The sequence below is a fragment of the Spirosoma oryzae genome (assembly GCF_003002825.1).
GTDB lineage: Bacteria > Bacteroidota > Bacteroidia > Cytophagales > Spirosomataceae > Spirosoma > Spirosoma oryzae.
In genome coordinates this window covers 230,687-287,818 of record NZ_PVTE01000001.1, presented here as the reverse complement: position 1 = coordinate 287,818, position 57,132 = coordinate 230,687, and the positions used below count along the sequence as shown (strand labels likewise).

The 57,132-nt window shown below is 54.3% G+C and carries 54 protein-coding genes (1 of these 54 running past the window's edge); 16 read left to right on the top strand and 38 right to left on the bottom strand.

The genetic code is table 11. From position 1 onward, the window contains the following. Positions 1 to 32 precede the first annotated feature (32 nt). From CLV58_RS01270 to CLV58_RS01260, 3 genes are all read right to left on the bottom strand, one after another. Positions 33 to 815 carry a response regulator gene (locus CLV58_RS01270; RefSeq protein WP_106135947.1) on the bottom strand — a complete coding sequence of 261 codons (783 nt, stop codon included), beginning with the start codon at positions 813 to 815 and terminating at the stop codon, positions 33 to 35. Between the two features lie 117 nt (positions 816 to 932). Beyond that, the gene (gene murI / locus CLV58_RS01265) at positions 933 to 1,778 is read right to left on the bottom strand and encodes a glutamate racemase (RefSeq protein WP_106135946.1); all 846 of its coding nucleotides are present in this window, start codon (positions 1,776 to 1,778) and stop codon (positions 933 to 935) included. Between the two features lie 143 nt (positions 1,779 to 1,921). Beyond that, positions 1,922 to 3,211 carry a M20/M25/M40 family metallo-hydrolase gene (locus tag CLV58_RS01260; RefSeq protein ID WP_106136116.1) on the bottom strand — a complete coding sequence of 430 codons (1,290 nt, stop codon included), beginning with the start codon at positions 3,209 to 3,211 and terminating at the stop codon, positions 1,922 to 1,924. A gap of 146 nt (positions 3,212 to 3,357) precedes the next feature. On the opposite strand from CLV58_RS01260, the gene CLV58_RS01255 reads away from it, so the two are divergent. Continuing rightward, positions 3,358 to 4,500, top strand: coding sequence for an amidohydrolase (locus CLV58_RS01255; RefSeq protein ID WP_106135945.1), 1,143 nt, complete (start codon positions 3,358 to 3,360; stop codon positions 4,498 to 4,500). Between the two features lie 26 nt (positions 4,501 to 4,526). Here CLV58_RS01255 and CLV58_RS01250 read toward each other — a convergent pair whose 3' ends face one another. Then, the gene (locus CLV58_RS01250; RefSeq protein WP_106135944.1) at positions 4,527 to 4,823 is read right to left on the bottom strand and encodes an antibiotic biosynthesis monooxygenase family protein; all 297 of its coding nucleotides are present in this window, start codon (positions 4,821 to 4,823) and stop codon (positions 4,527 to 4,529) included. Between the two features lie 174 nt (positions 4,824 to 4,997). On the opposite strand from CLV58_RS01250, the gene CLV58_RS01245 reads away from it, so the two are divergent. Further along, positions 4,998 to 5,663, top strand: a complete 666-nt coding sequence (locus CLV58_RS01245) for a DinB family protein (RefSeq protein WP_211300803.1) — start codon at positions 4,998 to 5,000, stop codon at positions 5,661 to 5,663. A gap of 170 nt (positions 5,664 to 5,833) precedes the next feature. Here CLV58_RS01245 and CLV58_RS01240 read toward each other — a convergent pair whose 3' ends face one another. From CLV58_RS01240 to ahr, 10 genes are all read right to left on the bottom strand, one after another. Next, positions 5,834 to 6,595, bottom strand: coding sequence for a LytR/AlgR family response regulator transcription factor (locus CLV58_RS01240; protein ID WP_106135943.1), 762 nt, complete (start codon positions 6,593 to 6,595; stop codon positions 5,834 to 5,836). A 158-nt stretch (positions 6,596 to 6,753) separates the two neighbouring features. After that, positions 6,754 to 7,881, bottom strand: coding sequence for an ATP-binding protein (locus CLV58_RS01235; RefSeq protein ID WP_106135942.1), 1,128 nt, complete (start codon positions 7,879 to 7,881; stop codon positions 6,754 to 6,756). A 191-nt stretch (positions 7,882 to 8,072) separates the two neighbouring features. Continuing rightward, complete coding sequence (locus CLV58_RS01230; protein ID WP_106135941.1) at positions 8,073 to 9,041, bottom strand: sensor histidine kinase; 969 nt, start codon at positions 9,039 to 9,041, stop codon at positions 8,073 to 8,075. A gap of 13 nt (positions 9,042 to 9,054) precedes the next feature. Next, positions 9,055 to 9,732: an ABC transporter ATP-binding protein gene (locus CLV58_RS01225; RefSeq protein WP_106135940.1), complete on the bottom strand. Its 678-nt coding sequence runs from the start codon at positions 9,730 to 9,732 to the stop codon at positions 9,055 to 9,057. Between the two features lie 2 nt (positions 9,733 to 9,734). Continuing rightward, entirely contained in the window at positions 9,735 to 10,985 is a 1,251-nt protein-coding gene (locus CLV58_RS01220; protein WP_245882166.1) for an ABC transporter permease, read from the bottom strand. Further along, positions 10,978 to 12,078 carry an efflux RND transporter periplasmic adaptor subunit gene (locus CLV58_RS01215; RefSeq protein WP_106135939.1) on the bottom strand — a complete coding sequence of 367 codons (1,101 nt, stop codon included), beginning with the start codon at positions 12,076 to 12,078 and terminating at the stop codon, positions 10,978 to 10,980. Before CLV58_RS01215 ends, CLV58_RS01220 begins: the two co-directional genes overlap by 8 nt. Beyond that, on the bottom strand, positions 12,071 to 13,411 hold the full coding sequence (locus CLV58_RS01210; RefSeq protein WP_106135938.1) for a TolC family protein: 1,341 nt from the start codon (positions 13,409 to 13,411) through the stop codon (positions 12,071 to 12,073). The genes CLV58_RS01215 and CLV58_RS01210 overlap by 8 nt, the downstream gene beginning before the upstream one ends. 3 nt (positions 13,412 to 13,414) lie before the next feature. Then, positions 13,415 to 13,780, bottom strand: a complete 366-nt coding sequence (locus CLV58_RS01205; protein WP_170108625.1) for a DUF2147 domain-containing protein — start codon at positions 13,778 to 13,780, stop codon at positions 13,415 to 13,417. Positions 13,781 to 14,004: 224 nt separating this feature from the next. After that, positions 14,005 to 15,201, bottom strand: coding sequence for a Gfo/Idh/MocA family protein (locus CLV58_RS01200; protein WP_106135936.1), 1,197 nt, complete (start codon positions 15,199 to 15,201; stop codon positions 14,005 to 14,007). 157 nt (positions 15,202 to 15,358) lie between these two features. Next, on the bottom strand, positions 15,359 to 16,372 hold the full coding sequence (ahr, locus tag CLV58_RS01195; protein WP_106135935.1) for an NADPH-dependent aldehyde reductase Ahr: 1,014 nt from the start codon (positions 16,370 to 16,372) through the stop codon (positions 15,359 to 15,361). 176 nt (positions 16,373 to 16,548) lie between these two features. Here ahr and CLV58_RS01190 point away from each other — a divergent pair, with 176 nt between their 5' ends. After that, positions 16,549 to 17,439, top strand: a complete 891-nt coding sequence (locus CLV58_RS01190) for an alpha/beta hydrolase (protein ID WP_170108624.1) — start codon at positions 16,549 to 16,551, stop codon at positions 17,437 to 17,439. 43 nt (positions 17,440 to 17,482) lie between these two features. Here CLV58_RS01190 and CLV58_RS01185 read toward each other — a convergent pair whose 3' ends face one another. Next, positions 17,483 to 19,285: a M61 family metallopeptidase gene (locus CLV58_RS01185; protein WP_106135934.1), complete on the bottom strand. Its 1,803-nt coding sequence runs from the start codon at positions 19,283 to 19,285 to the stop codon at positions 17,483 to 17,485. A 435-nt stretch (positions 19,286 to 19,720) separates the two neighbouring features. Here CLV58_RS01185 and CLV58_RS01180 point away from each other — a divergent pair, with 435 nt between their 5' ends. Then, positions 19,721 to 19,912, top strand: a complete 192-nt coding sequence (locus tag CLV58_RS01180) for a cold-shock protein (protein ID WP_106135933.1) — start codon at positions 19,721 to 19,723, stop codon at positions 19,910 to 19,912. A 111-nt stretch (positions 19,913 to 20,023) separates the two neighbouring features. On the opposite strand, the gene CLV58_RS01175 is transcribed toward CLV58_RS01180, so the two are convergent. From CLV58_RS01175 to CLV58_RS01135, 9 genes are all read right to left on the bottom strand, one after another. Further along, on the bottom strand, positions 20,024 to 21,094 hold the full coding sequence (locus tag CLV58_RS01175) for a 3-oxoacyl-ACP synthase III family protein (protein ID WP_106135932.1): 1,071 nt from the start codon (positions 21,092 to 21,094) through the stop codon (positions 20,024 to 20,026). A gap of 605 nt (positions 21,095 to 21,699) precedes the next feature. After that, the gene (locus CLV58_RS01170; RefSeq protein ID WP_245882165.1) at positions 21,700 to 23,064 is read right to left on the bottom strand and encodes a GAF domain-containing sensor histidine kinase; all 1,365 of its coding nucleotides are present in this window, start codon (positions 23,062 to 23,064) and stop codon (positions 21,700 to 21,702) included. Between the two features lie 132 nt (positions 23,065 to 23,196). Beyond that, positions 23,197 to 25,467 carry a response regulator gene (locus CLV58_RS01165; RefSeq protein WP_106135930.1) on the bottom strand — a complete coding sequence of 757 codons (2,271 nt, stop codon included), beginning with the start codon at positions 25,465 to 25,467 and terminating at the stop codon, positions 23,197 to 23,199. Then, positions 25,460 to 26,065, bottom strand: a complete 606-nt coding sequence (locus CLV58_RS01160) for a DUF6436 domain-containing protein (RefSeq protein ID WP_211300802.1) — start codon at positions 26,063 to 26,065, stop codon at positions 25,460 to 25,462. Before CLV58_RS01160 ends, CLV58_RS01165 begins: the two co-directional genes overlap by 8 nt. 459 nt (positions 26,066 to 26,524) lie before the next feature. After that, a complete protein-coding gene (locus tag CLV58_RS01155) occupies positions 26,525 to 27,103 on the bottom strand; it encodes a hypothetical protein (protein WP_211300801.1) in 579 nt (192 codons plus the stop codon). A gap of 37 nt (positions 27,104 to 27,140) precedes the next feature. Beyond that, positions 27,141 to 27,821 (bottom strand): hypothetical protein, encoded by a 681-nt coding sequence (locus CLV58_RS01150; protein ID WP_106135928.1) that lies wholly within the window; start codon positions 27,819 to 27,821, stop codon positions 27,141 to 27,143. Beyond that, a complete protein-coding gene (locus CLV58_RS01145) occupies positions 27,818 to 28,210 on the bottom strand; it encodes a GntR family transcriptional regulator (RefSeq protein ID WP_106135927.1) in 393 nt (130 codons plus the stop codon). Before CLV58_RS01145 ends, CLV58_RS01150 begins: the two co-directional genes overlap by 4 nt. A gap of 2 nt (positions 28,211 to 28,212) precedes the next feature. Then, a complete protein-coding gene (locus CLV58_RS01140) occupies positions 28,213 to 29,046 on the bottom strand; it encodes a hypothetical protein (RefSeq protein ID WP_106135926.1) in 834 nt (277 codons plus the stop codon). Continuing rightward, positions 29,043 to 29,912, bottom strand: a complete 870-nt coding sequence (locus tag CLV58_RS01135) for an ATP-binding cassette domain-containing protein (RefSeq protein ID WP_106135925.1) — start codon at positions 29,910 to 29,912, stop codon at positions 29,043 to 29,045. Before CLV58_RS01135 ends, CLV58_RS01140 begins: the two co-directional genes overlap by 4 nt. Before the next feature lie 152 nt (positions 29,913 to 30,064). On the opposite strand from CLV58_RS01135, the gene CLV58_RS01130 reads away from it, so the two are divergent. Continuing rightward, positions 30,065 to 31,183, top strand: coding sequence for a 3-keto-disaccharide hydrolase (locus CLV58_RS01130; RefSeq protein WP_170108623.1), 1,119 nt, complete (start codon positions 30,065 to 30,067; stop codon positions 31,181 to 31,183). A 196-nt stretch (positions 31,184 to 31,379) separates the two neighbouring features. Next, positions 31,380 to 31,958, top strand: a complete 579-nt coding sequence (locus CLV58_RS01125) for an outer membrane beta-barrel protein (protein WP_106135923.1) — start codon at positions 31,380 to 31,382, stop codon at positions 31,956 to 31,958. A 129-nt stretch (positions 31,959 to 32,087) separates the two neighbouring features. Here CLV58_RS01125 and CLV58_RS01120 read toward each other — a convergent pair whose 3' ends face one another. The 3 genes from CLV58_RS01120 to CLV58_RS01110 all read right to left on the bottom strand — a co-directional run bounded on the left by CLV58_RS01120 (position 32,088) and on the right by CLV58_RS01110 (position 35,569). Further along, positions 32,088 to 34,424, bottom strand: a complete 2,337-nt coding sequence (locus tag CLV58_RS01120) for a mechanosensitive ion channel family protein (RefSeq protein ID WP_106135922.1) — start codon at positions 34,422 to 34,424, stop codon at positions 32,088 to 32,090. Between the two features lie 226 nt (positions 34,425 to 34,650). Next, positions 34,651 to 35,088, bottom strand: coding sequence for an organic hydroperoxide resistance protein (locus CLV58_RS01115; protein WP_106135921.1), 438 nt, complete (start codon positions 35,086 to 35,088; stop codon positions 34,651 to 34,653). A gap of 31 nt (positions 35,089 to 35,119) precedes the next feature. Next, a complete protein-coding gene (locus CLV58_RS01110) occupies positions 35,120 to 35,569 on the bottom strand; it encodes a MarR family winged helix-turn-helix transcriptional regulator (RefSeq protein WP_106135920.1) in 450 nt (149 codons plus the stop codon). 205 nt (positions 35,570 to 35,774) lie between these two features. Between CLV58_RS01110 and CLV58_RS01105 the strand changes: the two genes are divergently transcribed. Beyond that, complete coding sequence (locus CLV58_RS01105; RefSeq protein ID WP_106136111.1) at positions 35,775 to 36,980, top strand: multidrug effflux MFS transporter; 1,206 nt, start codon at positions 35,775 to 35,777, stop codon at positions 36,978 to 36,980. A gap of 201 nt (positions 36,981 to 37,181) precedes the next feature. Here the strand turns inward: CLV58_RS01105 and alaS are convergent, their stop codons facing one another. Continuing rightward, the gene (gene alaS / locus CLV58_RS28725; RefSeq protein ID WP_245882164.1) at positions 37,182 to 39,983 is read right to left on the bottom strand and encodes an alanine--tRNA ligase; all 2,802 of its coding nucleotides are present in this window, start codon (positions 39,981 to 39,983) and stop codon (positions 37,182 to 37,184) included. Between the two features lie 162 nt (positions 39,984 to 40,145). On the opposite strand from alaS, the gene CLV58_RS01090 reads away from it, so the two are divergent. Next, entirely contained in the window at positions 40,146 to 40,511 is a 366-nt protein-coding gene (locus CLV58_RS01090; protein WP_106135919.1) for a MerR family transcriptional regulator, read from the top strand. A gap of 559 nt (positions 40,512 to 41,070) precedes the next feature. Here the strand turns inward: CLV58_RS01090 and CLV58_RS01085 are convergent. Further along, a complete protein-coding gene (locus CLV58_RS01085) occupies positions 41,071 to 42,876 on the bottom strand; it encodes a cytochrome-c peroxidase (RefSeq protein WP_106135918.1) in 1,806 nt (601 codons plus the stop codon). A gap of 91 nt (positions 42,877 to 42,967) precedes the next feature. Next, complete coding sequence (locus tag CLV58_RS01080; protein ID WP_106135917.1) at positions 42,968 to 44,455, bottom strand: PhoX family protein; 1,488 nt, start codon at positions 44,453 to 44,455, stop codon at positions 42,968 to 42,970. Positions 44,456 to 44,752: 297 nt separating this feature from the next. On the opposite strand from CLV58_RS01080, the gene dprA reads away from it, so the two are divergent. Further along, complete coding sequence (gene dprA, locus CLV58_RS01075; RefSeq protein WP_106135916.1) at positions 44,753 to 45,865, top strand: DNA-processing protein DprA; 1,113 nt, start codon at positions 44,753 to 44,755, stop codon at positions 45,863 to 45,865. Here dprA and eutC read toward each other — a convergent pair. The 5 genes from eutC to CLV58_RS01055 form a co-directional block, all read right to left on the bottom strand. Further along, positions 45,798 to 46,610: an ethanolamine ammonia-lyase subunit EutC gene (eutC, locus tag CLV58_RS01070; RefSeq protein ID WP_106135915.1), complete on the bottom strand. Its 813-nt coding sequence runs from the start codon at positions 46,608 to 46,610 to the stop codon at positions 45,798 to 45,800. The two genes, dprA and eutC, sit on opposite strands and share 68 nt — an antisense overlap. 95 nt (positions 46,611 to 46,705) lie before the next feature. Then, positions 46,706 to 47,188: a hypothetical protein gene (locus CLV58_RS01065; protein WP_146141339.1), complete on the bottom strand. Its 483-nt coding sequence runs from the start codon at positions 47,186 to 47,188 to the stop codon at positions 46,706 to 46,708. A gap of 164 nt (positions 47,189 to 47,352) precedes the next feature. Continuing rightward, positions 47,353 to 47,595, bottom strand: a complete 243-nt coding sequence (locus CLV58_RS29095) for a DUF7683 domain-containing protein (protein WP_425443479.1) — start codon at positions 47,593 to 47,595, stop codon at positions 47,353 to 47,355. A gap of 131 nt (positions 47,596 to 47,726) precedes the next feature. Next, positions 47,727 to 48,062: a DUF4377 domain-containing protein gene (locus CLV58_RS01060; protein ID WP_106135913.1), complete on the bottom strand. Its 336-nt coding sequence runs from the start codon at positions 48,060 to 48,062 to the stop codon at positions 47,727 to 47,729. Between the two features lie 12 nt (positions 48,063 to 48,074). Next, positions 48,075 to 49,457 carry an ethanolamine ammonia-lyase subunit EutB gene (locus CLV58_RS01055; protein ID WP_106135912.1) on the bottom strand — a complete coding sequence of 461 codons (1,383 nt, stop codon included), beginning with the start codon at positions 49,455 to 49,457 and terminating at the stop codon, positions 48,075 to 48,077. Between the two features lie 299 nt (positions 49,458 to 49,756). Between CLV58_RS01055 and CLV58_RS27935 the strand changes: the two genes are divergently transcribed. Continuing rightward, positions 49,757 to 50,077: a hypothetical protein gene (locus tag CLV58_RS27935; RefSeq protein ID WP_146141338.1), complete on the top strand. Its 321-nt coding sequence runs from the start codon at positions 49,757 to 49,759 to the stop codon at positions 50,075 to 50,077. A 356-nt stretch (positions 50,078 to 50,433) separates the two neighbouring features. On the opposite strand, the gene CLV58_RS01050 is transcribed toward CLV58_RS27935, so the two are convergent. After that, complete coding sequence (locus CLV58_RS01050; protein WP_106135911.1) at positions 50,434 to 50,679, bottom strand: hypothetical protein; 246 nt, start codon at positions 50,677 to 50,679, stop codon at positions 50,434 to 50,436. Positions 50,680 to 51,434: 755 nt separating this feature from the next. Between CLV58_RS01050 and CLV58_RS01045 the strand changes: the two genes are divergently transcribed. Together CLV58_RS01045 and CLV58_RS01035 are read left to right on the top strand one after the other, a co-directional pair. Further along, entirely contained in the window at positions 51,435 to 51,740 is a 306-nt protein-coding gene (locus CLV58_RS01045) for a hypothetical protein (protein WP_106135910.1), read from the top strand. Between the two features lie 618 nt (positions 51,741 to 52,358). Further along, positions 52,359 to 52,811, top strand: coding sequence for a response regulator (locus CLV58_RS01035; RefSeq protein WP_170108622.1), 453 nt, complete (start codon positions 52,359 to 52,361; stop codon positions 52,809 to 52,811). A gap of 29 nt (positions 52,812 to 52,840) precedes the next feature. Here CLV58_RS01035 and CLV58_RS01030 read toward each other — a convergent pair whose 3' ends face one another. After that, positions 52,841 to 53,272, bottom strand: a complete 432-nt coding sequence (locus tag CLV58_RS01030) for a response regulator (protein ID WP_106135907.1) — start codon at positions 53,270 to 53,272, stop codon at positions 52,841 to 52,843. Between the two features lie 189 nt (positions 53,273 to 53,461). Between CLV58_RS01030 and CLV58_RS01025 the strand changes: the two genes are divergently transcribed. The 4 genes from CLV58_RS01025 (at position 53,462) to CLV58_RS01010 (ending at position 56,611) form a co-directional block, all read left to right on the top strand. Beyond that, positions 53,462 to 53,893 (top strand): response regulator, encoded by a 432-nt coding sequence (locus CLV58_RS01025; RefSeq protein WP_106135906.1) that lies wholly within the window; start codon positions 53,462 to 53,464, stop codon positions 53,891 to 53,893. A gap of 84 nt (positions 53,894 to 53,977) precedes the next feature. Continuing rightward, positions 53,978 to 54,142, top strand: a complete 165-nt coding sequence (locus tag CLV58_RS28260; RefSeq protein ID WP_170108621.1) for a hypothetical protein — start codon at positions 53,978 to 53,980, stop codon at positions 54,140 to 54,142. 214 nt (positions 54,143 to 54,356) lie between these two features. Beyond that, the gene (locus tag CLV58_RS01015; protein ID WP_106135904.1) at positions 54,357 to 54,719 is read left to right on the top strand and encodes a hypothetical protein; all 363 of its coding nucleotides are present in this window, start codon (positions 54,357 to 54,359) and stop codon (positions 54,717 to 54,719) included. A gap of 524 nt (positions 54,720 to 55,243) precedes the next feature. Beyond that, positions 55,244 to 56,611, top strand: coding sequence for a hypothetical protein (locus CLV58_RS01010; RefSeq protein ID WP_106135903.1), 1,368 nt, complete (start codon positions 55,244 to 55,246; stop codon positions 56,609 to 56,611). 492 nt (positions 56,612 to 57,103) lie between these two features. Here CLV58_RS01010 and CLV58_RS01005 read toward each other — a convergent pair whose 3' ends face one another. Further along, positions 57,104 to 57,132, bottom strand: the 3' portion of a protein-coding gene (locus tag CLV58_RS01005) for a hypothetical protein (RefSeq protein WP_106135902.1). It continues 469 nt past the right edge of the window; the window shows 29 of its 498 coding nt (coding positions 470-498); its start codon lies beyond the right edge, outside the window; it ends in the stop codon at positions 57,104 to 57,106.

The window sequence follows — 57,132 nt, the reverse complement described above, 5'->3', positions numbered from 1 at the left end:
GCTGCCCGTAGCCGGCCTTCCGCACCGGCTGATTACTGCGCCAGCACGCCTTTCATGAACTCGATTCGGTAGCTGCGCCCCACGGGTATCACCTGCCCGCCGATCTGCACTTCCTGTTCGGTGAACGTATTGATCTGCCGCAGGTTGACCGCGTACGACCGGTGAATGCGCACGATGATTGCCCGGGCCGTTTCGTTGGTATGCAGCTTTTCGATCACCCGGTTGAGCACCAGCCGCAAGGTGTACTTGTGGTTCTCCGTGACGATGTCGGTATAGTTGCCCTCCGACTGTAGGTAGCGAATATCGGTGATGGGGAATTTTACGAATCGGTAATTCTGCTTGACGAATATGTGATCCTTCGCCAGCATGATGATCTCCCCCCGCGACGGCTCATCCCCACCCTCGGCCACCGAGTCAACGGGAGCGGTTGCGGGCGTCGACTGCATGACGTTATGAATGGCCAGATCGATGGCGATGCGCAGGTTGAGGTCGTTGAACGGCTTGGTAATGTAAGCCGACGGACCCACCAGCCGGGCGCGGTCGATCGTCGGACCATCAGTCATGGCCGTCAGGAAGATCAGCGGCATCCGGCTGATCTGTCGAATGCGCCGGGCCGTTTCAACGCCATCCCACTCACCCCGGATGTGAATGTCCATCAGCACCAGATCGACCGATTTCTGTTCGCAGATCTGTAGCGCAGCGGGCCCGTTGTCGACAACATTAATGACATTATAACCCATTTGCTCGAGCCGGAAGGTCAGGTCCATGCTCAAAATGGCTTCATCCTCAACAATTAGAATAGATACGGACTGCATGTACTAGGTTAGCGGTTGGTTGCTTTACGTGTGGTTTTGTAGAAGAACGTTACGCACATAGTCTACTATTTTAGCAGACAAATTTCGATCAATTCGCAGGCAGCAGGCGTAATCAGGCTACAACGCCAGGTGTGCGGATTGCACCGTCTCACCATAGAAAAGCGTTGCCTTACGGTCGAAATCGGTTGGTGAGTCGGTCGTCAGAAAAAGACGCTGCCCGTTTTTAGTACACTGCTGCTCGATAGCGGGATGCCGCACCAGGTAATCGGCCAGCCGGTCGGCAACGATGCACCCCTGACTTAAAATGGTGGTCCCGGCCGGGGCTGCCGCTGCAATTTTAGCCAGCAGCAGCGGATAGTGCGTACAGGCCAGCAACAGCGTGTCGATATCGGCGGATTGGGCCAGGATACGGTTGACGTGCTGCTGCACGAAATAGTCGGCCCCCGGTTTGTCGTGTTCACCATTTTCGACCAGCGGCACCCACATCGGGCAGGCTTCCTGATAAACGGTCAGTTTCGAAAAAAACTTCTCTATTTCAACCAGATACGACTCCGACGCGACCGTTCCCTGCGTCGCCAGTACGCCAACGGCCCCGGTTCTGGAATACGTTCCGATCACTTCGGTCGTGGGCCGAATAACCCCTAATACCCGCCGTTCGGGGCCGTCCGATGCCGGATCGGCACCGGGGTACAGACTGGGCAGATCGAGCTGCTGAATATTCCGCAGCGCCTTGGCCGACGCCGTGTTACAGGCCAGAATCACCAGCCGACACCCCCGGTCGAACAGGTGCCGCACGCACTCCAGGGTATACTGATAGACCGTCTCAAACGAGCGGGGGCCATAGGGCGTACGGGCATTGTCGCCCAGATAGAGGTAATCGTACTGCGGCAGCGTCCGGACAATCTCGCGCAGGACCGTCAGTCCGCCGTAGCCCGAATCGAACACGCCAATGGGTTGAAGCATAGAAAAAGTTTACGGTTTTCAGTTTACGGTTTTCAGCTTAAGTCAGCCGGCATTCGGTTCACCAGCTATGATTCCTGGTACTCGCCACACAGTAGGCAACGAACACGATCGAAAACCGGATACCGTAAACTGAAGACCGAAAACTATCTTGTCAACCGATAAAGCAGTACGGCGGTTCGCTGAATCAGAATGGGGTATTCCTTCAGGTTCAGGGTTTCTTCGATGCTGTGCGCGCCTTTCCCGGATGCGCCTAATCCGTCGAGGCAGGGCATAAACTCCGCGACGAACGACACGTCGCCCGCTCCCCGGCTACCGGGATCGACGGCCCGGACGGGACCAAGCCCCATGTCGCGATTGATTCTGTCGACCACCAGCCGCAGGCTATCATTGGCGGGCGTAGGGTCCATCGACGGAATACCATCGGCAAACGTAATCTTCGACCCCGTCAGCGGCAGGCTCTTGGCAACGATTTCCTGCATTCGGGCGCGGGCTTTTTCTTTTTGCGCTTCGCCCAGAAACCGCAGATCACCTTTGACCAGGGCTGAACCCGCCACGATGTTGGTCTTGCCAACGGTTTCGGCGCGCGCGGTTTTGTCATCATACTGAACCTCCGAACCACCCACGATCAGGCCGGGGTTGAAAGTCAGGTACTGCTCCTGCCCCAGTTGTCGGCGAAACTCCGTCAGCACGCGGGCGGCTTCATAGATAGCGCCGTAGCCCAGGTCGCTGAAAATACGCGATGAGTGTCCCGTACGGGCTTTGACGGTCAACGTCCAACTGCTCGATCCGCGCCGACCGGTTGTAACGCTGTTCAAGCCCTGTGCGCCTTCGAAGGCCAGGGCGATGTCGCTTTTCCGGGCCCGCTCGATGAAGTCCCGCCGACTTTCGGGGCCGCCGGCGCTTTCTTCGTCGCCCGTCATGTAAATCGTAATCGAGGTATCGTCGAGCAGTTTCTGGGTGTGCATGGCTTTCAGAGCCGCAATGATCAGCACATCCCCCCCTTTTATGTCGTTGACTCCCTGCCCGGCCGCCGTTGTATCGTTGATGCGGGTGTAGGGTTCCATCGGCAGACTTTTCTCGAAGACGGTATCGAGGTGACCGATCAGAAACAGCTTCTTCCCTTTCCGGCCGGTACGCGTCGCGACGAGGTGCCCCGCCCGGTTAAGCGAGTCGGGCAGCGATACCCATTCGATGGTAAAGCCTAATTTTCTGAGTTCATCGCCCATCAGGTCGCCCACCTGCCGCACGCCCACTTTGTTGAGCGTACCGCTGTTGATGTTAACGACTTTTTCCAAAAAACCCATCGTTTCGGGCAACTGTCGGGTCACCGTGCTGACGAGTGTCGCTTCCGGCTTCGTCAGGGATTGTGCTGATGCGTCAGGGGCTAACGGGCTGAGACTCCCCAGCAGGAGTAACGGTACTAATTTCTTCATAGCGGGTACGTTTTGACAGGTTGTACCGGCTAAAATACGGGATACGAACAGTAGAACGGCAATTGCCAATCGCCTTTGTCCGAACAAGGCTTACCGGACACTTGTTGCCGAATTGCACAGTCGAGGAGTCGACAGCTATCCCGCACATGAAACTACCCGTTTATCCCGACCCGTTTGTCCTCTTCCGACAGGACCTGCACCGCTTCCCGGAATTGTCGGGACAGGAAACACAAACGCAGCAGCGTATCCGTGACGTTGTCGCCTTACTTAATCCGGCAGACGTACTGTCGATTGGCGGTACAGGCCTGCTCGTACAGTACGGAAACGGCGACGCAGGCCCGGTAACGCTGATCCGGGCCGACATCGACGCACTGCCGATTCAGGAAGTCAATACGGTTGCGTACCGATCGCAGCACGCGGGTATTTCGCATAAGTGCGGGCACGATGGACACACGGCCATTCTGGTCCGGCTGGCGGCTTCGCTCAACGCAACGCCGATCGTGAAGGGGCGGGTGTATCTTCTATTTCAGCCCGCTGAGGAAACGGGGAAGGGGGCCGAGGCCGTACTGCACGACCCCGCTTTCGCTCCCATTCAGCCCAATCGTGTGTTCGCGCTGCACAACCTGCCGGGCTTCCCCGAGGGCGCGATTATCTGTAAGCCCGGTCCGTTTACCGCATCGGTGCAAAGTATGATCGTTTCGTTTACAGGGCAGGTCGCGCATGCGGCCGAGCCGGAGCAGGGTTATAATCCGGCCTACGTCATGAGCGCGTTTGTCACGCAGACCCGCTCGCTGCAACAGCCTGACCTCCAGTACGACACGTTTTCACTGATTACGCCGATCTATACCACACTAGGTGAGCAATCATACGGGGTATCGGCGGGATACGGCGAAGTCCACCTGACCTTACGCACGAAAAGTACCCAACGCATGAGCGAGTTGGTCAACCAGTTACACGCACTGCTCGATCAGCTTACGGCAGGCAGTGGTATTCGTGTCGAGACGAGGTATACCGACGCGTTTGCCGCCAACGAGAACGATCCGGCTGCGTTCGCGCAGGTTCGCCAATGCGCCCAAACACTTGATTTTCCGTTTCAGGAAGTAAGCGAACCCCTGCGGTGGGGCGAAGATTTCGGGCTGTTCACCCAACGGTTTCCGGGGGCGATGTTCGGCCTCGGTGCGGGCGAAGATAGCCCCGCCCTGCACCAGGCCGATTATGATTTCAACGATCGACTGATCGAACCGGCCGCGCGTATGTTCCGCGCCCTGATCGATCTCGACCATGCCTGATCGGTACGAATCAGATGTGTCCCCGCTTACGCGACCTGCACGCCGACTTCGTAGTAGTCGACAGTCGGCGGGCCGGCAAAAAACTCCTTCATATCGGCCATCACGCCCTGCAGGAATCCATTCGTCTCAGCCCCTTTCCGATGCTCCGCCGACTCCCACAGCGTTACCATCAGGCATTTGCCGGTATCGGCATTGGTAAGAAAGCGGCTGTTTTTAAAGCCGTCGAGCTGCCTGAGCGCCGGTCCGACGTTGTCGCGGAAGTGTGCAGTAGCGGGTTCGATGGTGTTGGGCTTGAGTTGTACCTGGATGACGCGGGCGAACATAAACGGTTGGGTTAGTAGTTAGAATAAACAAATAAACTGCTTTTTCGCATCGGGCCACCGGTAGCAATCGCCTTTGTCGCAACCGGTTAGTAAAGTGAGCCGCTCGTATTACGGTCAGATTCTGTAGCTTATCCACATCTAGCTGATCTCATCGCTTATTTCCTTCCTTCGACCATGTCTTCATCCCTAAAATCCGTTTCACGCCGTCAGTTCCTCAACGGCAGCCTGACCACAGCCGCCAGCCTGACCGTAGCCGGTGCCCTACCAACGCTGGCCCACACGCTACCCGCCCCACCCGACAACAATCTGCTCGTCGTCGGGCCGGTGGAAGGCTATTCACCCATGATCGGTTCCCTGGTGTCGATGATGCGCTATAACCGCGATACGATTCTCCGAACGGTGAAGAGCCTGACACCGGCTCAACTCGACCACCTGTTCGATGCGAACGCCAACACCATCGGCGCACTGATTATGCACCTCGGCGCGACCGATAAATTTTACCAAATCAACACCTTCGAAGGGCGACAGGAATTCAACGAAGCCGAGAAGAAGGAATGGGGTGCTGCGATGGAATTGGGCGATGCCGGTCGGGCGGCCATCAAAGGCCATGACGTGCAGTACTACCTCGACAAGATCACGGCCGTACGCGACGAGACACTGGCCCAGCTCAAAACAAAAGACGATAAGTGGCTGCTGGCCCTAGACCCGATCTGGTCGAAGCAGCAACCCGTCAATACATACTGGAAGTGGTTCCACGTCTGCGAACACGAATCGAACCACCGGGGGCAGATTACCTGGCTCAAAAGCCGCCTGCCGGGTATGAAGCCGGGGAAGGATTGATGGATTGAATGAATGAGTGGTTGAATGGGCTGGCGCACGAACTCATTCAATCATTCAACCTTTTAGTGTCTACTTTTGTACCGGTGCGGGCGGGTTCGACAATGGACCTGACAGCCGTATTCTGAACGGCGGAGTTCGATACTGTACCCAAATAAAATAGTCTGGCACTACTACAGACCACCCGTTTCCAGCCACGCTTTAAAGGCCGTTACTTTCAGGCGGCTGACGATGGGGGTTTCGGCCAGAGGAACGACCAGTTTGACCACGACTTTTCGGTTGAAATACGGCTCAATTGACCGGATGGCGTTGCGGTTGATGAGCATTTGCCGGTTGATGCGGTAAAACTGATGCGGGTTACAAACCGACTCGATGTATTCCAGATTTTTCAGGAGCGGGTGCCGCTCCCCGCTGAAGGTATACAACTGAACGAGTTCATACTCAATGGTGATGGCCGCAATGTCCTTGGTGTAAATGACGATGGATTTTTCGCGGTGCTGGGTCAGGAAACTTTCCTGATAACCTTTCTCCCGGGCAGGTGCAAACAAAGCGGGATTGATGGCCTTCTGGCTGAAGCTGGCCACCAGGCTTTTATACCGCATCAGGGCCGCGTGGATTTCTTCTTCCCGAAACGGTTTTAGGATGTAGTTGATGCCGTTGTTCTGAATAGCCGCCAGGGTGTAATCGTCAAAAGCAGTGCAGAAAATGACTGGAATGGCTACGTCGATATACTGGGAAATGGCGAAGCTGTGTCCATCGGCGAGCTGAATATCCAGAAAGATCAGGTCGATTTTGTTGTGGTGTTTCGTCAGAAAAGCAACGGTCTCCGCAATGGATTCGAGCGTGGCCGTGACCAGAAAGTCGTCGTCCTGCTCGATGATTTCTTTCAGAAGCTGGGCCGTGTGCTTTTCATCTTCCACAATCAATACGTTCATGGCTGCAACTACTAAAGTGGGACAACTATCAAATCACCCGCATCAAGTTAACTAAAACAGGGTAAATCCTTGTTGAAATAGGCTTGACCTTAACAAGAACGTGAAGCCCAAAATGACGTTTGGCTGAGATCTGAGAATCGCTTATCAACTACCTTTTTTCAAAGCGGGGGCAGTAAAAACTCTTCCATGTTTTTTGGAGAAATTATGGATGTGGTAGCCCCAGCGTAATTACCAGTAAAGGTTTGCGGAAACCGCGCTTTGCGGTTCTCATTCCATTTGAATTCGTAGGCATGCAGTTGTTCATTATTCTCTTCAATCAGGTCTATCTCCTGCTGCTGGGTAGTACGCCAGAAATACGACTGAACGCTGATGCCCTGATAATGAAGAAATTTCATTCGTTCAGCGATGATGTAATTTTCCCACAAAGCCCCTACGTCCGTTCTTGACTGAAGCGGACTGAAATTATTAATAACCGCATTCCGGATGCCACAATCATAGAAATATACTTTTTTCCCCTTTTTGATCTCATTGCGAACGTTCCGGTTTAGTGCCGGCAGTCGAAAAACGACATAGGCCTTTTCCAATAAGTCAATGTATTTATCGACCGTTTTCTGATCGCTCCCAATTGTCTGGCCAATTTCATGGTAGTTAATTTCACTACCTATCTGTAAGGCAAGGGCTTTCAGCAATTTTTCGAGCAGTAGTGGTTTCTTGATCTGTTCCAGCATCAGTAAGTCTTTATACAGATAACTTCCCGCCAACAGCTTTAGCAGTTCTTCTTCTTCACCAATCGACGTAACAATTTCTGGATAGCAGCCATAAATCAGCCGATGATCCACTAATCGTTTTTCAGAAAGTAGACCATCATGCTGCACCAGTTCAGCAAAGCTAAGTGGATACAACATGAACTCATACTTACGCCCTGTCAGGGGTTCATTGACCTGGCTCGACAACTCAAATGCTGACGAACCGGTAGCAATAACCTGAATATGTTTTAGCTGATCGGTGAATAGTTTCAAGGTCAGACCAACATTGGGAATACGCTGTGCTTCGTCAATAAATACGATGGATTTCCGACCAGCTATGGTCTGCAATTTTGTGGCAGTTGTATTGGTTAATACGTCTCTGACGTCGGCATCGTCGCCGTTGAGATAAAGATGATCTTTGTCCGCCAACATAGACGTAATTAAGGTGGACTTGCCAGTTTGGCGGGGTCCAAAGAGCAAAATTGCTTTACCTCGGAACAGCCGTTGTTCTATTTTCCTGCCAATTAGTCGATCTATCATATTTCCGGATTAAAATCCTGAAATTTCATAGTAATTATGGATTTCAATCCAAAAATAGCATTATAAATCAAGTTTCAGTTCACTCTACCTAGAAAATCAGGTTGATCATAATAGTCTTTATAGCTTCGTTGGCGCAAATTCTAAATGATAATCCGGCGCTTTCACCCTGCTTTGATAAGGACAGCCATTCATCAGATCAGTTTCAGTTTTACGGCAAAATGGGTGTCGGTTTCGTGGACGAGCAGGCCATTCGTCACGTTGAGCAAGGTATAGCGTTGCCGGATATTATCCAGCCCGTAGCCCGACTTTTCCGATGGAGACAGCTTTGGCAGTTTCGGATTGCTGACCACGACGTAAAAATCGTCGCTGGTCGAGATACTGATCCGCAGCGGATGGGCCGAGGTCATGGCGTTGTGTTTGACGCAGTTTTCGGCGACGATCTGCAAGGAAAGCGTGGGAATCAGGTAATTCTGTAAGGGCTCGTCGATCTGAATCGATACGTCCAGGTTACCTTCGTTACGGGTCTGCATCAGAAACAGATACGATTTCAGCACGCTTAGTTCCTCCCGCAACGGAACCGTAGACGCTTCGTTGTACTTGAGCGTTTGTCGATAGAAATCCGATAGACTGATCACAAACTGTTCGGTCGAGGGGTGTTGCTTGCGGGCCATCATCCGCAGCGTATTCAGGGAGTTGAACAGAAAATGCGGATCGACTTTGCTGCGTAATTGCTGGAGCTGTACCCGGTAGTTTTCGCTCTGCATCTGCTCTTTTTCCAGTTCCAGCCGGGCAATGCTGGAACTGGCTCGCAGGGCGTACTGAATGATGAGAAAAAGAAGGCTGGCAAAAAAGAATTTGACGAGCAGGTTCCAGCGAATGTAGTCGGGGTGACTGAACACAAAAAGCGAAAAGAGACTGTAAACCAGTACGATATACAGCAGAATGATGGCCGTCGTAAGGCCCCATCGGTAGCGACGGCTCTGGTGGGTCGTGTAGTGGAGCAGGTGCCAGAGCAGAAACAATACGACCGACGCAGATAACCACCGGCTGTAGAAATCCAGTTTGCCATCGGCCAGAGCGTCGGCGTTGGAGAAGAAATTAAGCCCCGGCAGAATAGCTGCCAGGGCTAACGGAAGCAGCCGGTTTATGTTGAGTTTCATGCGTAAAAACTAATCATTCGCCAACAATTTTACCATCCACCATTTCGATCACCCGGTCGCAGTTGGCCGCAAACTCATCGTCGTGCGTGACGGCAATGATGGTTTGTCCTCGTTCTCTGGCTAGTTCCCGGAAAATATCGAACACCACTTTGGTATTTTTGGAGTCCAGATTACCCGTGGGTTCGTCGCCCATGATAATGGCCGGATCGTTGATCAGGGCACGGGCAATGGCAACCCGTTGCTGCTGTCCACCCGAAATGCGGGACGCTTTTTTGTCTTCGTGCCCTTTGATGTCGAGCAGGTACAGGAGTTCCAGGGCTTTGGCCCGAATCTGTTCCGGGGGCTGTTTGCCCAGTTTCAGGGCGGGCAACATGACATTGTCCAGTACCGAAAACTCCGGCAGCAAATAGTGAAACTGGAACACGAAGCCGATGTGTTCGTTCCGAAACCGGGCCAGTTCGTTCTGTTTCAACCCCGTGAGCCGGGTGCCATTGATCTGAATCGTACCTTCATAATTCGTATCCATCGTGGAGAGTAGATACAGAAGCGTCGATTTCCCGGAGCCCGATTTGCCGATCAGAGCCAGAAATTCGCCCGGCTGCACGTCGAACGAAATGCCTTTCAGCACCTGAATGGTTTCGGGGTCATGAAAATATTTGATGATGTTGTCGACCGAAAGTGCAGGTTGCATGATTAGCCTCTTAAGATTTCTACGGGATCGATTTTAGATGCTTTTCGGGCGGGCAGATACCCCGCAACGAACGTCGTCAGAAGCCCGAATACCAGCGCCATCACGTAGTCGGTGGGGATATAGGCAATGGGTAAGGTCGTGAGCGATGCGATTTTGAAGGGAATCCGGTCGACGCCCGCCGAGATGATGAAACCCAGCAACAGCCCCACCAGCCCACCCATAAACCCGATGGCAATCGACTGAATCAGAAAGATTTGAACAATATCTTTTCCGTCGAAACCCATGGCCTTGAGGATCGCGATTTCCCGCATTTTCTCATTCACCGTCATGTTCATGATGTTGTAAATGCCGAATCCGGCCACAATCAGGATCGTCAGGGAGACGGTGATCGCCAGAATGTCGCGGAGCACGTTGGCCGATTCCAGTTGCGAGTTGCCTTCCTGCCAGGCTTCGGTTTTGTACGCAACCGAAGCCCCAATGCGTTGGGCGGTGGTGCGGGCATCGTTGTAATGCCGCACATTGGCCAGTACGTCCGTGGCATAACTCTGGTTTTTCGATAACAACTGACGGGCCGCCTGAATCGAAATAATGGCTCTGGATTTATCGACGCTGGCGGACCCCGTTTCGATCAGGCCAACCACTTTGTAGGTTTTCAGGATACCGTCGGACGTACTAAGCGAGATGATATCGCCCATCTGAGCACTGATTTTGTCGGCCAGTCCCGTCCCCAGAATCACGCCGTCGCTGCGTCGTTGCAGTTCGTACCAATCGCCCTCCGTCATGTATTGAGCGGTATGGAACAGCTGATTTTCGTTGTCAATATCGACCCCCGACAGGCTACCGCTTACCTTGCTGACCCCGTTGTGAAAAAACACGTTTTCGTTGAGCTGCTCCGTAACGGCTACTACGTCGGGACTCGATTCCAGCAGTTCCCGAATCGGTTCGGCGTTTTTGATGCCTTCCGTATACTGGATTCGTTTGGGGTTACTGATGAACTGAACCGTATCCGACCCCGTCGGAACGGGCAGGAGCTGCCGGGCTTCTTTGGGCAGATCGTTGTACACCCGGATGTGGGCCATCGTATTGAAGACCAGTTCAGCCTGGGCGTCATTGACCCCGCTGGTGAAGCTGTTCATGAAAATGTACATCGAGATCCCGAACGTAACGCTCAGTACGGCCACGATCAACTGGCGTATTTTGGACGTCAGGTGAACCCAGGCAATTTTGTTGTTGACACCCATAGCCTTATTCATTGGTGCGAAGAATGACGTCTTTGTCTGAAATACCCGACCGGACTTCCACCCAGTCTTTGCTTTTGTAGCCCGTAACGATGGCTTTCTCATCGCCCGATTCGAGAGTTACGTACTTTCCTTTGCTGAGGTAAGGAGCTGGAATAACCAGTACGTTGTTGCGGGTGCCGGTGACGACATTGGCCTGTAGCTGAGTCCCTGAAAATAGCACCGCAGGCGGCTGAAGGAACTGGGCTTCGACGACGTAGGATTGCTGACTTTCATCGAAGGCCGGGTATAGTTTCGACAGACGAGCCTTGAAAACTGTATCGGGATAGGTGTTCAGTTGCACGCTGGCCGACTGGCCAAGTTTGATTTTGGCGATATCGTCTTCGGCCACAAACAGTTTCAGGACGCTCGCTCCGCTACCAATCCGGGCAATGACTTCCCCCTTACGAACCAGCTCCCCTTCTTTTTTGTAGACGGTTAGCACCTGCCCGGGCCGGCTGGCTTTGAGTTGATAATCAGCGAGTAGTGACTGCTGCGAATTGACTTGAGTTCGGCTGGTGGCGGCCTGAAGTTTGAGCGACCGTTCCAGCTCCTGATAGTTTTTTTTCAGCACGTCCAACGCACTGGCGGAGGCTTTGTACTGCAATTCCGCTTTTTCCATATCCAGTTGCGATACTGAATTGGTGGCTCGCAGGGTTTTATACCGCTGCCAGTTCGTGCGGTCCTGCTCAAGCTGGGCGTTGGCCTGATCGATCTGCACCCGGAGTTGGCTGAGTTGGGGCGATTGGGCCGAGGCATTGCGGGCGGCATCCGTGTAGACGAGTCTGGCTTCGGTGAGCTGGTTGGCCGGAATGTCGCTTTTGATGTGGGCCAGCACGGCTCCCGCCAGCACAGCATCGCCTTCTTTGATCGACAGCTGCTGGAGCGTACCATCCACGTTGGCCGCCACGACGTATTCGTTTTCCTGTTCCATGTGTCCACTGGCAAAGACCGCTTCTTCGATTGTTTTTCGCTGGGGCGATGTTTTCTCCGGGCTATGGCAGGCAGCCAGCACCCAAAGGCACGTAGCCAGGCTGGCATATTGGCTGAATGAATGGGTATTATTCATGCTGAAAGTCGAGTTGACGGATGACGGTTTTGTAGTGGGATACGCTGTAATTGCTCAGACTCTGGACGTAATCGTTCTGGGCTTTGAAAAGGTCATTGAGCTTGTCGAGCCGCTCGTCCAGGCTGATAATGCCTCCGTCGTAGCGGTTCTGCACGTGGCGGTCGTTCTGCTGCTGCAAGGCCAGAATCTGCCGGGCTTTCTGGAGTTGCCCCCGGTTCTGGTCATACTGGAGCAGCAGCGTCTGGTCTTCCTGAGCGACCTGATTCCGGGCCTGCGTCAGTTGCAGTTGCTGGGCTTGGATACTCAGTTCCGACTGGCTGATTTTCTCCCGTGTGGCAAAACCCGTGAAGATCGGTACGTTCAGCCGCACACTCAGGAATTGCTGGGGCAGCCGATTAGCGTTGGCGAAATCCGTAAACCCGCCGGTGGCCCAGGAATAATTGTACTGATACCCCACCGACAGGGACGGATACAGCAGCGATTTACTTTGAGATAACTGAGATTGGGACAGTTGAAGCATGGATTGCTGAAGCAGAATGGCCGGATGCGTCCGGTCAAACGATACGGGCGACGCCGATTCGGCGGGTTGCTGCCAGGTCTCGGTCAGGGTCAAACTGTCGGTGGTATTTAGTTGATTCTGAAGATCGTAGGTCAACTGTCGATACTGGGTGCGAATGTCGGCCAGGGTACGTTCGGCCTGTAACTGCTGGATCGTAGCCCGGTTCCGCTGTTCTTCGCTGACCAGTCCCTGGGCGTATTTGTCGGCTACGTGCCGGGCAATGGCTGATGTGGTCGCCAGGTTTTGGACATAGATGGTGTCGATTTCCTGACTCAGTAGCAGGGCGTAGTACGTACTGGCCAGTTGGTTGTACATCGCGTAGCGGGTCTGGGCCGTCTGTACGGTGGCTACGTGGGTCTGTACACTGGCCGTTTTGGCCGCAAACCACCTCTGAAAATTCAGCACGTCCCATTGAGCCTGAACCCCCACCGTATAGATAAATGGCCGGCCAAACGTCAGTTCACGGTAGCTGTTATCGGGAGCCGATGGGTTCGTCAGTTTCTCGGGAACCAGCGTGGGTTGCAGCGTGATATTGTCGGTAAACGCACCGCTACCGCTGAGGATCGGCAGGCGATACGCTTTCGATTGCTTTTCCGCTGAACGGCTGATCTGCTCCTGAAGCCGGGACGTTTGCAGCGGCAGGGCGTGCTGGTCGGCATAGCGGAACACCTCGGGCAAGGAACCGAACTGCTTCTGGGCCATCGCCATCGACGGAGCCAGCAGCCAGAGCAACGCCAACCGGAGCTTGCGGGTGAGTGAATGATCTGGACGCATGGCTTACAACTTGGTCCAGGTTTCTGACTTCGAGAGAAAACCCACCGAGCCGGTTAGTTCAAGCGTACGCCCATCCAGCACACGGGCCGAGCATTTGGCCGTTTTGCCTTTCCTGATCAGGAACAACGTGCCGTTTTTAAACGACTTGCCATCCCTGGTAGTTAGCCCGGCGATTTGTTTCTTACCGACCAGCGTTTTATCGTCGGCTTCCCGAATCAGGGCGTCGTAGGCGTTGCCATTTTTAACAAATTCGATGACCCGGCTTTTGTCGTCGCTGGTCCATTTACCCGTAAGGGGATCGCTGCCCGATTGGGTCAGCAGGTGCAGGCTCAAGAGAATTCCGGCCTGAACGGAGCTGATTGTTTGCATGATACGATTGGTTTCGTTGGCTGCAAACATGGCCCGGACTGGCCCGCTGAATGGGAAATTTCAGGCTGAATTGAACCGATTAGCGGGTGGATTGAACAAGGGGAAAAGTCAGTTGAACGGGAGTTTTCGACAGGATTAACAGGATTGACATGATTTTTCTAAAACGATATTTAATTGAAAAAAATCATGTCAATCCTGTTAATCCTGTCAGAAAAAACGTTCGGTTAGCTTTTCAGCGCTGACTTGTCCAGGTATTGGATGACGTTTTTGGTATCGACTTTCTTACCGGTGCGGGCGGCCTCGAAGATGGCTGCGATGAGTTGTACGTCGCGCATGCCTAGTTCGCCGGGAACGGTCGTCGGTGTGTTGGTCAGGATACACTGTGCGAAGGCATCCATCTGCCGGGCCTGTTGCGGCACGTTGTCGACGTTCATTTTCCCCTTGCTGGTTTCGCCTTCCAGTCCGCCATAGGCGTAGGCAGGGGCCAGTTCAAACCAGCCGTTGGCGGCTTCGGCCCGCAGCTTGTTCATCTTCTTGTTGAAGCTGGCGGAGCATTCAGCCGTGGTACCGTCAGGAAAGTACAACTGGAAGTCAGCTCCTTCTTCTACTTTGTCGAATTTCCTGGGATCAGTAACGGGGTGAAACTTCGCGGTGACGGCAATGGGAATCTGTCCTTTGGTATAAATCGCGCCCTGCAACGCGTAGATGCCTACGTCGCGGATGGGGCCACCGCTGCCGATGCCCCGACCCAATCGCCAGGGGTTGTCTTCGCTTTGTACCTGCCCGTCTTCGGCAATGATCTTGTTTACCTTGCCAAACGTCTGATTCTGGCCCAGCCGCATCATCTCCTGGTTGTGCGGCTCGAAATGCAGCCGGTAGCCAATCGATAGTTGTTTGCCCGCTTGCTTACAGGCATCGATCATCTGCTGGCATTCTTCGGGCGTCATAGCCATCGGTTTTTCGCAGATGACATGCTTACCCGCCTTTGCTGCCCGAATCGTGTATTCCGCGTGCAGCGCGTTGGGCAGCACGACATATATGACGTCGATGTCGGGGTTATCGGCAATCTGGTCGAAGGTTTTGTAGTCGTAGACGTTCTTATCGGGAATGTCGTATTTCTTCTTCCATTTCTCGGCCTTCTCAGGCGTCCCCGTCACGATACCCGCCAGCCGGCAGTTCGTCGTTTTTTCGAGCGCGGGGGCCAGTTGCTCCTCGCTGTATTTACCCAGACCAACAAGGGCAATACCAATTTTACGGGACGACCCGGTGGTCGTTGTGGTCGATGTGGCTTCGTCGGCCGTTGTTTTACCCGCCTGTCCGCCACAGGCCTGCAGCCCAAGCGTGGTGATGGCGGGAACGGTCAGCGAGGCCAGGCCAAGCTGATGGACAAAGCCGCGACGGGATAGTGATTCGTAGTTCATAACGCAGGTTAATTGAGCATCAAAGGACCGATAACTTACCAGTCGTTAATGCCCTTTTAACCCACGGATACATTGAAAGTTTAAAGAGCGAAAGAGTGAAAGAGCGATGGTGCCGGACGGCCGCTCTTTCGCTCTTTCACTCTTTCGCTCTTTAGGCTTATGCGTCCAGCACAATCCGGTAGTGGGCTTTGCCCGACCGCAGGTGATCCATTGCTTCGTTGACCTGACTCATCGGGAAGTGCTCGACGATTGGGGCGATGTTGTGGTGAGCCGCGAACCGGAGCATCCGGTCGATCTGGCTACGGCTACCCGTGGGTGAACCCGCAATCGACTTTTTACCCAGCACCAGCATCATGACATGGACCGGTACGGGTTCCAGGACCGCGCCCACGAAATGCAGCTTTCCACCCGGCTTCAGCATACCGATAATGTCGTTCCAGTCGAGCGAGACATTGACGGTAATCAGGATGAAGTCGAACGAGTTGGCGAGTTGCTTCATCTCGCCCGCATCGCGACTCGACGCCACGAAGTCGGCCCCCAATTCTTTAGCTTCCGCCTGCTTGTCGGCACTCGACGTAAAGGCGGTCACCTCACAACCCCAGGCGTTGAGAAACTGTACGGCCATGTGGCCCAGCCCACCGATGCCAATCACCGCGACTTTGTGCGTCGGCAGAATGTCCTGGTTGAGCAGCGGAGCAAATACGGTGATACCACCGCACAGCAGCGGTCCGGTCGATGCAGGGTCGAGGGCGTCCGGAATCGGAACGGCCCATACCCAATGGCTGCGTACGTGCGACGCAAAGGCCCCGTGGTGGCCCACAATCGTCGGCTGAACGGACGTACACAGTTGCTGCTCACCGTCCAGACACGGCTCGCAGTGCAGGCAACTCCCTACGTTCCAGCCGATACCCACGCGCTGCCCGACCCGCAATCCTTTCTGAGCCGCAATGTCGCCCAGCGCCACTACCCGGCCAACGGCTTCGTGGCCCGGTACCAGCGGATACGCCGTGATACCCCATTCATTGTTGAGCATCGACAGATCGGAGTGGCAGATACCGCAGTACTCTACGGCAATGTCTACTTCCTCCGGCCCCAGCTGACCAGGGTCATACGCATACTGTTCTAATTTTCCGGCCGGCGAATGGGCGGCCCATGCCTGTACTGAATGCATCGTCGTGGTTGGGATTTTGTCTACAAGTATCAATTTTACACTTGCCCAACTACTGGCGAATACACGAAACGGTTCCCGTTTTATGTCGATACACGAATAAACCGAGTTTGCGGACTAGCGGAAAATCGGGTACATTGACCATAGTCTTCGGATTTCCCCATCGCCTGGTCCTCGTCATGCCAACACCTCCTCCCCCACCGCCCGGTCCCAGTTGGCAGAGCAACATGCTCGAAATCTGCTTCCGCCTGTTTCGATTCTCCCGCCTGTTCCTCTGGTTCAGCAAGCAGCCCAGGTACCGCGCCGGTGACTTTAAAACGCCGGATAAGCTGGGCTTCACTACCGAGATGATTGCCGGATTACGCTGCTACTGGACGAATGAACCCTGCCGGGAGCGTGGCGTGCTGGTGTATCTGCCGGGGGGCGGCTTCGTCACGGGGCCGATGAAAGCACACTGGGAACACTGCCTGCGCATGAGTCGCCGGCTTCGCTACGCCGTGCTGGTGATTCCGTACCCTTTGGCTCCGCAACATCCCTTTCCGGCAGCCCTGAACAGCATCCTGGCCGTACTACTGGACTTACAACGGCAGCAGCGAATGCCCGAAAACTGGCTCATCAGTGGCGACAGTGCCGGGGGTAACCTCGCCCTGACGACTACCCTTGGTCTGCGACAGCGAGAAGCCCCATTACCCCGGAAACTGGTGCTACTGTCACCCGTGGTCAACATGAACAAGGTCGAATACGAAGGCATCCCACCCGACCCGATGCTATCCGCCGACTACCGCACTTATGTCGATCAGTCATACGTGCAGCAGGCTAACCCGGCCGACCCACTGCTGTCGCCCATCTTCGCTGACCTTAGCGGTCTGCCGCCGATCCTGATTCAGATGGGTACAAATGACGTACTCATTCACGAAGTGCGTAAGTTGGTGCAGCAGATGCAAATCGCCGGGCAGCCGGTCCAGTTTGAGCAATATTCCAGCATGATTCACGTGTTCATGCTGTTCTGGTGGCTACCCGAAGCGCATCAGGCCATCCGCGATCAGGTCACGTTTATCACCAAAGTTTGAGTTTTATGGTGGCAGCGCTTAGCGCTGCCACCATAAAACTCAATTACAAATTCTTCATCCACACGTCCCGGAGCTGTAGCTGCTGCGGGGTGGCCTGCGGGTCGGGGGTAAAGGCGAAGCGCTTGATGATTTCGCGTTCCTGCACCGGCAGCGTCAGCGTGACGTCCTGACCAGCACGACGAACCGTAACCGTATAGCTTTCCCCCGGCTTCAGCTGCCGGACTGCTTTCTGCACCGGTGCAATCGTTTCGAGTTTAACCGGTTGCCCGTTAAAGCCGACCCACTCGTCGTTTTCTTTTACCCCCGCCTGCTGCAGGGGTTCGCTGATGCCGGTCAGCACAAATTTCGAATCGGTATCGAGATAAGTCGGTTTCATGCCCAGCCAGGCGGCTTTCTGTCCCGTTGGCGTGGCAGGCGTAAACGTAATACCCAGTTTACCGAAATAATCCGCGTACGGCAGGGGCTCGGCCGCTTTGACGTACCGGTTGAAAAAGTCACCGATTTCCGGATACGTTTTCTGGGTGAAGATGGTGAAGAAATCGGCTTCGGGGAACGGGCGATTGGGACCGTATGTCGTGGCCAGTTCATTAATCACTTCACGCAGCCCCCGCTTCCCGCCCGACAGTTCGAGCAGTCGGATGTCGAGCAGCCCAGCGGTCAGGGCACCCCGCGCGTAGATGTTGCCATACTGACGCTGTCCCGAATCCGAATAGCAGGTCAGACCCAGTTTGGCCAGGCTGTAGGTACTGTCGTAGCTTTTGTCCTGCCCGATCTTCTGCGTCATCTCACCCAGATACGTCGGCAGGTCCATCAATCCACCGCGCAGCTGCATGGCTTTGCTGGCCCATTCGGTCACTCCTTCGTACAGCCACAGGTGCTCGGAGGGCGTGGGTGTTACGAAGTTGAACTGCTGAATGATCTCGCTGTGAATGTTGAGGGGCGTTACGACGTGGAAAAACTCGTGAGCCGCAATCGACGTCACCTCATCGGCCAGTTGCTGCGAGTAAGGCGCTTCCTTCAGCACGTATTCCGAACTGTACGAATGCTCCCACGCACCCCAGCTCTGATCTTCAAAGTGGTACAGGAAGGTGTACCGCTTCACCGGCAACTGTTTCAGAAACTGCCCGGCCGCCGTCAGCATCGACTTCATATTGTCGAGCAGTTGCTGCGAGGTGATCTGATCGGTTTTCGAATAGGTGTACATGTCGACCTGCGCACCGGCTACTGTCGTCGTGGCTTTGGTCAGCCGACCCAGCAGGATGGGCGAATCGACGATACGGTCGTAGTTGTCCGCTTTGAAGCTACCCGACGCCGTTTTTTCCAGCGCCGTACCCACCTCCCACTCCACCGGGCGGGCGATGCTTACCTCGATGGGGGCATCCTGCATGCCGGTGGGGTAGCCGAACACACCCTGTCCGTTGATGAGTGCATGATCTTTTTCGATCGAGGTGCCGCACATGTTGTACGGATGGTGTTCCTTGACGGGCGTATCCCAGGTTTCGGCAATGCTGTACTGAATCGTCCGGACCTTCTGGGGCTGATCGAGTTTCCACTGATTGACCGATACCGGTTCCGTCTTCAGCTCGCGCCCTTTGGCGTCGAAGGCTTTGAACGAGCGAACGTACCGGCCGATGTCCATGATCTGATACGTACCGGGAGCCGTCGACGCGAATTGATAAACGGCATTATCGGGCGTGAGACCGTCGACGTGTAGTGTGACCTTAAACTGATCGTCGGCGCGGTCGTTGAGGTTGATATCGTAGCGGAGGGGTGTTTTCGGCTTGGCCAGTGCCAGCTGCGTCAGCAGCAGACCCGACACCAGCCATGCAGAACGAAGATGCATCATGACGTGCGAAGAAGTGAGCTAAATAAACCGCAAGCTACAACCTTCTGCGCGTTGCCTCAATCTGGCTGTTGCCTGCGGACCGTTTTCGGGATAAGCGGCTGGCAGCACACGCCACTTGTCAGGTTTAACGCACCCGCTTGTACCCCCAGCCCTATTAAATCACTATTAATTAACAGAATAAGACTATATCATGAGTATTTCCTGCAGTATACTTGCCTGCCAATTAGCTGTAACAACACATAACCTATGATTACCATTCGCAATACCTCCATCGATTTACTCAACCTGAGTGTCTGGTCTTTCGTCGTCGCTATGTCGCTAGCATTCGCGGTCTTCCTGGCAGAGCTGCTTTTTTAACGGACGCTGGTCATATTTCATTTGGTGATCTAGTGTCTTCTGCCGTTCTTGCCCCGGAAACTAACGCGTACACAAGTAATGGCAACTGGGACAGTAAAATTTTTCAATGACAGTAAGGGTTTTGGTTTTATCAAACCTGACGAAGGCGGAGAAGATATCTTCGTACACGTATCGGGTACGATCGACCAGATCCGTGAGAACGACGCCGTTAGCTTTGACGTTGAGCGGGGCAAGAAAGGCCTGAACGCTGTAAACGTTAAACTAGCCTAAGCGCTCGTTTTTCAGCCGATCGGGGCTGGCCGACAAGTCGAAACAAACTTGTTGGCCAGCCCCGATCTGTTTACTGACTTGCCTACCTACGGCGCGTCGCTGCCGTTTCGCTTAAAACTGGTACACGACGGCGTTGATATTCATGCCCGCCCCTACCGAAGCCAGCACGACTTTATCCCCCGGACTGATCTGGTGGTTGTCCAGTTGCCCCGCTCGTAGTAAGTCGAGCAGTGTGGGTATCGTTGCCACCGAGCTGTTGCCCAGCCAGTGAATCGTCATCGGCATCAGGTCCAGATCCGGACAGGGTTGGTCATACAGCTTGAAGAGCCGTTCCAGAATTGCGACGTCCATCTTGTGGTTGGCCTGGTGAATCAGCACCTTCCTGATGTCGGTCAGGGCCACGCCGGCCTTATCCAATGCTGTCTTGACGACGGAAGGCACGTGCTGCAGGGCAAACTCGTAAAGTTTGCGTCCGTTCATTTTCATGAACAAATCCTGACCGGGCTCGTGCTGGGGCGCATAAGCCGGCCCCATGCCGAGCAGGTTGACATACTCGTACGCATGGGTCTGGGTATGGTGGGCCAATACGCCCGCCGACCCGTCCGACGAAGCCTCCAGGACGACGGCTCCGCTGCCATCGGCAAACAGCAGGCTGTCGCGGTCGCTGGGGTCAATGACGCGCGACAGCGTTTCGGTTCCGATCACCAGGCACCGGCGGGCATCGCCCGAGCGAATGTAATAGTTGGCCTGAATAAAGCCCTCCAGCCAGCCCGGACAGCCGAACGCAATATCGTATGCCACGCAGGACGGATTCCGTATGGCTAGCCCCGCCTTGATGCGAGAAGCCAGCGACGGGACCAGTGTTACCCGGTTGCTGTCAGCCGCTACATCGCCAAAGTTGTGAGCCACAATGATGTAATCGAGCGTTTCGGCATCGATATTTCCGTTGCGCAATGCCTGCTGAGCCGCCAGCAACCCCAGATCAGACGCCTGCTGATCGGTGTCGGCATAGCGTCGTTCGTCGATACCCGTAATCGTGCTGAACTGTTGAAGGATAGCGGCTGGGGCCTTATCGATGGGTTGCCCCTGGGCCGTGAAAAAACGGGCCGTTAGAAAGTCCTGATTCTTGACAATCCGGTCCGGGATGTAGCTACCCGTGGCGGTAATAACAGACTGAATCATACGATGGTGTTGGGAATGGTCGTTTACGGCGAGCAAGTTAATTGAGCTAATTCAGGCCAGCCGCGTAATCAGCGCCCCCAGGCCGACCGGCACGCAGTGCGTCGCGGTTTGCCTGACGCACTAACCCTGCCCGAACAAAGCTAGTTCAGTCGCGACAAACAGACAAAGATCGATAGCACGCCCGTTTTTCGCTCGTGAATGTACCCAGGCTACCCATAATTTAGTAGCGTGGCTTGTTCCGGCAGTAGTGGGTACGTAGGCACGAGTCACATGGGCAAAGAAACTGGTTATCGGCCGGCGTGAGCCTCCTTACGCACAAAAGCCCGGCGTGTAGCCAGGCTTTTGTCGTTCTTTTCAGTGTCTGTAACGTTGAGTGTAGTAACCTTGTATCTATGTATGAAGCAACTCGAAAGGCTGCGAACAACTAATGTTAGTAACCCATTTCCTTTTCCATGTACCTAAATCATACCAACACAAATACTAGGAGTCAACATGCTCATTTACAATCTATTATTCAGTAAACTACCTATAAATACCTGGGCAGCCACTACCCAGTTTTGTAGGCATATCCCCACACCAAGCGTAACAGGCTTGTTCAGCTCGAACTAGTTGGGGAGATAAACGCTAAACGTGGCCCCGTGCCCCGGCCGACTGGTTGCCCTGATAGCGCCCCCGTGGTTGACCACTACTTTTTCGCAGATAGCCAGTCCGATACCGGTACCGGAGAACTCATTCTTGCCATGCAGCCGCTGAAACACCTGAAAAATACGGCTGGCCTGCTTCTGTTCGAAGCCTATGCCGTTGTCGGTTACGTCGATTCGGTAGTAGAGTGGAGCCGGAAGCGCTGGCGTTATCGTTTTGGGTAAGTCTTTGGCCAGTACGGGCTGAACGCGAATCTGCACACGGGGTGGCGTCGCGGGGAACGATGACCGGGCCGGATTGGCCCGGCTAAATTTGAGGGCGTTGCTCAGCAGGTTTTGAAACAGCTGCCCCAACTGAACGTCATCGCCCAATACCTCCGGCAACGGATCGACCTCGACAACGGCCCCCGTATCGGCAATCAGTAAGTCCAGATCCTGTAGTACCGCCTGAACGACAGCCGAGAGCGACACCAGCCGGCGTCGGTCGTGGAGCGCAGCGATGCGCGAATACGTCAGCAAATCCCGGATCAGGGCCGACATCCGGTTGGCCGCCATCTGCATTCGCTCAAGGTAATCCCGTCCCTCCTTTCCCAGTTGGTCGGCGTGTTGACCGAGCAACAGATTGCCGAACGACTGAATTTTTCGCAGCGGCTCCTGTAAGTCATGGGAAGCTACGGCCGCGAATTGCTGCAGGGTGTTGTTGGCCTGCGCCAGTAATTCGTTCGTCTGCCGCAGTTCGTCGTTGGCTTGGCTGATTTCCTGCGTGCGCGCCTGCACTTGCTGGTCCAGTTCGGCGGAAAGGTGCTGGTAGCGCTGTTCGCTTTGCAGGAGCGCATTGTTGGCTTTCCGCAGCGCGAGTAGATTGACAACCTGCCGGGTCAGTGTTTTTAACGCAGTCAACTGGTCGGGGCTCAGTTGCCGGGGCTTGTCGTCCAGTACGCACAGCGAGCCAAGCGCAAAGCCGTTTTCATCGGTTAGTGGCATACCCGCGTAAAAAACGACGTGCGGCTCCCCCGTGACGAAGGGATTATCCGCAAAGCGTTCATCCTGCCGGGTATCGGAAACGAGCAAGGGCTCATTGGGGTCCAGAATGGTGTGGGCACAAAACGAAAACGGGCGGGGCGTTTCCCGGATCGTCACCCCCTGGGCCGATTTCAACCACTGCCGCTTTTCGTCGACCAAGCTAATCAGGGAAATAGGGGTCTGGCAGATCTGGGCGGCCAGACTGGTAATATTGTCATAATCGGCCTCGGGCAGCGAGTCCAGAATATGATACGTGTGCAGGGCTTGTAGCCTGTTGGTTTCCGCTGTAGGATCAGGAGGCAGCATGGTAGCGAACCGGGCAGGCCCCGGCAAAGTAGACATCCATGACAACAGGAGGAATACGAAGTATGTTCATTGACCGGCAACTGTGAATCCTCAGCAACTGGCGATACTTCCTTTTTCAGCGTGTCGCCGGGATCAGGACATACTATACGGCCCGACTTTGGTCAGTTGCGGATACCAGTGTGCTATCTTCGTAATCAGTTCGGGTAATCGGATGGGTTTGCTGACAAAGTCATTCATACCAGCTTCCAGACACTGTTGTTCGTGTTCGGCCAATGCATTGGCAGTCAGCGCAATAATAATCGGCTGACTACCATCCAGTTCCCGGATCTGCTTGGTAGCGGCCAATCCGTCCAGCACGGGCATCTGCATGTCCATCAGCACCAGGTCATACGTCTTCTGGTCAACTGCCTCAAGCGCCAGCTGACCGTTACTGACGATGTCGGGTTGATAACCCAGCTTTTGCAGCACGTGCCCGATCAGCCGCTGATTCATGGAATTATCTTCCGCTACCAGGATAGCCAGGGGATAGCTCACCGAAAAATCGGTCGAAAGCTGCGGAACCGACACGGGTACGGTCGGGCTGGGGGGCGACGCCAGCAGTGCTTCCTGCACATGCCGGGCCAGCACCTGCCGCTTGATGGGCTTGGTTAAAATAGACACAAACAGTGACCGCTGCTCCGGCCGAAGCTCTTCGCCCATGGAACTGAGCAGCATCCGGGGAATGGCCGGAAAACACGCGCGAAGCTGTCGCCCCAGCGTCAGGCCGTCCATTTCCGGCATCTGCATATCCGTGACGATCAAATCGACAGAGGCCCCGGCAGCCAGTACCGCCAGCGCCTGCTGCCCACTGCTGGTCAGGATCGGCTGTAGTTGCCAGCGCTCAAACTGGCGCTTCAGAATAGCCAGATTCGTCGCATTATCATCGACAACCAACACGCGCTTTCCCGCCAGATCAGCCAACTCGTACTGCGTACTGACCCCGACAGGGTTATGGCCTTCAGCCGTATGTATCGTGAATGAAAAGGTCGTTCCCTGACCGGGCTGGCTGACAACACCGATGTCGCCCCCCATCAGCTGAACCAGTTTCTGGGCAATGGCCAATCCCAGCCCGGTTCCTCCGTATTGGCGCGTCGTAGAAGAGTCGACCTGCGAGAATGCCTTGAACAGACGCGTCAGGTGCGCTTCGGCAATACCAATGCCGGTATCCGATACGTCGAACCGAACGCACAGGTCCTCCGCCGACGTACCGGATTCCCGCTGAACGAGCACGCAGATTTCGCCCTGTTTGGTGAACTTGACCGCGTTGCCCACCAGATTGATCAGAATCTGCCGCAGACGCAGGGCATCGCCCACCAGACACCGGGGAACATCTTCGGCAATGTCGTATACCAGTTCCAGCCCTTGCTGGGCCGCCCGCGCCCCGAACATATCCAGCACATCCTCCAGACACTGCCGCAGGTCAAACGGCAGTTGTTCCAGTTCCAGATGGCCCGACTCGATTTTCGAGAAGTCGAGAATGTCGTTGATTACCTGGATCAGCGTCTCCCCGCAGCTGGCAATCGTATTCGTAAACAGCTGCTGCTCCTGCGACAGGGGCGTTTCCTGCAGCAGGGCAGCCATGCCGATTACACCGTTCATGGGCGTACGGATCTCGTGGCTCATCGTCGCCAGAAACGTACTTTTGGCCCGATTGGCCTGTTCCGCTTCCTCGCGGGCGCGCTCCAGTGCCTGGTTTGTCGCCCGAAGTTGCTCGTTGGCTTTTCGCTGTGCTTCCGCGCTTAGTTTACGCTCCAGCGACAGTTGCGCTTCTTTCTGCAACTGCGCCAGCGTAATAAAGTGGTCGAGGTGCCGCTCGTTGTATTTTTGAAGCTGATAGGACCACAGGCCACAAATAAAAAAGATGACCGTGGCCAGCCCCATGTGAATAACGAACGTGAGCAGGTCGAAGTAAGCCAGCCGCGTGAAGTAAACCTGCTCCCAGCCGTTGTTCTGCAAATAAGCAAACACGGCATGGTGTACCAGCACAACAACCAGAAACGGCAGTTGCAGCTTCCAGTTCTGGTACGTAATCAGCACGGCACTCCCGATGAACGCGAAAAAATGCATCTCGAACAGCCCGTGCATCTGGTAGATATACTGGGCCATGAATACCGCAAGTACCGTACTCAGCACATACTGATACAGATTCGACTGGGGTAGTACGTATTTAGCGGAATAATAGGCGACGAGTAGCAACCCGCCCACGCCCACGGCGATCAGCCAGGTATCGTAGACAGTCGCGAACAGCAAGCCAATAATGAAATAACCGCTCAAAAAATAATTCATCCAGCGGTCGGACCGCCATTGGACGCGCAGGTGAAAGGCATCCGTAGGCTCGGCGACGAGGGCAGGGCTATCAGTCATTATCAATTTTACAATAAGGTAAACTACAGCCGTAGGCTGTTAGCGCCCGTTCATCGGTTACCCGCCCGGACCGGGTAAGCAATGCGGTAAGGGCCTGTTTGGCATAGTTTGTCTGCTCGTCGGTGCAGTAGCGGCTACGGTTGTAGTTGCCCCGGTAGTACAGGCGGTGCCGACTATCGAGCAGGACCGCCTGGGGCGTGGCATACACCCCGCAGGCCCGGGCCAGCGACGAATCCGTCAGGACAGGCACCCGCAGGCCAAGCTTTTGCTGAATCTGTTCCGCCGAGTACGGCCGGGTGCTCATGACAACGACCGCAAAATTCACCTGCCGGCCAAATTGCCTGACCAGGGCGTTGAACTGAGGCTGATTGAAGCGCGAACAGGGACAGGCCGGGTTAAAAAAATGCAGAAAAACGGGTTTGTCGGGCTGGCTGGCGACCGATGGGGTCACCTTGATGACGGTTCCGGTTTGAACGGGAACATACGTGTCGGGTACGGGCGTCGGCAACTGGTATACCCAGTCCTGGTACCAGAACAAGCTTCCCACGGCGGCAACAAGTGCCAGCAGCCAAAGTGTTACCAGGCCTGTTCGGATCATAATGGTTTACTATCGTAAGCGCTTAGGCAGTACAGTAAGTTTGATAAATATACGGCCTGCAAACCCCATACTGATGGAATGTACACACTCGTTTACTTATCAGTATCAATAAACAAAGATAAAGTAACAATTATAGATCCAATAACAATCATTTTTAGCAATAACCAATGACATAACATATGTCAAATTTTATACCCGCCAACCGTTTTGTCAATCCCCCTGGCTGTGTCTCGCTGTATCACATCGCGTTTACGGACCCGACTTCCCATCTGACAAGCCCGATACGCCCTGAATAGTCGCTTCAAGCGCTGACAAACCGATCACGAGTTCATACCAAAACCGTGCGTCCGGTTTCCGGTATGGTCGATTGAAACCATCCAGAAACCGGACGCACGGTTATAACGCAGGCTGTTTTCCTGACGGGCTGCCGTTGTCACGACCCCGTGGCCACCCAGCCGATCAGAACACGGACTGAATCCCCCAGTTGAGTAATCCACCCATCAACTCAATCAGCACCGCGATCACGGGTAACAGCAGGTATGCCCAAACGGGATAATTGCCGAGTGATCGTGTCAGTAGCATTCGCCGGAGTGCGGGAACGACATTGGGTCGCTCCTGACCGATGATCAATCCAGTCAGCGCCAGGTATACCGATAACCTGACCGTAAAAACGTCGGCGCCATCGCCCATGAACGTCAGGTCCCAGATCAGGATGTTTAGCCAGATCGGGATAGACACGAACGCGCCGATCAGCACGGTGCGGGGGTAAAGCAGGAGCACTGCCGTGACGATCTGCGAGACGCCAACGAACGACCGGAATGGCTCATGGTCGGCCAGGTACCACGACAACCGAAACAGGTCGATGTCTTTCAGGGCCATCTGCATGGTCGCATCGCTCACGCCAAACTGCAAGCCGGCCAGTTTGGCCACCCCGTAGCTAAGCAGCATGCCAGCCAGCAGCAATCGGGCAGCCAGGAGGAAATAAAGCCAGCCGGCTGTTCTGACTTCCGCTGTCATCGGCCTCACCTTGCTAATCATTACGATTCTGTTTTGAATGGTTGTCTGTCTCGGTCATTCACTTCACCCAGCGCGTGGCTTTACCCTTGAACTGCACTTCGGCCCGGTCAGACAGGGTCGGAGAAAAAGCGTCTATCTGCGGGTCGTGCAGATGGACCGCGCTTGAATCCTGAACGACCAACTCTACGGCTTTGTAATGACCGTCTCGCAGCAGGGCAAAGCTGTTTTGCGTTTCGGTCAGGTGGAGTACGGGCGAAGCGGTCAGCTTATTAGCGAACAGGACGCTGTTTTGTAACGACACGTCAAGCGTGGGCTGCGTCCGGTCCTGTATGGTCAGCCGGGTGTTGATCCCCCGTACGCTGACGAACGCAGGAAGCCGCACAACCAAACCTGTCATCGGGTTATTCCACACAGACCCACTCGGGCTTGAATGATTGGCAGTATCCGGGTTAAACGAAACGTGTAATGTGTCGTGTTGCACGCGAAAGCTGAAGAACGAACTATCGTCGGGTGCAATGAGTGCCTGCGACCGCTGCCCCGTTTCGACGAAAATCTCCCGGCTTCCCGTCCCGTTGATGACCAGATGCGCAGCCGCCGGCAGGTCGCGCCGGACGAAAAACTGATACGGGTCGCGCCAGTCGATTTTCGCGTATTCCCGCGCAAGCAGCACATCGGTAGCGACCATCCCCGTCAGGGTAATCAGGACCGCAGCGATCAGTAAATAATGACTTGTTTTCATGGTTGAACGGGGGTTTGTGACGTTGCCTGGGTGGCGGTATACTGTTCGTAGCGCTGCTCAATGTCGCGCAGGTCGATGCCGAGCAGGGTCAGGTTTTTGAAAAAGACGGGTAGGTCGTTGGCCAGAAACTGCTCGCGTCGAAACGCCCGGATTTTGTCGGCCGCATCGTCGGCGGGGAAATAGCCGATACCTCGTTTGTTGGCAATCACGCCCTGTTGGCTCAAAAATTCGTAGGTCCGCATCACGGTATTGGGGTTTACTTCCAGTTCAGCCGCCAGCTCGCGTACCGACGGTATCCGGTCGCCGGCGTTCCAGCGACCCAGCAGCACCTGCTCGCTGACATACTCAGCGATTTGCAGGTAAATGGCCTGTTTATCACGAAATTCCATACTCACACCTCCCGTTCTTTCAGCCGAAAAAAGGCTGTTACATACAACAAAAGCACCGCCGACACCCCTACCCCGTAGCGAATAATATCACCGGCAGGCTTTGGTATGCGCACCATCCGCCATGGTCCATTTATTTTTTCCACGAATGCATTCCCAAAAATTTCTAGCGACACCGAAACCTGATCACTAAAAAGGCCCTGTAGCAATTGTCTATTGAAAAAGGTCAACGCAAACACAAACGCGAAGGCAATCACGGGTAGTAATGGCAACGTGTACCGGCGTATTAATAGCGCCAGCGCCAGCGATGCCGGATGGATGAGTGCCGCACTCAGCCAGAAACTGCGGGGAAGCTCACCTATGTCTCTCCAGTTCAGATATGAGTCGATTGTCAATAGGCTCCCGTAGTCTTCACGAATCGATTTCAGCTCCTCCGGTTTCCAGTTTCGATGGTTGACAAACCAGACACCTATTGAATCGATGATTGTGAACAATGACAGGCACACAATCAGATAAAATAAGCCAGAGACAACAACCAACTGCAGCCACTTCTCTATCAGTGAAGCTGGCCGTAACAAGTAAGTGATGGCCTTTTCTTTCTCGTTCAGTACAGCCACCTGCTGAACAGTAAATATGTACCAGGCTGCCCCACCAACGATAAACAAGACATTGTAGCGGCTGTTGGCCACGCTTACTGGATATTGCCGATACACTATGGACGAAAAGGCGATTAACACCACAAACAGTACGGCAACGTTGGCCAGCAGCGCGTTGCGGTTCTCAACGAAATAAGTGCGCAGAAGCCGACCGAAACGGCTTGGTGAAAACGTCTGGTTCATAAGGCGGTAACGGTTGATGGTGAGGAGAACAGCGTGCGGATACGGTCGGGATGGGCCTGAACGGCGTTGAATAGTCGCTCCAGATCAAGGCGGCTGGGCTCGCCGGTCGGGTTCTCCGCCACGACGGCATAGCCCCCGACAGCTCGCTCTGAGAATAGCAGGGGGCGGGCGACATCGAGCGTCGGCAGCATACCGAACCACAGCTGGGTTGTTATTTCCTCTACGCTGGCTTTCAGGGCTACCGTCATCCGGCCGTCACGTTCGGCCAGAATAATCACCGGGTCGATCAGGGCTTCGAGGTCGCGCACCTGGTGCGTCGAAATCACAACTGTCCGGCGCTCATCGACGGCCCCGGCAACCAGCCGCCGAAACTGACTTTTCGAGGGAATGTCGAGTCCGTTGGTAGGTTCGTCCATGAGCAGCAGCGCCGTATTGGTCGCCAGTCCGAAGCCAATCAGCACCTTCTTTTTCTGCCCGTACGACAGTTCATTTAGTTTTTGCTCGTCGGTCAGGCCAAACTCGCGCAGGTAACCCGTCATCTGCGCATGGCTGAAACGCGGATAGAACGGCGCGTTGCTGTCGACAAACTGCCGGATACGGACGGGCGGCAGGTAAAACTCTTCCGGCACCAGAAACAGCTCTTCCAGAAACGCCGGTTTGCGGTCGCCCGGTACCAGATCGCCAGCTCGGATCTGGCCCTGCTGGGGATACAGGAGCCCCGCCAGCAACCGCAGGAGGGTCGATTTGCCGGCTCCGTTCGGCCCCAGAAGCCCGTATACTGAACCGGGCTCCAGCGTCAGATTCAGTCCGGCGTACAGCGGCTTCTTCCGCCGGTACCCAAACGTAACATCGTCCAGTACAATCATTGCTATAGTGTATTAGATAAATAGTACACTGCAATAGTAAATAAGCTAGTAATACCTGTCAAGTAACTGACTGAATAAATTTCGTAGACGGTCGATCAGGCAGTAGAATCGAGCGGATGGCGTATTATCGTGTCGATTTCCCACATACACATATGTTCGCGTCTACTTTTCGTTGCATTGCCTCCACCCTGATACTGAGTGGTCTCCATCTGATAGCCTGGGCGCAGCCGACCAGCCGGTGGTCGTCGCTGTTCGACGGCAAAAGCCTTGCGGGCTGGGATACGTATCTGCGCCAACCGGAGGGGACAAAGCAGCCGCCCTACGGCCTGAACAACGACCCGTTGCGTGTTTTCACCGTCGCCGATGGCGCTATCCGGGCGTCGGGACAGCTGTGGGGCGGTATCAGCACCCGGCAGGAATACGACAACTATCACCTGCGACTGGCCGTACGCTGGGGCACGAAAAAATGGTATCCGAACGACAGCACCCGGCGCGATGCAGGGCTGCTCTACCATGCCACCGGCCCGTATTCGTTTGCCTACGATTGCTGGTTGCGCAGCAGTGAACTCCAGATTCAGGAGGGCGAGTTCGGCGACTTTTTCGGGGTCGGTGCAGGTTCAGCCGAATTTCCGATGCAGCCGGTGACGGTACGGGGCAAATCGCTGGATCAGTATGCGGTCGATGCGCCCCTGCGTCGCAACGCCGATGCCGTTGGCAGTGGCCGCGTGTATCGGTCGGGCGATTTTGAACGCCCGCACGGTCAGTGGAACACGGTCGAGCTGATTACGCGCGGGGCCGACGCGGTGTACATCGTCAATGGCTACGTCGTCAACCGGCTGTTCAACACCTACCGCCCGGCGATCCATCAGCAGACGACGCGTGGCAAAATTCAGCTTCAGTCGGAAGGGGCTGAAGTCTATTATCGACAGATCGAACTGCGCCCCGTCGACTACACCTCCCCCCAATCATTGAGCCTTACCGCCGACAAAACTACCCTAACCGACCTCGTTCCCGGCAAACCGCAATCCGTTCAACTCACGAACCGGGGAGACGCCGTTGAACTGGTTGCAGTAGAATTGAGCGGACCGGCAAACGATCGATTCCGGGTTCAGTTGCCGACGTTCCCCCTGCGCCTGAAACGGGGTGAAACCCTCGCCCTACCCGTTGTGCTGCTGTCCGCCGATCCCAACCGGACTACCACGGCCACCCTCCGACTGGAAACGGTGCTCGGCCCGGTACCTGATCTGGCAATCTCGCTACAAGGCCGTTGATGTATAATGCGCTTACGCGATATAGATACGTTGCACCTAGACAGGTGAGTTTACCATTCCAATCCAGACCTAAAAGGTTTTCGAAACCTTTTAGGTCTACGGCCTGGCTACCGATCAATATATTTTCTATTGGTAAGCCAACGAATGTTCCGCTTTCCGACTCCCGATAGAAACTGTTCTATCAACTAATTAGATTATGCGTATCATTTTCAAGGTATCGGCTCTCGTTATTATCCTTTTCGCCTTCGTCTCAACCCGTTCATACGCGCAATTTCAGCTCAACGTAGCGGGCGTACGGTCCATCCCCATTCAACGGGGCATGACTTTGAGCGATGGTACATGGGGCACTGGGGTTACCGTGCGTTATTTCACCAGTCCCCGTGTAGCGGTTGGCGTAAATGCCCGCTATTTTACGCAGCGTAGCGAATTTGGGGCGGGGACATTTCGTAGCAACAGTCGGTCGCTGATGACAACGGGGCAGGTGGAATATTTCTTTTCAACCCGCCGGTTGCGGCCGTACGTGGGCCTGGAAGCCGGACTATATGCCAGCAACAATACTACCGAATTCTATGACTACGGTAGTACGTCGCCCCGGGAAACGTTCTCCGGAACCAGCCGTAACGTTGGTTTGAGCCCCAAAGCGGGTCTGCAATGGTCAATTACGCAATCGATAGGTGTGAATGCGGAGCTTGGCTACCACTATATTTTCGATGGGAACGATAATCATACTGCTACGGTCAGCCTGGGTGCTTTTGTAAAATTCGGCAAACGGTAGTCTCCCCGCAGACCTAAAAGGTTTTGAAAACCTTTTAGGTCTCTCAATCAGCATTTTATTTGATTAGTAGGCGATTTTGGGAACTCAACATTGTTACCCCGTACAACCTCTCAGGCGTAAAACCCAACCTTACAGCAGCCGGATACCGGCATCCCGGAACCGGCCGACCAGTTGCTGAAGCAGTTCGCTTTTCAGGCTGGATTCGCTGGAAATACTGCGCATCCAGGCGACCACCTTTAGTTCGATAGCATCAGCAGCAATACCCGTTACGACAACTTCCGGCGGCATTCCATTCACCGACTCATCGAGCTGACTGGCGCTTTCCTGAATAATCGTCCGCAACTGCTGCATATCCGTGTCGCCACCCACTTTCAGGGTAAATTCCGTTTTCAGATACGTTCCCCGCGACGACCAGTTGACCAGTCGGTTCGACAGCAGATCACCGTTGGGAATGATGACTTCGGAACCCTGACCGGTCAGCATTTTACTGGACCGGATGCCGATGTCGAGGATACGGCCTTTTTTGTCGGCCAGTTCGATGTAGTCGCCGATGCGGAAGGGTTTTTCGAAGATCAGGATAATGCCCGACACGAAGTTGGACACGATATTCTGCATACCGAGACCGATTCCGACGCTGAGCGCCCCCAGCACAACGGTGAATTTGTCGATCGACACGCCCGATGCAACTACGGCCAGCAGCACCCCGCCGATGATGATGACCAGCCGAATCAGGGCCAGCATGGAATTGACCTGGTCGACCTGCCCATTCGCCGACGGCACCTGACTTTCGCCGAAAAACAAGCCGATGTTTTTCTGTAGCAGACTCGACAGATAAATGATGATCGAGAACGACAGGATATTGCTCAGGCTGAACGTAACGCTGCCGAACGTACGCGGTTTGGTGAGCACCTCGCCGATGAAGCTAAAGACACTATCGGCAATACCCAGGTTGGTTAGGAATACCAGCAGCCACAGGGCCACCGCCAGAAAAACCAGCCCTTTCTTGGCCGCCCGGCGCGTGTGATCGACGTTTACCCGCGAAAAAAGTCCCTGCGCACTGGCACTAATCCGCATCTGTAGTTCGAGCGCTTCCAGCACGATCTCGATAAATACGGCGAGCCCGGTGATTTGCACCAGCGCAATAACCGCCGTCAGGCTGAACGTCTTCGCCAGACTGATTCGCCCGATCACGTTCAGCAAAATTGCCAGGACGTGCAGGACGAAGAACAATCGGGTTACGGGACGGATGATGCGCGTACTGACCGATTTACTTTGCAAATGACCGGCGTACCGATAGCCAATGTAGAGGAAGGCCAAGTTTAGTCCGATAAGCCAGAGCCGTAGACCCAGCGAGTCGTTGACCAGGTTGACCGTGACGATCAGCAGCACATACAATACACCGTTTGCCTGCCACAGCCGCAGATCAGGCGGGGCCAGTTTATGCCACAGATGAATACTCAGTACGACCAGCAGCAGAAACTGCGTGAATTCGATGTACGACGACGGAGCACCCGGTTCGAACAGGGGAATCAGGTTCAGCAGCACGATCAGCGACGCGATGACCGGTACCGGCCGCAGATTCGTTGTGTTGAGCTTACCCAGATCCTGCCTACCCGACAGGGCGTTGAGTTTTCTGAAATTGGCAAATACCCAGGCGAAGAAACCGATGGCCAGCAGATAGAGCAGAAACCGGTCGTCCCAGGTTGCACTCAGGAAGTACGTCAGAATTTTTTGCTGCCCCAGGTAGTTCGCCCATAGCTGCTCGCTCAGTTGCGACACACTAAGCGACACGGGGGCCTGCCACAAATGCGGTACCTCCCTACCAAGCGTGTTGGCAGTTGATTGTTGCAGCTGCTCCCCCAGTGTAGCCTGCAACTCACTAACGTTCAACGATGTACCCGACACATCAGCCAGCAACCGACTGACCGTATCCAGCTGGGCACTGGTCTGCGTACCGGCATTCTGTAGCTGGAGCTTAATGCTTGCCAGCTGATCGCGATAGAGTACTTTCTCCGTCGTATCGTTACCAGACACGGTCAGCAATGAATCGCCACTCAAATTTACCAATTGATCGAGCTGCCGCTGTAAGTCATTGTTGGACTTGGACAGCGCGGTTCGCCAGGTCGCCAGTCGGGTCTGCGCATCGTTCAGAATCAGCCGGTAGTTGGCGATGACTTTGGGATCGATGGCCAGCTTGTGCAGGTTGACGTCGGCTACGATGGGCGCGATACTGGCTTTTACGTCCGCCAGGCCAGCTCGAATACGCGTTACGCCGTACCCACGTTTACCCGCCGATTTAAGCTCGGTAATAGCCGACTGGGCTTTCTGAATTTTAAATAACAGCGTATCGGGAATAGACTGCCCAGCCACCGGTATCTGCGTCGTATCCTGCGCAAGCGCCTGTTCCGATGGCCATAAAGCGAATAAAATGAAGAAGCAGTAGTGCCAAAAACGTTGACTATGCATGCACCTACAATTGGATGGTAATAACTAGGTAAACGCACAAGATCGGTGCAATGGTCGTATTTTTTTCTAAATGAGTACAGGAACGGCACCAGACTACCGGCTCAATTTACTCAGCCAATCCAGCAAATCAGGCACTAAAATCGGCTGTCCGCTCATCAACAGACACGACAAACCCCCGCAGCCGCCGGATGGCTGCGGGGGTTTGTGTATCGCTGGCAAGTTGGTATTAAGCCGGATTCGTCGTGACCGTAATGGCCACATCGATGTTACCCCGGGTTGCCCGCGAGTATGGGCAGGTTTCATGCGCTTTGGCAACGATTGTCTCCGCCTGTTCCTGCGTCAGACCGGGCAGGTTGACCCGCATCGTAACGGCCAGCGTCGGTAGTTTTTCGTCGTTGAGGAACATATCCACCGTTGCGTCGACCGCGATTTCGTCAGCCGTCAATTTATCGGCCCGGAGGTGGAATCCCACCGCGCCACCGAAGCAGGCAGCATAGCCAGCCGCAAAGAGTTGCTCGGGGTTCGTCGCGCCTTCACGGGCGCGACCACCCAGCGACTTGGGCAGGGTAAGTTCAAGATTGAGAATATTGTCATTCGAGGTCACCTGACCGTCGCGACCGCCAACCGATTTGGCCTGGCCCGTGTGCATTATGGTTGTGTTCATGGTAACAAAAAAATAAGCAAGTAATTAATTATCAGGCTAGCAGCGTCAGCAGCCGGTTCAGTTCGTCGCGGAGTGTTGTCACGTCAGCGCGGGTGAGCGACAGGCGTTTCCCCAGTTCGTCGGGAATGTGGCGTGCCTGTTCGTGCAGCATCTGTCCGGCCGGCAACAGCCCAATCCGTACCGATCGCTCGTCGCGGGGATCGCGCCGACGGCTGATGAGCTGTCGGCTTTCGAGTAGTTTCAGCAACGGTGTCAATGTCCCCGTATCCAGATGCAGTCGCCGACCCAGTTCCTTAACCGCAATCTCACCGTGTTCCCACACCAGCAGCATAACCAGATACTGCGGGTACGTCAGGTTCAGGCGATTCAGCAACGGCTGATACACTTTCGTAATCTGCCGCGACAGTGCGTAGATCGGGAAGCAGGTTTGTTCGTCAAGCCGCAGCCGGGGATCGATTTCGAACGGCGTTTCGTGTTTCATTGGCTGGCAAAGGTAAACGCAAATTTACATTGTATCAAATTTAATTTTACACGATCATTTTTTTCAGACCCTTACTTACGATGGTGTTATCAGCCGGAAAAGTTGACCTCATCTGGGAATCAGCTCCGTACCCAGCAAATGGCCCGTCTACCGGGAACAATCATCCCAGCAGAACTGTAGGTTTATCAACCACAGTATGTTTCGTATGACGCGTCGACAGCATTTCGTCGTGATCCTGATTCTGGGCGCACTCTCCACGATCGGACCATTTTCCATTGACATGTATCTGCCGGCGTTTCCGGCCATTGCCCGCGACCTGCACGTCTCTATTGCGCAGGTACAGCTATCACTTACGTCTTATTTTATCGGTATCGCGGCCGGGCAGTTGCTGTACGGGCCACTCATCGACCGGTTTGGCCGGAAGAAACCACTGTACGCAGGTTTGCTGGTGTATCTGCTGGCCACATTCGGCTGTGCGACGGCTGGTTCTATTGAACTACTGATCGGTATGCGGCTATTACAGGCACTGGGCGGGTGCGTCGGGCTGGTAGCAGCGCAGGCCCTTGTGCGTGACCTGTTTCCGGTCGGTAAGATCGCGTCGGTTTTCTCGCTGCTGACGCTGGTCATTGCCGTGTCGCCCATGATTGCGCCGACCCTTGGCGGCTACGCGACAGTGGCTTTCGGCTGGCACGCTATCTTTCTTATTCTGGCGGGCATCACCGTGCTAATGCTCCTGGCCATTCACTATTTCCTGCCCAACGGTCGCCCCGCCGACGCGTCGTTGTCGCTCCGGCCGCAGGCGGTCATGGGTAGCTTTCTGACGGTATTGCGTCAGCCGCAGTTTCTGACCTACGCCCTGGCGGGCGGCATCGCCACTTCGGCTCCCTTCGCTTATATTGCCGGGTCGCCCGACGTGCTGATGAACATTTACCACGTCAGTGCGCAACAGTACGGCTGGATTTTTTCCTTTCTGGCGATTGCTATCATTGCGCCTAACCAGCTGAACCACCTGCTGTTGAAGCGGTTCACCAGCGCCCAACTTGTGTACGCAGCCGTTGTCTACCAGACGATTATGGGTAGCTTACTCGTCCTCGGCGTCTGGGCGGGCTGGTTCGGTGCGGTCGGCCTGATCGCCATGCTCTTCCTCTTTCTCTGTGGTCAGGGTCTGATCGCCCCGAACGCATCGGCCCTGTCAATGGCTCCGTTCGAACGCCATGCCGGTAGCGCAGCCGCGCTCATGGGCAGTTTCCGGATGGCGTTTGGGGCTGTTGCGTCGGGTACCGTCAGCGCACTGCACAACAACACGGCACTGCCTATGGTTGGTACGATGCTGGCCTGCGTCGTGGCCGGATTGGCAATTCTATTACTGGGGCAATCCAGCATACGCCGGTATAGCCACCAACACGCGTAAGTGTATGGGCTAAAAACAGTTAGCGTCCCGACCTGCCAACGCAAATCGGGACGCTAACTGTTTACCGCTTTGTAGCGATCACTACAATCATCAGATAATTGGCTGACGCATATGTAGAGACGTGATCCTTCACGTCTCACCGCCGGATGGGCGTCACCGGAGGTTTTGCTGACGCATGCTGAGACGCGAAGGGTCGCGTCTCTACGCCAGTAATTCTTTCCCCTGCGCCAGTGCGGCATCCAGACCCGAAGAATCGGAACCACCGGCGGTAGCGAAGAAGGGCTGTCCGCCACCGCCACCTTTGATATTTTTGGCCAGCTCTTTCACGACCTGACCGGCGTTCAGTTTGCGGTCCTGAATCAGTGAGTCGGGCAGCATAACGGCCAGTTGAGGTTTACCGTTGATGTCGGCACCCAGCACCAGCGCGAGGTTGTCGACTTTCGCTTTCAAATCGTAGGCCAGTTGCTTGAGCGCATCCGCCGACGGTACGTCGACGCGTTCAACCAGCACGGCATGACCGTTCGACTGCGTGACCTTGTCGAGCAGGCCATTCTTGATCTGCTGAACTTTCTCGTTCTGTAGGGCTTCGATCTGCTTCTGCAAGGCGCTGCGTTCGGTCAGCAAATCCTGCACGGCTTTCACGACATCCTTCGGTGCTTTCAGGACTTCCTTCAGCTCCGATACAATCGCCATCTGCTCGTTGACCAGCGTTTCGGCCCCCAGCGCGGTTTTGGCTTCGATCCGACGAACGCCCGTCGACACCGATCCTTCGCCGGTGAATTTGAACAGGCCAATATGCCCCGTCCGGTTGACGTGCGTACCGCCACAGAGTTCAACCGAATAGCTGGGATCAAACGTGATGACCCGGACGAAGTCGCCGTATTTCTCGCCGAACAAGGCTGTTGCACCCATCTCTTTCGCCTGCGCGATCGGCACGTTGCGCTGCTCATCGAGCGGAATATCTTCGCGAATTTTTTCGTTCACGATTCGCTCTACCTCCGCCAGTTGCTCGTCGGTTACTTTCGAGAAGTGGGAGAAGTCGAAGCGCAGGGCGTCGGGGCCAACGTACGACCCTTTCTGCGCAACGTGCGTACCCAGCACGTCCCGCAGGGCCGAATGCAGCAGGTGCGTCGCCGAGTGGTTGGCCGCAATCTGCGCCCGCCGAATCGTGTCGATTTTGGCACGTACAGCGTCCGACTGTTTGAATAGATCCTCCAGTTGATCGGCTTCAAGACCATCGCCTGACGGCCAGCTAACCACCTTGTCGCCGTTGCTGAGAGTAGTAATAATTGATTTAGGCGGAAACACTCCCCATGCCTTACCCGGTTCGTTTGCCATCACCGTGGATGTGTAGCCCACTGCCTGAGTTGGGTCGATGACATGAATGGTCAGGTCATTTTCTTTTTTCGTATCGACAACAAGCAGGCGACCCACTGGCTTTCCGGCATCCAGCAGCGTCAGCGTACCCGTATCACCAATCTGACCACCCGACTCGGCGTAGAATGGCGTTTCTGCCAGTACAACCTGATATTGAACACCTTGTTTGTTCTGTACTTTCCGGTACTTAACAATCCGGGTTTCTGACTCAGTCTGATCGTAACCAACAAACCGCGAACCGGCTGTAGCATCCGCCAGTTCAATCCAGTCGCCGGCCGATGAAGCTGCGTCTTTGCGGGAACGGGTTTTCTGCTCCTGCAGGGCTTTCTGAAACCCGTCTTCATCGATACCCAGTCCTTTTTCACGGGCAATCAGGGCCGTCAGGTCGGCGGGGAAGCCGAAGGTATCGTTCAATTCAAACACCGTCTCACCCGCGATCGACGCGTTACCGGCGGCTTTCGTATCCGTTACGATCTGATCCAGCCGGCCCAGACCCGTACCGAGCGTGCGCAGGAAGGCAATCTCTTCTTCCCGAATCACCGTTGCCACGAAGTCGCGCTGGGCATTCAATTCGGGGAATACCTCGGCAAACTGTAGCGCCAGGGTCGGCACCAGCTTGGTCATGAATGGCTCGGTCAGGTTCAGATACGAATACCCGTAGCGGATAGCCCGGCGCAGAATCCGGCGGATGACGTACCCCGCCTTGCTGTTGCTCGGTACCAGCCCGTCGGCAATGGCGAACGATACGGCCCGGATGTGATCGGCGATTACGCGCATGGCCACATCGCTCTTGTCCATCGTGCCACCGTAGGGTTTGCCCGACAGCTCTTCGATCACGTTGATCGTTCCCGAGAACACGTCGGTGTCGTAGTTCGACTTTTTACCCTGAATGGCCATACACAGCCGCTCGAAGCCCATGCCCGTGTCGACGTGACGGGCCGGCAGGGGCTCCAGCGATCCATCGGCCTTGCGGTTGAACTGCATGAACACGAGGTTCCAGATTTCCACCACCTGCGGATGGTCGGCGTTGACCAGTTCCTTGCCGGGCTGCTGGGCTACTTCTTCCGCTGATCGCAGGTCGACGTGGATTTCCGAGCAGGGACCGCACGGCCCCGTATCGCCCATCTCCCAGAAGTTGTCCTTCTTGTTACCATAGATGATGCGGTCTTTCCCGACGATAGGCTCCCACAGATCGAAGGCTTCCTGGTCGAAGGGAACGTTGTCTTTGTCATCGCCCTGAAACACCGACACATACAGCCGGTCTTTCGGAAGCTGGTAGACCTCCGTCAGCAGTTCCCACGCCCAGTGAATGGCTTCTTTCTTGAAGTAATCGCCAAACGACCAGTTGCCCAGCATCTCGAACATGGTATGGTGGTAGGTGTCGAAGCCGACATCCTCCAGGTCGTTGTGCTTACCCGACACGCGCAGGCATTTCTGCGTATCGGCGACGCGTTTGGCCGGGGGCGTTCCGTTGCCCAGAAAGAAGTCTTTAAACTGCGCCATGCCCGAGTTATTGAACATGAGCGTAGGGTCGTTCTTGGCTACCAGCGGAGCCGACGCAACGATAAGGTGCTGTTTAGACTGGAAGAAGTCGAGAAAATGCCGACGGATTTCGGAAGAAGTCATACGTATGAATAGGGTCAGCCGGAGGCCGTCCAGCCGGGACGAAAAGGGCCCGATGGCGGGCCGTTCTACAGCGGCACCAGGTACCGTTTAATAAACAAACAGAATGAGTCGCAAATTTACGGAGAATCTTGCGGTTTTTTCGGGTAGTTACCTAACCCAAGCATGGAACAGCCGGAGAAGATGTACTACGGTATCCGGGAAGTAGCGGATATACTCAGCGTCACCCCGCCGACACTCCGCTTCTACGAAAAGGAATTTCCGTCGTTACAACCCAAAAAAAACAAGTCCGGCGATCGGGTGTACACCCCCGCCGACATTACCTTATTGCGCGAGATACTGACGCTGACCAAAGACAAGGGGTTTACCCTGGCGGGGGCGCGGGAAGAACTGAAAAAACGCGATCAGCAACGGTACGAAAACGCGCGTTTTCTGGGAAAGCTCCGCGAGATCAAGTCGTTTCTGGAACAGATGCGCAGCAGCCTTGACCCACCCGACCCCAACAAACCCGTCGACGATGCAGAGGAGTAGATTAGCAGAAAAAGCCGTGGTACCGCAGGGGTGTTAAGCTGTGGCTGAAATACCCCCCAGCCCCCTAAAGGGCTAACCTTGTAGGGGTTTTGAGCCTTCAAAACCGAGCACTTCGCAAAGGAGCTTTTTTACCCCTAAATCCCCTGAAGGGCGGTCGGCCGCTGCCGGACTTTTTCTAAGTGCGAGTAAAGTCCCCTTCAGGGGATTTAGGGGTAAAAAAGCCTGTCCATAAAGCCAGTTAAGTACAGGACGTGAAACCCCTACAAGATTAGCCCTAAAGGGGGAGCAGTTCATTTGCGAAACACTCCCCCTTCAGGGCAGGGCCGTTAAGTTCTGGGTAGCCCCACCCCCCAGCCCCCTAAAGGGGGAGCCGTTCATCCGCAGAATGCTCCCCCTTTAGGGGGCTGGGGGGTGGTTTAGCCGAAGGAAATTTGGCCAATACCAGCATTAAATCAAGAACTTAACAGCCCTGCCCTTCAGGGGGCTGGGGGGTATAGCTAACCAGTACTAAACAGCCCGACCTGACACCACAGGAGACCCGGAATTTCGTCACTCTTACTTACAACGCCTTCATAAACGAGACGAGTGCGGCCTGCTCCGACTGGTTCAGGTGCAGACTGTCGGGCGAGAGCGTCTGGTTGGGCAGGGTAAAGCCCAGCCCCTGCCCGCCCCCGCGATTGTAAAAGTCGACAACCTGTTCGAGCGTCTGGTACACCCCGTTGTGCATATAGGGTGCCGTCCGGGCGACGTTGCGCAGGGTGGGCGTCTTGAAGGAATACTGTAGCGGGTCGAGTTTGGTGTGGGCGTAGCGGCCCAGGTCCGGGTCGAGTTTCCGGCCGGCGCGGGTTTCCGGCACACCCAGCACTTCCGACTCGGTATCGGTAAAAGTCGGCGGCACGGTTCCGTTGAAAAGCGGCATAAAGTGGCAGGTTCCGCAGCGCGCCTTACCCATAAACAGGTTCAGCCCCTGCACTTCCTGGTCGGAGAGCGCCTGCCTGCGCCCACGCATGTACTGGTCGAAGCGGGAGTCGAAGGAGAGCAGCGTGCGTTCGTAACTAGCCAGTGCGTTCTGTACGTGGGCCGGTTCGATGTGCCCGTTCATGCGGGGGAAGGCTTGTTTGAACTGCGCAATGTAAGCCGGCCGCTGTTCCAGCTTGCGCACGACGTCGAGCAGTGAGCCGCGCATCTCGTTGGCATTGTGAATCACATCAAATGACTGATTCTCCAGCGATGCCGACCGGGTGTCGTAGAACTGCCCCGCCTGTAGGGCCGCGTTGAGCAGCGTCGGCGTGTTACGACCAATTACCCCCTGCCCCGTCAGCGTTTTGTTGCGGACCAGTCCGTCGGTGAATGCCTTGTCGGGCTGGTGGCAGCTTATGCACGCCCGCTGATTGTTGGACGACAGGATCGGGTCGGCAAAGAGCTGCTTACCCAGGGCTACCTTTGCGGGGTTCATCCGGTCGTCGACGGTGGCGGCATAGGCGTCCGCATCGAACACGTTGGGGGCGAACAAGGTCGGTGCGTTGGCCCGCAGCGGTCGTCGGTCGGTCAGGGGCGCAATGCTTAACGCCTGCTGGTAGGCCAGCAATTTTGCCGATAGTGGATTGGCGTAGTGCGTGATGAACGTCGCCCGGTCGAAGGTGTCAAAGTCGGGGTGCTGATTCAGATACGCTTCGGCTGCGCGCAGATCCTGTTGCAGCGTCGCTGCCGTAGGCTGCTCGTCGCCGTAGAACGACGCATATGTCCGTACCGATGCCAGCGCCACGGCGGCTTCGGGCATGGCTGTCTGACAACCGGGCGTGTCGAATCCGCTGATGCCCAAGGCGATAATCCGAAAGATTTCCAGCCGCAGGGCGTCGAAAAGCTGCTCGTCCATCGGCTGGGCCACTTCCCACAACGTTTTGTACCGACTGGTTTCCTGCCGCAGTTTTCCAATCTCCTGCACCAGTTCGGTCCGACGGGTCGTATCGAAGTCGGGGTACAGCAACGGCTCGATGACCTGCAAGCCTTCCGGCTGAAAGAGTTTGGTTTCCTCGACCTCTACTTCCGGCACCGGTGGCCCGTTGACCAGTCGCGTCGTCGCCGGAAAGTAATATTCGGCCAGAGGTTCCAGCCGCTTGTACGCCCGACGGCTAGCCACAAACGCCCGTTGCAGCGAATCGGTCGATGCCGTGCGCTCCGCCAGCTGGAGCAGTTGCGCCGTCTCTTTTTCGAACTGCTGAAGATCAGCCGTAAACTGCGCTTTCACGCGCATAGCAGGCTTTTCAGTTGCCGTATGCTGGCAGGCCGAACCACCCAGCATAGCCACCAGTACGCTCAAGCCAACAAGTACACGGGTCAGAAACCGGTTTCGAACAAAAACCATGGAAGACGAAATGAAAAATACCCCTTCCGCCGGTCTGACAGGAAGGGGTAGTGTACTGTTTATGAAAATTCAGACCTTTCAGGTCAAGAATTTAGCGGGGGATTCCCGTCACGATTACGGTTTGACCACCTTCAGCAAACGAGCCGGTGTTGCCATCTGTTATGCTGACAGCTTTGGTGATACTGCTTCCGTCCGGGTTGCTGTATTTCATATCACGCCAGGTGTGCGGGTGCAGGTTTATCAGGAAGGTATTTGGCTTACCAACGATGTCTGATACGTCCAGCATGGCCCCGTACTCCCAGGAGCTGAGCAACTGCGTATTGGTCGTGTTGTACTTGCTGTTGAAGGTCGAATTGTCGCGCTGATGGTTCATTTCCAGCATCGGCTTATTCTCACCGGTAGCGATGTTGAACTGCCAGATACGGCCGTCGTGCTTGTTGTCGAGGTAGAACGAATCGCCGTCTTCCTGGATATAAACGTAGTTGTTGGTCACGCACAGGTTGTCGGGGTTGACGATGCTGTTGCCGGGGTTGACATTACCGTCGATCACGGGCGTCAGCTTGCCCACCAGCGGGTTGCTGGCATCCATCACCAGGCGGTATACCCGGCCCCACATGGTCTTCCCGGTTACCGGTGTTTTTTTGTCGCTCTGGCTGACACCCGTAGCAGTGAAGTACACCTCACGGCTGTTCGCGCCACCGCCTTTGCGGTAGTCGACGTCCTCGACACGGGCAAACTGAATGGCTTTTTTCTCCACCGACTGGGCCGCAATCTGCGATCCGGTTGATGCGCTGGCGTTGTCGACTTCCACGAACTCTACGTCGTATGTCTTGCCCACTTCCATGCTGGTTTCGACGGGGTCCTGATTTTTGGCCCGCAGAAAATACAATTTTCCGCCCTGCAAATCACCGACCGTATTCGATACGTACGCCAGCAATTGGCCGTTGCTGTCATCTTCGCCGATGATTACCACCGTTTTACCCGTATACGCATCTTTCGGCAGCGGCACGGCGTTTTCCATCGACGCTTTACCCAGGGCAGGCAACACCCGGTTTTTATTTGTAGGGTCGGCCGCGCCCGCCGGATTAATCGCATGTACCATCGATTCCGAGCCGCTTTCGCCCGCCGTCAGGAACAGCGGCCCGAAGCCGTGGGTTTCGGGCGTCGCCAGGGTAGCCGAGCAAAGCCGCCACGTACCGCCGTCGTAGTTGACGACGTATTCGCCCTTCACTGGTTTGAAGGTTTTGTCGAGCATTACCCGCGACGCCGAGCGCAGGTATTCGTGGTTGGTGATGAAAATATAGCCTTCGCCATTCGGGTTTTTCATCAGGCCGGCTCCGTCGGGCTGACCACCGTAGACGAAGTTCGGCGATTGCTCCAGCTTATCGTCGGAGCTAATCAGCGGCATCACCTGTAGGTCACTGAATCCGCTCAGCGACTTGACCAGGGCCGGGTTGGTCGAGTATGATTTGAGCACAACCTCCGACGTAGGTACGTCCGGATTCTCGGTCGTGTTACAGGCCGCCAGGGCAAACAGGGAAAGCAGTAAGGTAGATGATAGAGCGGCAGAACGGCGCATATTCGTTAAAATGAGGTTAAAACGATTTTGCAAAGTAACCATCCGCAGATTACCCCAATGTAACCGAACCATTACCGAACTGCTATTCTTTTTAGACAGGATTACAGGATTGGCAGGATTTTGATAGCACGCGGATGACGCAAATTGTGGCGGGTTACCGCTAATCTGGATTCGAAACGGAAAAATCTGCGCTTGTCAGCGTCATCTGTGTCATCCACGTACCATTAAATCCTGACAATCCTGTAATCCTGTCAATTCTGAAAAACTTCGTAGTTTGGGCGTATTAACATTGCTTCTGTGCCCACCGACCGTCAATCTTCCATTGCGCTGACCCTTGTTCCGGGCGTCGGCAGCATCCTGCTTCGGCAGCTCGTCAGCTATTGCGGCTCGCCCGCCAACGTATTTACCACGCCCCCGGCCCGCCTGCTTCGGATTCCCGGTATCGGCGAAGTAACCGTCCGGGCGCTGCTCCGGGCCAACGTGCAACACGAAGCCGAAGCCATCCTGAAGCGACTCGACGCGCTACAGGCCACCGCCCTCTTTTACACCGATGCCGATTATCCCACCCGGCTGAAAGGCTTGTACGATGCGCCCGCCCTGCTGTACTGGCGGGGCAACGGCTCGCTCAACACGAGCCGGACCATCGGTCTCGTCGGGACGCGGCAGGCAACGGACTACGGCCGGCGGATCACGGCCGAACTGGTCGAAGCACTGGTACCGCACGGTGTTACGATCATCAGTGGATTGGCCTACGGGATCGACATTGCCGCCCATCGCGCCAGCCTGACGCATGGCCTGCCGACGATAGGCGTAATGGCCAGTGGTCTGGATATCATCTATCCGAACGTACATCAGAAATCGGCGCAGGAGATGCTGGCGCAGGGCGGCTTGCTTACCGAGAGTCCACCAGGGACGAAGCCAAACCCGCATCTGTTTCCAGCCCGTAACCGTATCATCGCCGGTATCAGCGACGCGGTGGTGGTAGTCGAAGCAGCCGCGAAAGGAGGGGCACTTATCACGGCGGAGTATGCCAACAATTACCACCGCGAGGTATTTGCCGTACCGGGGCAACTCAGTCAGACGTTTTCGGCGGGCTGTAACAAGCTGATTCGGGAACACAAAGCGCAGATCTACACCAGCCCCGCCGACCTGATTGACGCGTTAAGCTGGGACCTGCCCCAATCGGCGACGCCAACACCCCGCACCCCGCCCTCGCTTCCCCTCGACCTGACCACCGAAGAAAGTCAGGTACTGGCGCTTCTCCGTCAACACACGGAACTGCACGTCGATGAGTTGAGCTGGCAGACTCAGATTCCGATGAACCGGCTGGCTGCGTTGCTGCTCAATCTGGAGTTTCGGGGATTTGTGCGGACACGTCCGGGGAAGACGTATGCAGCGGTGTATGCGTAGGCATTTCGTCTTTCAGCCCCACGCCCGACAGCCGACGCGTGTGCATTTCATCGAGCAGCCAAAGCAGCTTGTCAACCGCAACCCCGGCAGGTAAGCCCTCCGGCCGGATGTTCGATACACAGTTACGCGACGCATCGGTCAGGCCGGGGCGGGGCTGGTAGGTCAGGTAAGCCCCCAGACTGTCGGGCGAGGAAAGGCCCGGCCGTTCGCCAATCAGCACCACCAGCAGAGCTGCCCCAAACGCGTTACCGATGGCATCCCCAATCGCAACGCGCCCCTGCTCGACCACACACACAGGAGCCAGCGACCAACCCCGGCGTTTTGCTCCAGCCGCCAACCCGCCGACCACCGACAGAGCGTGATTCTGCACCGCCGTCGCCGACAGGCCATCGGTAACGACAATCACCAGCGTAGCCTCCTGATCGCGCTCGTGTAGCTGTGCATATGATTCGGCGCTCAGCTGCCGCCCCAGGTCGGGACGCTTCAGATAAGTCGGTCGGTCAGTGGCGCGGCTTTGCAGGCGAAGAACATCCAGCTTGTGCTGGGTAAGCGCTGCCAGCAGCGCATTCGTGTCGAGGGTGGCGTGGACAGCATCGCGGGCGCGGGCGTGGTCGAGCTGAAAATCGAGCAGCGCACGGGTCGGCAGACTATTACCGGCGCGTCCCTGCGCGATACGGGCGGCCGTATGGGTTCGTAAAAATGCCCAGGGATCAAGGCTGTCGGGCTGCTCGTTTACATTGTTCATGCGTTCATTTTATCGATGACTCGGTAGCGTACCTATTGGCCGAACAGCGCATCTGCTATCGCACCACTCGGCAGTTCTGGTGCTACGCATTCATCTTATCTATTCAGCCGGTCGTATCTCCTGGTCAACGAACGCCGAACGAACGGTGGTAAGGGTTGTCCCTGTTCATACGCCAGTAAGATGGCTTCTTCCCGCTTTCGGTTATAGCGAATTCGCTTGGCGACGCCAAGCGAAGTAATCAATAAACCGGGGGATGTCAATTTTAAACCAAGGACAGCGACTCTGCCGGGATCGGGTTTCAATCCGACAAGACCACCAACAAGATTGGCAAACGCCAGGGTAGACAGCAGAAAAACACCACCCACACCGGTGGTCAGCATACCTATGTTGGCCGTGTACCCGGCAACGTCGCGTTTGGCTGCAAAGAGCTGACGCACTGCCTGTACCGTATCGTACTCGACAACCGGCTTACCAATGGCATACCGGGCAAGAGAGTCAGCACCATGAGTTTGTTGAGCATAACCAGACAGCCCGACAGTGAGATAGAGTGCCAGCAGTAGTAATCGTTTACCATTCATTAGTATCAATACGTGCTTATCCGTTCGTTTTTTTACACTCCAAACCAGCATGTCCATATACGGTGGCCCGTCCGTCAACCCATCAGCAGATAACGTGCCCCGCTACCTCACCAGCAGCTACTGAATATACCGGCTCGCCGGTATATTCAGTAGCATACGTTATGTTAGGCTTGGAAGCATTCAGCGTAGTAAGTGAACGAATCAAAGTCAAAGATTAACCTTACCCATCGCCGAAGCTCCTTGGCTTGATATATATTAATTTCGTAGGGATTGTACATTAATGGATCGTCAGCAGGAGGATCAAAAAGCTTCTTCAAATCATCCAGAGGTACATGATCTATACTGCTTTCTCCTACGAGTTCTTCACTGGAGATGCTAAACCAACTAATCTGTCTTTGTACTCTCACTACTGTTGTTCAATTAAACTTTACGTTAACCATATCCAGTAGTAAGTTAGAAAAAACGGTTTGATACCGGCGTTTCCAACTACAGCATACTGTTGCCGGTTGTCTTTATCGGCCAGCAACGGCAAACAGGGTCATTGCTTTACTTTATTAATCACCCGAATGAGTGCGTACCGGTACGGCAATGCATCGGCGATTCCATCGATAGGCAGCGTCTGACGCCATACCTCGACGGTGTATCGGTAGCCAGATTCGTACGTAAATCCCTCGATCCCTTCGTACATAAACGACCATCGTTCGTTATCATGCTCACGAATCTGTAGGCATTTACGTGGCCCTAGATAGGAACAGTCGCCCTGCTTACTGTCAATTTGCATCGTTAGCCGGACGGGCACTTCCGGCCCAATCCGCTTCTCGCAAGCCGTTACCGCCAGTAGCGTCGTGAATGTCAGGATTCGCCAGAAAACCATGATTGTCAGGGATCAGAAAGTTGATACAGATGCGACAAGGCGATGACCCTTTTGAACGGGTTGCAGTTGTAAGGCGTCGTTGAGAATACCCATCTTCAGCAGCCATTGCTCAAACTCCGGGGCCGGACGGCGGTTCAGTTGGCGTCGGAGATAGAGTGCGTCGTGAAAACTGGTACTCTGGTAGTGCAGCATAACGTCGTCGGCACCGGGGATACCCATGATAAACGTTACCCCGGCCGCGCCCAGCACCGTCAGCAGCGTGTCCATATCGTCCTGATCGGCTTCGGCATGGTTGGTATAGCAGATGTCGACACCCATGGGCAGGCCCAGCACTTTCCCGCAAAAATGGTCTTCCAGCCCCGCCCGGATGATCTGTTTACCATCGTAGAGGTACTCCGGTCCGATAAACCCGACCACGGAATTGACCAGCAGCGGGTCGAACATACGCGCTACCGCATAGGCCCGCGCTTCGACCGTTTGCTGATCGACACCGTGGTGCGCGTTGGCCGAGAGGGCACTCCCCTGCCCTGTCTCGAAATACATCACGTTTTTCCCCAGTGTACCCCGATTCAGCGACCGGGTAGCGTCCAGTCCTTCGCGCAGCAGTGCCAGGTCGACCCCGAAGGATGCGTTGACACCTTCCGTACCGCCGATGCTCTGAAACGCCAGATCGACGGGTGCCCCCTGCTCAATCGCCTGGATCGTCGTCGTCAGGTGACTCAGTATGCAGGTCTGCGTGGGAATGGCGAACCGTTCGCGTACCGAATCGAGCAGGTGTAACAGCCGGACGGTTGTTTGCAGATGGTCGGTGGCGGGGTTGATGCCGATGACCGCGTCGCCGGAGCCGTAAAGCAAGCCATCGACCAGGCTGGCGGCAATGCCACGAGCGTCGTCGGTGGGGTGGTTGGGTTGAAGTCGGGTACTCAGTCGCCCCGACAGGCCGATGGTGTTGCGAAACTGCGTGACGACTTCGCACTTGCTGGCAACGGCAATCAGATCCTGGTTGCGCATGAGTTTCGACACAGCCGCCACCATCTCGGGCGTTAGTCCCCAATGGAGCGCCCGCAGGGTGTCGGTTGTGGTTGCATAGTCCAGCAGGTAGTTACGCAATTCACCAACCGTCAGCGAGCAGATTGGCGCGAACGCCGACGCATCGTGTGAATCGATGATAAGTCGGGTTACCTCATCCTGTTCATAGGGGATGACCGTTTCGGTCAGAAAATGCGTCAGTGGCAGATCCGCCAGGGCCATTTGGGCAGCCACCCGTTCCTCAGCCGACCGGGCTGTTAGCCCCGCCAGTTCATCCCCTGACCGCAGTGGGCTGGCCCGGGCCAGTAAGGTTTTAAGATCGTCAAAAACGTAGGTTCGCTGGCGAACCGTGTGGCGAAATGACATACGGGCAGTGGCTCAGTACCGACGAATATACGCCTGTTTACGTAGTTATCGCCACCTATACGGTCGCCCGTGTTCAATACCAGCAGACTACCTTGTTCGATTTTTGTACGGGTTGACCCACTATCATTCACTTTGGAGCTGTCCGGTACAGCCTGTTTACTTACTTGTATGCACGCCCATTGACAGCACTGCATTCGTTACGCGGCCGTAGCCTTCACGTCGTTGATGCCGAACGAATTCGCATAACTTTTTACATATCAGTCTGTTTTCGAAGTAGTAGCAACAACATTCAGCAACGTATGAAAAAGGTAATGACGATCATGGCTGTTCTGACGATGTGTCTCAGTGCAGCCCACGCGCAAACAACAACTGGCAAAAACCGCCAGACGAATCCGAACACGGACGGGACTACAGTAAACAGTGGCACAGGAAGCGGCACAAATGGTTCTGCAACGAGAACCGGCACCACAGCAGGAAGTGACGTCGTTGGATCATCGAACGGAACCTCATACGGTATGCAATCGACGGTCGGAACTGGCAGTAGTAATAAGTCCCAGAACTCACGGACTAAAAGCACTCGCAAAACAACGAAGTCGATGAAAAAAGAGCGCGTCAACTAATACCCTTACGCTACTAACGAGTCTATTGTCGGCTCGTTAGTAGCATTTATCCTTGCGGCATTCGAGATTCGTTACCATCAGCAACCGCCTTTCCAGTACCACCTTATCGGTGATATACTGAGGCCACTCAGTATGGCTGCAATCTGGCTCATCTAAGCCATCTGGACAACTCTTTTTACCCAACGCTTCACCAGTAGACGCAAACGGACAAAGGGAATCACGGGTGCAACGGCTCGATGTTCCATCAAGATAGTGGGACGTTCCTAACGGTTCACCAGGAAGAAACAGGATCGAGATACCAGCGTACCACAGGTAGTCAGTTCCCAATATGAAAGACGGTAGAAAACGTTTACGATCTATTGATCTTCCCGCTGCGAAGCCGCCGTTTCTTCGATTACCTCGATCGTTTCGTCAGTTCCGTCAACTTCCAGCACATAGCGCCCGTTTTCGTACAGCACCCGGGCACGGGGTCTGTTGGCGTAGAAGTACAGATATTTGGGTTGCCGCTGTCGCCAGACGCTACCGTCCAGAAAGACAAACCGCGTTTCCAGATTCCGGAATCCCCGGAATGGCCCCTTCAATTTTCCAACCTTTACAACCATGGTGTCAAGCTGTTGCGTTGATGAACGTGTGTGTATGGCCTAAAAGAAATTGGCGGACCTGTATGTTGTAACTACATGAAAAGAGTGAGCGTACGGGCTGAATTCTGATTCAGTTATACCCGATCCTGCCATCAAGTGCAGCACCCGGTTGGACTTGCCCATCGACGGGCGACAGACCTGTTCAATCGGCGGGGAACGGGCAAGACGAACAAAGCCTACCGGTGTTACCAGTAGGCTTGCTAGTATGGCTTAGGAGCCAATGCTATCTGATTCCTTCGGAAGAAATCAGTTAAGGAAAATAAGCCAGCTGCTGGCGAAACGGGGGCAATAAGCCATCACCTGCAAACAGGCCTGATCGCACAAAGGCATAAATCGCCATGTCGTAGATTGCTGATACATAAGGTTGAAAAAGGACAGTGTGTTCACAAATAAAGCACACTAGTCTATCATAAACCAAAATTCTACATGAAAAATTAACCTATTTTATATATTGTATACTTAAGCAAGGTTAATGTACAACAATCTGATTTGTAGCGAGTAGTAAATACACTTCACTTACTGTAACGATTTGGCTGACTCAGTGGTTTGTCAGCACTAATCATAACACTGGTATTACCGCATCACACAAAAGGAAAATGTTAATTATTAGTTAACATTTTAATCAAATTTTTAACTAAATCCTTATGAATAGTATATATCATTTGCATATATTGCCTATGAATTTAGTAGTACTTACACCTATGATACAGTGAAACATGAACGGATTTCAACTTTACAAGCAGTACATCACTAAAGCCGAACGATCGCAGCGGGAGTCGGCCGACTGGCGCTATGGTAACCTACTGAGCATGGCCTTCTATCTGGTTGGCGTCACCCGTTTATTCGACATGCTGGAACAAGCCGAAACGACGGGTTGCCGCATCGGATTGGTCTACGCACAAGCCAGCGAATCGGCCTCTCCCCTGCCCTGTGGTATCGAACTGGTCAGTTCGGAAAATGCAGCTAATCCGTTTATCCATCAGGCTGGTCCCGCCCATTCGTTAGGTTTTACGCATTGGTAAGAACCAGCTCTTACAGCCTCCCTCAGTGCTGTGAGCAGATTACCCGGCACCAGCAGGGCCCAGTCGCCCAATAATCGCCTGTTTTTACCCCTAAATCCCCTGAAGGAGACTTTACTTCCACATAGACAAAGTTCTCCTCAGTGGATTTAGGGCGCAATCCGTTCCATTCTGGCTATCGTCGCATTGTTGCAGTAAGACAAAGTCACACCGGTGCCTTTCCTTTGATTGCGCCCGCTTTTTCTCCTGATCGGCCAGCAGTTTACCCAATCGCTCAGCCTGGTTCGTCTTCATCCGAAGGCGAGCGGCTTCATCCATTCCGTACAACGACAGTTACTGAGTAGATTCGTCACGAACAATCGTTCCGATCGGTCCATTCCGACAGGTGACGGATGTAGCGCTTTACGCGGTTTCACGAAATCGCCAGGATATACGTCGTGTCAACACATCAACGTATGTAGTGCGTCCAGTTCATGCAACCATGAAGTAAACGTAGCGAATAGGGTGGTAACCACACTCGCCAGCCGTTTTCTACGGGTACTGTCGACAGCTACAGTTTGATACGCCCCGCTTGCACAAAAGCGTTACATTTGTGTCTATTCATTTGTTGCTACCCTCGATTTGACACACCGCCCTTTCCTGATCCTGTTCATAGACGATGACCAGGCGCTGCCACTTGTCGTGACCCAGGCCGCCCGTAATACCTTCCCGGAAGCGCAGTTTACTTTCGTCAGCAATGCCCATCAGGCGCAGGAATGGCTGCAATCCAGCCCAAGACGACTGCCCCAGCTGGTCTTGATGGACGTTGACCTCAACGACACGATCGACGGATTGCAACTTCTGGCGCAGATCCGGTCGGATGAGCGGCTGTCCCTACTACAGATATTGATGATCTCGGCCAACGACCAGCTTCCGTTGGTGTATCAGGCCTACCAGACCGGCGCATCGTCGTTCATTCACAAGCCATTCAGTCTGGACGAATGGAAACGGTTTATGGCTGGTTTACGGCAATATTGGTACGAAACGGTTACGCTGCCGCCCCTCAACGGCATACGCCCGGCCAGTCAAACGTGATTAGCTTCGTGACGGTTGTTCGACTTCAACTAGACTTTGTTGGGGTGAAAGCTTGTTTGCCAGTAGTTCAGGATCAGCGTAAGGTCCTGTAGCTGTTGCTGCCGGTTGTGGCTCTTTTCAAAGAAACCCTGCACCGTCAGTTCGAACGCTTCTTCGATAACCGACTGGATAACGGGATCAGAAACAAATACGAAGGGGATACTCCGTTTGCGCAGCTGCTCGTCGGCGTATATAGTTCGTCGTAATTCAAGACCCGTCATGCCGGGTAGCAGTACTTCGCACAAAATCAGAAAGGGCGGTTGTTCGGTCTGCTGTAAGTAAGTCAACGCGTCTTCGGCCCGCATAAAAGATTGTAGCGTGTAGTCGGGGGCGATGGTCTTCAACAGCGAACCAAAGAGGAAATGGTCATCCTCATCGCTGTCGATGTACAGGATTACGCGTGGGTCAGTTTGGGGATACATATGAAAAATCGCCTGATTGGGCCATTAGTGTATACCAACACCTCTGCCAAATTGTTTACCGTTTCTTTACACGCTGTCTAAACAACGAAATTGGCAGGGTACCGACAACCATTTCCCTACTGTGACGCGTTGTTTCGTTGTGGCACAGAATACGCTCAAGCTATGAAAGTACTGCGGTAAACTTTTTTCATGCCCAATGTACCGACCGTCTTATTGATCGAAGCAGATACCACGCTGGCCCGTTCGGTTGTGCAGCTGGCGCAGCCCGTTTTTGGTAAAATCGTCTGGGATACAGTTTCGTCCATAGCCGAAGCGATCACGCATGTCGAAAAAAACGAAACCTATCAGCTCGTTTTGGTCGATTCGGCTACGTTCGACACCCCGATAGCGCCCGACGCGATCGACGCTCTGATCGACCACCCCAGCCTTACGTTCACGCCTATTCTACTGCTGGACACGCTGTTGGATGCATTTCGCGCAAAACGGGCGTACAATAAGGGTTTCTCGGCCTGCCATAGTAAACCGGTCACGATGGAAGGTTGGAACGCGCTACTCAGTCAGTTGTACCGCTACTGGTTTACGATCAACCTAACCCCCGCCACCCGGCTGCGTTCGGTGTAACAGCACTGTCCGTCAAACGACAAGGCCCGTCAGGCAGCTGCATCTCGGTTAGCTTCCAACACAACGACAAATCAAGCTACTGACATGCTGCTGCACTTCTTTGTTCTGTCCGGCACGGACCGCACATCGTCCACGATTCATCCGTTCATACAGGCCAATCAGGAAACGTATCAGTCCGTACCAGCCATCTTCGCTACGCTCACCCACAGCCATCTGGCCCCGCCGACCAATGGCAATCGCACTGGATAACACGTTTGGAGCCCCTTCGACCCGTAGCAACGGTTCAAGACCGAACAGGCGCTGCTGACTGATACCAAACCGTTTCGGCGCGACGGCCAACGACCGGATCAATACCCATTCCCGCAAGAAAATCAAAAAACGGCCATGCTCGGCCAATTTAGTAGCCTGCGACCACGCTATTGGTATCAATATTGGCTGAGCTGGTGACTAAAAAACTGCGCCCATGCTCACGCTTTCGCTATATCCCGCCCAGTTTGCCGCCCTGATCGCGTTTCTGAGTCGCATTAGCCGTGACAACCTTGACTTGCCCCTAAAGCAACAATCGCTGACGGCTTGTGTGCTGTTGGCCTTTCAGGCGACACTACGCCTGGAACAGGTCTTCACCTGGGGACAGCGCAACGCCCGCCGGTCATACAAATACCGTTTGCCTGTTACCGTCGCCCGCGCCCTGCACCAGGAAATGCCCTATCACCCGCTCACCCCCGATCAGCAGGCTCTGCTCCGCCACCTCGACCAGACCATATCTACCTACCGCCCTCAGTTGCTGCAACGATACGCCCGCAACCCACCAGGGGCTTACGCTTAAGTAGTGTTAAGCACTGGTGATCCGTTTACACGTCCGATGAGAATTAGGGCGAGAAAGCAGAGATGTGTGTACGGCGTTGCATGGTTAAATAATCCTAGTGATGCGATAAAGGACATACACGCGATAGTAAAATCTAGTTGTTACTTGCTGCTTTCGTGGCTGGTAACAGATACCTGTAAGAACTATAAGGCAAAGGTTCGGTTTGCCCTACCGACCAATTCGGTTATCTGTTCGTAACTTACCGCTGTGCTACGCCGAAAACTCCTGTCTCAGACCGTCTGATTACTCACAGGTCCGCTCGTTTTACTCCGCTACCTGTTCTCAATCCGGACCACGCTAGGACGATCATGGCGCTTATTAAAGTGGGATTCGTACTACACTCAGTATATCGAAACTTTGCCGAGCGAAAGCCTGATAAACGCGTCAGTTTCGCGCCAAAAAGCAGGTTGACAATTACCTTCCAGAGAATCTATACCTAAATCGAAAACGACAGGGCTAAAGCTACATTTCACAAATCCACTACTATGCAAAAGCGTCTTTTCACTCGATACGCTCTCCCGATCATCGGATTGATTATACTCATGACAGGATGCGTACCTCTCATTGATCGAGTATTTGGGCCCGATGACAAGCCACTTATCCTTAGTATGCATTTGCCAGATATACCAGACGAAAATATTAGTATAGACCAAGTCAGTAAAGTAATAACAATTACGGTTCCAACTAGCTTTTCACACGATGCCGTCACGCCCGATTTTATACTTACTCAGAGAACTAAACTAGTCAATAAATACCCTGGTCCATTATACATCTACACAACAGTGAAAAATGATTCTATTCGTATCAGTACGGCGAGCAATAAAACGAATGCGTATGTAATTGCATTCAAACCAATTGGAGATTTAATGTTCGCCACACTGACGGAGCCACTTAATTTCACTGTAAATGCTTCTACCACAAATTATTTGTGTTTACCCCTATTTAACTTCCTCGATGGCGACCCACTAGGGACATTAACGTTAACGAATATAAAAACAGGAATAAGCCTTTATACGACTAAGCAAAGACCTACTATTCTATCACTTTGCGACAGACAATTAAGAACAGATGGAGCAGTTTTCGCAAGCGCCTTGATTGGCGGTGGGTTCTTCTATGAACCGGGCGACTATACTGCTGTCTTTACCAAAGCTAATGGCCGAAAGGCAGTACTAAATCAGCCTGTTCGTTTAATCAGAGGTCAACCTTACATAGGTATTGACGATAATTTCCCCGTCGTTCTCGGTGCTGGTCCAACTACCATATTCGCTCAGAATATCTTTCAATCCGATAATCCTGAATTGATGTTACGAAGTCGAGACCAGTCAGCCACTACAATTAAAATATTATCATACATCGACACACAGCCGACTTTTAAAATACCGGCAATTAACAATCTGAAACCAGGATACTATTACGCACAAGCTGTACTAAACGGGCAACCAAGTGATGCATACATGCGAATAAGTATAGTTGCCTCAAGCAAAGATTTAGCTATTCAGAATGTTTACGGGTATGCCTCACCAGAAGAACATAACCTACTGGCACCTACAATATCATTTGACACACCTATCAAGCTAAAAAGAAGTAAGCAATATGGTATAATCACCAATGCTTACGTATCATACCTATATACACTGAAACCGAATGAAACGGCAGTTAGTCGAGTTCGCTTGACTTCGTTAACAAAAGAGCAGGTATCCTACCTAGTACCACTAGCTCTAACTGGCCCGGCTCAGTTTGAGCTACCGTCAACTGTCCCATCGGACCGCTATAAATTCTCGTTTGAGGTACTCAAACCAGACAACACAGTAATTTCGTCTGAGCCCTTAGAGCGTGATGTAGTTGTTGAATAGATATTACTCGGAATTAAAAAGAACCTCGACTAACCGGCTGGGGCTCTTTTTTGATGCTATGATGAAGCGGTCTGAGTATACCGATCTAATACATCTACTATCAATAGCCTTGTTTCTTCATCGCTTCGCTTGTAGGCCGACGACAAGGCTCTGAATAAAGCCGAGTAAAGAAAAGTTATGCCACGTCTGTATTTCTGAATGACTTCTGACTGGTACGTTAACTCGTCCGAGGAGTAATTATCGCCTTTGTTCTCATTCGCTCGCTGTACTTCACGAGCTAGCATGCCTTGTTAGAGGTTGTCGAATTATATTATAATCGAATCTGAAAACAAAAAAACCGTCCTTTTGGGGACGGCTTGTTCTCAATCAACGTTGGCAGAGAGCGAGGGAATCGCACCCCTTTAGTTAAGAATTTGGTTTAGACCGTGTTAGCTGATTCAGCTAACAGCCTGCCACCGTAAGTAATGCCGTAACCCTAAAAAAATAGGCGCGTTAGGCCGATTTTTTCGATTCCGATTTCT

Excerpts from the sequence above, each read along its gene's own strand:
- CLV58_RS01120 (WP_106135922.1), bottom strand. The coding sequence starts at position 34,424 with ATGCATAGTCAACGTTTTTGGCACTACTGCTTCTTCATTTTATTCGCT.
- CLV58_RS01215 (WP_106135939.1), bottom strand. The coding sequence starts at position 12,078 with ATGAATAATACCCATTCATTCAGCCAATATGCCAGCCTGGCTACGTGC.
- CLV58_RS01140 (WP_106135926.1), bottom strand. The coding sequence starts at position 29,046 with ATGAACCAGACGTTTTCACCAAGCCGTTTCGGTCGGCTTCTGCGCACT.
- CLV58_RS01175 (WP_106135932.1), bottom strand. The coding sequence starts at position 21,094 with ATGATTCAGTCTGTTATTACCGCCACGGGTAGCTACATCCCGGACCGG.
- CLV58_RS01225 (WP_106135940.1), bottom strand. The coding sequence starts at position 9,732 with ATGCAACCTGCACTTTCGGTCGACAACATCATCAAATATTTTCATGAC.
- CLV58_RS01200 (WP_106135936.1), bottom strand. The coding sequence starts at position 15,201 with ATGAACTACGAATCACTATCCCGTCGCGGCTTTGTCCATCAGCTTGGC.
- CLV58_RS01055 (WP_106135912.1), bottom strand. The coding sequence starts at position 49,457 with ATGTCATTTCGCCACACGGTTCGCCAGCGAACCTACGTTTTTGACGAT.
- CLV58_RS01145 (WP_106135927.1), bottom strand. The coding sequence starts at position 28,210 with ATGGAATTTCGTGATAAACAGGCCATTTACCTGCAAATCGCTGAGTAT.
- CLV58_RS01050 (WP_106135911.1), bottom strand. The coding sequence starts at position 50,679 with ATGGTTGTAAAGGTTGGAAAATTGAAGGGGCCATTCCGGGGATTCCGG.
- CLV58_RS01260 (WP_106136116.1), bottom strand. The coding sequence starts at position 3,211 with ATGAAGAAATTAGTACCGTTACTCCTGCTGGGGAGTCTCAGCCCGTTA.
- murI (WP_106135946.1), bottom strand. The coding sequence starts at position 1,778 with ATGCTTCAACCCATTGGCGTGTTCGATTCGGGCTACGGCGGACTGACG.
- CLV58_RS01245 (WP_211300803.1), top strand. The coding sequence starts at position 4,998 with ATGTCTTCATCCCTAAAATCCGTTTCACGCCGTCAGTTCCTCAACGGC.
- alaS (WP_245882164.1), bottom strand. The coding sequence starts at position 39,983 with ATGACTTCTTCCGAAATCCGTCGGCATTTTCTCGACTTCTTCCAGTCT.
- CLV58_RS01010 (WP_106135903.1), top strand. The coding sequence starts at position 55,244 with ATGCAAAAGCGTCTTTTCACTCGATACGCTCTCCCGATCATCGGATTG.
- CLV58_RS01130 (WP_170108623.1), top strand. The coding sequence starts at position 30,065 with ATGTTCGCGTCTACTTTTCGTTGCATTGCCTCCACCCTGATACTGAGT.
- CLV58_RS01235 (WP_106135942.1), bottom strand. The coding sequence starts at position 7,881 with ATGATAGATCGACTAATTGGCAGGAAAATAGAACAACGGCTGTTCCGA.
- CLV58_RS28260 (WP_170108621.1), top strand. The coding sequence starts at position 53,978 with ATGCTGCTGCACTTCTTTGTTCTGTCCGGCACGGACCGCACATCGTCC.
- CLV58_RS01105 (WP_106136111.1), top strand. The coding sequence starts at position 35,775 with ATGACGCGTCGACAGCATTTCGTCGTGATCCTGATTCTGGGCGCACTC.
- CLV58_RS01045 (WP_106135910.1), top strand. The coding sequence starts at position 51,435 with ATGAACGGATTTCAACTTTACAAGCAGTACATCACTAAAGCCGAACGA.
- CLV58_RS01090 (WP_106135919.1), top strand. The coding sequence starts at position 40,146 with ATGGAACAGCCGGAGAAGATGTACTACGGTATCCGGGAAGTAGCGGAT.
- CLV58_RS01190 (WP_170108624.1), top strand. The coding sequence starts at position 16,549 with ATGCCAACACCTCCTCCCCCACCGCCCGGTCCCAGTTGGCAGAGCAAC.
- CLV58_RS01220 (WP_245882166.1), bottom strand. The coding sequence starts at position 10,985 with ATGAATAAGGCTATGGGTGTCAACAACAAAATTGCCTGGGTTCACCTG.
- CLV58_RS01240 (WP_106135943.1), bottom strand. The coding sequence starts at position 6,595 with ATGAACGTATTGATTGTGGAAGATGAAAAGCACACGGCCCAGCTTCTG.
- eutC (WP_106135915.1), bottom strand. The coding sequence starts at position 46,610 with ATGAACAATGTAAACGAGCAGCCCGACAGCCTTGATCCCTGGGCATTT.
- CLV58_RS01080 (WP_106135917.1), bottom strand. The coding sequence starts at position 44,455 with ATGCGCCGTTCTGCCGCTCTATCATCTACCTTACTGCTTTCCCTGTTT.
- CLV58_RS01025 (WP_106135906.1), top strand. The coding sequence starts at position 53,462 with ATGCCCAATGTACCGACCGTCTTATTGATCGAAGCAGATACCACGCTG.
- CLV58_RS01110 (WP_106135920.1), bottom strand. The coding sequence starts at position 35,569 with ATGAAACACGAAACGCCGTTCGAAATCGATCCCCGGCTGCGGCTTGAC.
- CLV58_RS01065 (WP_146141339.1), bottom strand. The coding sequence starts at position 47,188 with ATGAATGGTAAACGATTACTACTGCTGGCACTCTATCTCACTGTCGGG.
- CLV58_RS01060 (WP_106135913.1), bottom strand. The coding sequence starts at position 48,062 with ATGGTTTTCTGGCGAATCCTGACATTCACGACGCTACTGGCGGTAACG.
- CLV58_RS01250 (WP_106135944.1), bottom strand. The coding sequence starts at position 4,823 with ATGTTCGCCCGCGTCATCCAGGTACAACTCAAGCCCAACACCATCGAA.
- CLV58_RS01170 (WP_245882165.1), bottom strand. The coding sequence starts at position 23,064 with ATGCTGCCTCCTGATCCTACAGCGGAAACCAACAGGCTACAAGCCCTG.
- CLV58_RS01255 (WP_106135945.1), top strand. The coding sequence starts at position 3,358 with ATGAAACTACCCGTTTATCCCGACCCGTTTGTCCTCTTCCGACAGGAC.
- CLV58_RS01230 (WP_106135941.1), bottom strand. The coding sequence starts at position 9,041 with ATGAAACTCAACATAAACCGGCTGCTTCCGTTAGCCCTGGCAGCTATT.
- CLV58_RS01125 (WP_106135923.1), top strand. The coding sequence starts at position 31,380 with ATGCGTATCATTTTCAAGGTATCGGCTCTCGTTATTATCCTTTTCGCC.
- CLV58_RS01210 (WP_106135938.1), bottom strand. The coding sequence starts at position 13,411 with ATGCGTCCAGATCATTCACTCACCCGCAAGCTCCGGTTGGCGTTGCTC.
- CLV58_RS01135 (WP_106135925.1), bottom strand. The coding sequence starts at position 29,912 with ATGATTGTACTGGACGATGTTACGTTTGGGTACCGGCGGAAGAAGCCG.
- CLV58_RS27935 (WP_146141338.1), top strand. The coding sequence starts at position 49,757 with ATGAAAAAGGTAATGACGATCATGGCTGTTCTGACGATGTGTCTCAGT.
- CLV58_RS01155 (WP_211300801.1), bottom strand. The coding sequence starts at position 27,103 with ATGATTAGCAAGGTGAGGCCGATGACAGCGGAAGTCAGAACAGCCGGC.
- CLV58_RS01270 (WP_106135947.1), bottom strand. The coding sequence starts at position 815 with ATGCAGTCCGTATCTATTCTAATTGTTGAGGATGAAGCCATTTTGAGC.
- ahr (WP_106135935.1), bottom strand. The coding sequence starts at position 16,372 with ATGCATTCAGTACAGGCATGGGCCGCCCATTCGCCGGCCGGAAAATTA.
- CLV58_RS01085 (WP_106135918.1), bottom strand. The coding sequence starts at position 42,876 with ATGGTTTTTGTTCGAAACCGGTTTCTGACCCGTGTACTTGTTGGCTTG.
- CLV58_RS01185 (WP_106135934.1), bottom strand. The coding sequence starts at position 19,285 with ATGATGCATCTTCGTTCTGCATGGCTGGTGTCGGGTCTGCTGCTGACG.
- CLV58_RS01115 (WP_106135921.1), bottom strand. The coding sequence starts at position 35,088 with ATGAACACAACCATAATGCACACGGGCCAGGCCAAATCGGTTGGCGGT.
- CLV58_RS01205 (WP_170108625.1), bottom strand. The coding sequence starts at position 13,780 with ATGCAAACAATCAGCTCCGTTCAGGCCGGAATTCTCTTGAGCCTGCAC.
- CLV58_RS01180 (WP_106135933.1), top strand. The coding sequence starts at position 19,721 with ATGGCAACTGGGACAGTAAAATTTTTCAATGACAGTAAGGGTTTTGGT.
- CLV58_RS01160 (WP_211300802.1), bottom strand. The coding sequence starts at position 26,065 with ATGATCCGAACAGGCCTGGTAACACTTTGGCTGCTGGCACTTGTTGCC.
- CLV58_RS01165 (WP_106135930.1), bottom strand. The coding sequence starts at position 25,467 with ATGACTGATAGCCCTGCCCTCGTCGCCGAGCCTACGGATGCCTTTCAC.
- CLV58_RS01030 (WP_106135907.1), bottom strand. The coding sequence starts at position 53,272 with ATGTATCCCCAAACTGACCCACGCGTAATCCTGTACATCGACAGCGAT.
- CLV58_RS01015 (WP_106135904.1), top strand. The coding sequence starts at position 54,357 with ATGCTCACGCTTTCGCTATATCCCGCCCAGTTTGCCGCCCTGATCGCG.
- CLV58_RS01150 (WP_106135928.1), bottom strand. The coding sequence starts at position 27,821 with ATGAAAACAAGTCATTATTTACTGATCGCTGCGGTCCTGATTACCCTG.